Below are 57,444 nucleotides of genomic sequence, written 5' to 3'. Positions count from 1 at the left end.
CGCCATATAATCGACCCAGGGTTTGGCCATCTCCGCCCAGCTTTCATGCCGGTTGAAATATTGACCGAAAATCATGAGGCTCAGGCCCGGCACCTTGTCATCCACTGGCTGATGAACGGAGGTGTGGACGATCGGCCGGTTGATCCCCGACGCGAATTCCAGATCGATGACGCGCTTAAGGTCCGAAGGTGCAAATGCCCATGGCGCAAAGGCCGAAGTCATGCTTTCGGCCGATACGATATTCTGGCCGTAAATATGCGCGACCGATGCCGCGCCCTTCATGTCGCCGATCAGCGTCGGGCGAGGCTTGCCGCCGCGGTTGAAGGTCCACATGGCCGCCATCGGTACGTCGGCATGGGCGCGCATCGCCAAGTCGTCACCCAGCACTGGACGACCATTTTCGAGTGCTTCCCCATAGACGGTCAGGCCATGTTCGTGCGCAACCTTGGCCACCGTGCCATAATGTGCGTCGGCCATCAGGTCGGCCAGCGTCTGGCGGAAATCATGGAGGAACGCGTCACTCTTCACGGGTGATCCCACGATTGCGCCGGTCAGCGCGGGCAGGAACGGCACCGGGTCATAGCCGCGCCATGCCTGAAACTCCTCGACCATGCGCGGGGTCCAGTTGGCCGCACCAACCTCGATACTGTCCGTCAGCAGCGCGCGGATGCCCTTCTTGCCGATCCAGTCCGCACCCACCGTATCCCGATACATGCCGAGATAAGTTTCCAGATAGCGGCGCACGGCGGCGGCATCATATTTGTCGACCTCCAGCCCCGTGGCTTCGGGCGTAGCGGGGTGGTTGGTCTTGCCGGTCAGCGACCAGCCCATCCGTACGATCCGCCAATCGCTTCCTTTGGGCGCGGTCCAGTCCAGCGTGCCATCGGCGCGCAGCTTGTCGGTCAGGTCTATGACCTTGGCTGGATCAACCGTCTCGCCGTTGCCCACAGGCTTCAACACGCCATAATCGGGCAGGATGGTATAGCCCGCCTTCGCCTCGAACCGGTCCAGTTTCGCTTCCCCATGCAGGCGGAAATCGCCGATCGCCAAGGTCGGCGTCTTCTCCTGAGCGAAGATATCGATCTTGATCGCGCCGGGGGCGCCTTCATCCAGGGCAGGCGTTTTGGGGCCGGTGTTGAGGCTGAGGATCAGGCGGAAACGGCGCGCGGTGACGGCGTCGAAGCCGATCGTCGTGCTGGCTTCCCCCAACGGGAAATCGCCCAGTCGATGCCATCGGCCGTCCTGCTCAACTTCCAGCACCGGTTGATACAGCGGATCACGAAAGGGTGGCTTCGCGTTGGGAATGTAGAGGGTTGCAGCGCGCACCGTGACGGGTTTGCCATAATCCAATATCAGCGTGCCCGCTTGTGCATCGGAGCCGACCGACAGCGCAACCGTGCTTTCCATATCCGCGTCAGTCAGCGCGTCGAGCGCAACTGCCCTGCCATCGCCCTGCATCGCGGCTGGGCGCGGTAGCGATGCCGCTGCCATGGGATAGGCCAGCAGTTTCGCATCGCGATAGAGCGGCTCGATCGGCTTGCCTTTTGCGAGGAAGCCATCCTGGGCTTCATGGGACCGGGCAGTTTGAAACGTGCCGATGACCGAAGGCGGCAAGGGCAACGGGCCCGCAAACCGCGCACCACCGCGCAAATCGGCCTCCGCCCAGACCAGCTTCTTCATACCGTCTTGCGGCCCCACCCACGGGCCACCCGTCTCGCTCCAGCCAGGCGATGCAGCGATGGCGAATTCCAGTCCCTTGGCGTCAGCGGTCTTTACCGCATGGCGGAACGCGTCTTTCCATCCGTCCGTCATATAGGTCAGCCGGTCGGGTACGATTTGCGGGGTCATCAGATTGGCGTCGAAATTCTGGACGCCGCCAATGCCCATGCGCGCCATCCAGTCGAGATCCTTGTCGATCCCGTCCTTCGTCACATTGCCGTTCATCCAGTGCCACCAGACGCGCGGACGCGCCGACTGGGGCGGGTTAGCGAAGCCGTCGGCCAGATCGTCGGCCAGCGATGGCGAGGCAAAGACGACGCAAGCCAGCAGGGCAAGGCGAACGGTTTTGGGCATAGGCACAATCCTTGCAGTCAGGGGCGCTTGGACAGGAGGCCGCGTGCCTCCATCCAGGCAAAAAATTGCGGCATCAAGCCTATGGTGGTGGTGCCCGGCTTGCCCGCGCCAAAGCCATGATCGCCCCGCTCATAGGCATGGAGTTCGACCGGGCGGCCCGCCTCGCGCCATGCTTCGACGATGGCAAAGCCCTGCCGCTTAAACAGGCCATCGTCCATGGCGATGGCGCTGAACATCGGTGGCGCGTCGACGGGCACGGCGACGTCCGTCATCGGGCCGTAGATATAGCCGATGAACGCGGGGCGCTGATCGCCCTTACCCTCCAGCGTGGCGTTCAGCGTCGTCATCGCCCCCGCCGAAAAGCCGATCATCCCGGTGCGGGCCGGATCAATGCCATAGGTCGCTGCGCGGTTGCGCACGATCGCCAGCGCCTTGAGCGCATCCTGCGTTGCGCGTGGTTCTTCGATCGTGCGGACAGCGCCAGGCTTGGCCGCGTCGGCGAAACGCGCGCCCATCATGGCCAGAAACGCGCGGTCATCGCGCGGCGTTTCATTCAGCCGATATTTGAGGACGAAAGCAGCAATGCCATGATCGGCCAGCCAGCGTGCAACGTCGCTTCCTTCGCCTGTCATCGACAGCGACAGGAATGCACCGCCAGGCGCAACGATGACCGCCGCGCCCGTCGCCTTGGCGGCGTCAGGCAGATAGGGGGTAATCGTCGGGCGAACCACGTTGCGGACCATGACATTGTCCATGGCATTGGTGCCGATCGTCACCTGCATCCGCGACCATTGCTCATCCTGTTCCGCCTTGACCGTCGGCTGGTCGGGATAGAGCGGGATCGCCGCGCTCTGGTCGGGCGCTGACACGCTGGTCATCTTGACGTCGGGCTGCGCCATGGCAGGGGTTGCGATGGCCAGCGCCAAAGCCAGGGAAAGCGATTTCATCGGGTCATCCTCTCTAATATCAGGCTTGTTATCGAGGCGCCGAGGGATCCGCCATAAAGTAGCTTCAGGCCCAGAGCCGCACCCCAGTCTATGGCGGGAAGATCCGCCTGCGTCGTCGCCAAGGCAAGCCCGGCGCCCAAGGCACCGCCAGCCAACGCACAACCGAACGCCCGCAAGACGATCGCCCGGACCGGCACCGCCAGCGAGAGCCGCCTGCGCGCGATCAATGCGGGGACCAACGCACTCATCAGCGATACCGCGATGCTTTGCGGTATGAAGTCCAGCCCCAGTGCGTCGGGCGCGGCCCATCCTAGCGGACGCACCGCTATTCCGAACACCGCCAGAAAGAAGGCAAGGCTCAGTGCCGCATTGATAGCGAAACTGACGCCTGCCTCACGCCGGATCGAGAGCTTGGCGGTCGCCATCATGCGCGCTTACAGAGCGTTGCGACGCGCGATCGCGCCATAGACCGCCGCGCTTGGCTTAGCCGTCCGTACGAACGTCGCCGGATCGACGCTGTGCAGGCCGAATTTAGGTTTATAGCCAAAGATCCATTCGAAATTGTCGAGCAGCGACCAGTGACAATAGCCCAGCACCGGGACGCCATCGTCGATCGCCCTTTTCAGGTCAGCAAGCGCGGCTGGAATGAACGCCTGACGCACGCTGTCGTCGGTCGTGCCAACGCCATGTTCGGACACCAGGATCGGCACCCCTGTCGCCTGATGGGCATAGCGCACCGCACCCGCCAGCGAAGGTGCCCATACTTCCGTTCCGCCCCAGTTGACCACCGACCCCTTGGGGGCGGGCAGCCGATCTTTGTCCGTCCACAGCGCGCGCTCATAATTTTGCACGCCCAGGAAATCGTCGGTCTTGGCGACTTCGAGCCATGCGCCATAAAGTTCCTGCCGCATCGCGTCGCGGATGCTGTTCTTGCCCACGGCCTGATCGTCCATCATCGCCAGCGAGAAGCCAACGGGCAGGTCGGCGCGTACCGCCTTGATCGCGGCTTTGCCAGCTTTGTGGGCCGCGAGCATTCCCTTTTGCAGCGCAGGTAGATCTTCTACCCCCGCGACATTGGCGGACACGAATTTCGGCACGCCCAAGCGCTTCGCTGCCGTTTCCAGCGTCAATTTCTGGATGTCCCACACCTGCGGCGGCAACATGGGTTTGAGCAGCAAGAGGATGTTGGGTTCGTTGAAGGTGATGACGCTATGGATGCCCGCGCCCAGCGCCCGCATTGCCCGGTCGCAATAGCGCGCGAACAATTCCGCGCTTTCCGGGTTGGTCCAGCCACCCTGCGCACTGAACCAGCGTGGCGCGGTGAAGTGGCTCATCGTCACCACCGGGGCCAGCCCGCGCGCGCGGCAACCCTCGATCAGTGCCTTATAATGGTCCAGCATCGCTTGGCTGAACAAGCCCTTTTCGGGCTCAATCCGCGCCCATTCGATGCCGAAGCGATAGCAGGTCAGGCCCAGATTCTTGACGATGTCGAGGTCGGTTTCCCACAGCGCGAAACTGTTGCAGGCGTCGCGCGAAGGTTCAGCGAAGATGGTGGGCTGCTGATTTTCCAGAAACCACAGGTCGCTGGCGATATTATTGCCTTCGATCTGGTGCGGCGCGGTGGCCACACCCCATAGAAAGTCCTTGGGGAAGGCGGGGTTCACCGCAGCCTTGCGCGCGGCAATCGCTGGCGCTGCCATCGCGCCTGCCGCTGCCATTCCAGCCGCCAGCATCGTCCTGCGATCGAGCATCACATCATCTCCCCTATTCCATTGCTTATGTCGCGCACGAAGGCGCAAATCTCATCGGCCAGCCGCCGGTCGGCGGTGCCAAGGTGCATCGGCATCGTGTAATGATTATGCCCGGTCATGATGACTGCACGCGGCAACCCACCGTGCCGCGCCAACCGGTCCTGCATCAGCGCGACGAACTCCGCCTGGAAACGTGGCGGGTCATATTGCGCGCAGGCGATCAGCATCGGCAGCGTCGTCGCGGCTACTGCATCCATCGGCATCCGATCGGGATAAAACGCCGAATCGCCATAATAAGCCAGGTCGCGGTCATCCAGCGGGGTATAGCCATAGAGGCCCGACAGCAGCACCGCGCCGCAAATGCCCGCGTCCCCTACCAGTTTCAGATAGGCCGCGACATGCACCGCTCCAGCAGATGTGCCGGCAAGTACGATCCGGTCGGGATCGCCGCCATGCTGCGCAGCATTGTCCTTCAGCCATGCCACCACCGCCGCCACATCCTGCGCGCCGGCGGGCCACATATGATCAGGGGCCAACCGGTAGTTGATGACCACACCGACAAACCCCGCCTGCGCTGCCATCCGCCCGACATTGGCGTTGGGCCAGGCATCGGTCCCGCCCTTGTCGCCTTTCAGGAACCCTCCACCATGGACGAAAACCAGCACCGGCGCAGGTCCAGTAACGTCCGCCGGCGCGTAGATATCCAGCCGGTGCCGGTCATGCGGGCCATAGGCGATGTCCCCCTGCGTGACCAGAACAGCGGCCTGAAGGGCGGACTGTTCAGCGTCGAACAGCGCGCGGCATTGCACCAAGACGTCAGGGCCAAGGCCTGTCCCCATGGCTGCTATTGCATGTCTGATGTTGCTCATGCGCTCTATCCTAGCCGCACCGGTTCAAACGAACAGGGCATGTCGACGTCCGATACGCCGCCATGCCCAGTTGCATCAGAACTTGGCGTCGAGTTGCAGGCCAACCTGGCGGAAGGACTGCGGTCCGTAGATCACGCCGAGGCCCGACCCGAAATTGCTTTGCAGGATGGAAGGTTCGTTGACGTTGAACAGGTTGCGCACGAACAGGCCCACCGAATAGCGTTCATCCTCGCTGCGCACGCCCACGCGCCCGCCGACCGTCCAGTGGGGGCGGAAGGTTTCTTCGGTGCGCGACGTGTTCTGGTAGCGGATGCGTGATTTCCAGATCGTGTCGGCTGCCAGGAAGCCGTTGAGACCGGACGTCAGTGGCTGCTCATATTCGCCCGACAGGGTGAATTTGTAGCGCGGCGAATAGGCAAGCTGCTTGCCGCCGATATTCGAGCCATCATTACCGATGAATCCGCCCGGATAGGTCGCCTTGGTATAAATGAAGCCGGTGTTCAACGACAGGCGGTCCGAAATACGACCGAACAGATTGATTTCCGCACCTCGCGTCTTGACCCCGTCAATGTTGGTCTGTGCGCAAACCAGCTGAGCCGTGATGGGATTGACGATACATTCCTGCGCCTGGAAGTTCTTGATCTTGCTGTAGAACAGGCTGAAGTCCAGCACCGCGCCGCCAAACAGGGTCGCCTTTACGCCGCCTTCATAGGACATCGGCACTTCGGGCTGCACGACGTAGGGCAGCAACGGCGCGGTCGGCACCGCGATCTGACCGCCCTTGAATCCGCGCGACGCGGTTGCATAAGCCATCAACGACGGGGCGACGTCATATTGCAGGCCTGTGCGCCACGATACGCGATCGACATTCAGGATTTGGAAGCTCTTCGCCCCGTTGCCCGCATCGGTGCGATCCAGCGACAGGCGACCGCCGGTATAGCGACCGCCCAAGATCACCCGCAGGCTGTCCGTCGCGTGCAACGTCCCCTGACCGAACACAGCCAGCGATTCATCGGTGATTTCGTTGAGCGCGCCAGGCGAATCCACCGGACGGATCACGACACCATTGGGCAAACGGACCGAAATGGTGAAGCGCTCAGGCTGCTGCACCGTCTTCTGGTTCGAATAAAAAGCGCCCACGGTATATTCAAACGTCGAATTACTGGGGGATGACGCGCGGAATTCCTGCGTAAACAAGCGGATATTGCTTGCCGTAGGCCCGCTGCGCAGTGTCGATGCCAAGGGGTCGGCACGGTAGATGCTGCCCCCAGTGGCTGTGCTGGTCTCCGACTTGCGATACGCGGTAATGGACGTCAGTGTCAGCGGTCCAGCATCATATTCCAGCTGCGCGGATCCACCCCAGCTCTCGTTCCGGCTGCGAAGACCATTGCCGATGCAGAAATCCTGATTCCCCTCGCCAGGCGTAATCCCGCAGCTATTGAGCAATGCAGTGTTGGCCGGGGTGTTCGACAGGAAGGTGAAGAAGTCGCCGCCATTTTCGGCAGAACCCTTCGACCAGTCACCCAGCAGGTTGAAAGTCAAATCATCGGTGACGTTCCACAGATAGCGGCCACGCACGGCGTAGCGGTTGACGTCGTTCCAGTCGCCCGTGGTCGCATTGCGGTTCACGCCCTGACGCAGGTTCGCCATGCCCGACACGCGCAGCGCGCTGGTGGTACTGACCGGCACGTTGATGACGCCCTGAATGACCTGCTGGCCATATTTGGAGCCTGCCGTTCCTTGATCGGACACTTCTGTGCGCAACCGGCCACTGAACTGGGTTGGGTCGGGCGCGTTGGTGGTGATGTTGATGACGCCGGCCGAGGTGGTCAGGCCAAACAATGTGCCTTGCGGCCCCTTCAACACTTCGATGCGCGACACATCGAACAGATCGGAGATGTTGGCGTTGCCCTGGCTCACCTGATCGACGACGACGCCGACCGACGCGACTGCACCGGGCGAAAAACTCTGTGTGCCGATGCCGCGGATGGACCCGCCACCGCCGGTATTCTGGCTCGGCGCCGACTGGATTTCCAGTGCCGGAGCAATGCGGTTAAGGTCGTTGAGGTTGTTGACCTGCTGCCGTTCCAACTGCGCCTGGCTGGCGACGGTGATGGAAATGGGCACTTCCGTCACCTTTTCCTGCCGTCGCTGGGCGGTGACGATAATGTCGGAATTGGCATCCTCGGCTGCCGCCTGCGGCGAGGCATCCTGCGCCATGGCCGGTGCGGTCAGCGCGATGGCGCTCGCGCTGGCGAGCGCCGCGATGGTGATGTTGAACTTACGCATGGTAACTCCTCCCCTTCTTATCATTGGGTCGTTTATTGGTTGATTATGCTTCGTCGATGATACGGTTCGTCAGCGTGCCGATGGTGCCGATCAAGACTTCCACCTTGTCGCCAGCATTCATGTACAATGGCGGGGTGCGCTTATCGCCGACGCCGCCGGGCGTGCCGGTGGCGATGACATCGCCGGGGGCCAGGGGCGTGAAGGCGCTGATATATTCGATGACCGTGGGAATATCCCAGATCATGTCGGCAACTGCCTGATCCTGCACCAGCTCGCCGTTCAGGCGGGTCTGCACGCGCAAAGCGCTCAAATCGTCAATCTCGTCCGCCGTCACCAGCGCAGGACCAAATCCGCCGGTGCCTGGGAAGGTCTTGCCCGGCGTGAACTGGATATTGTGGCGCTGCCAATCGCGCGCGGAACCGTCGTTGAACGCGCTGTAGCCCGCGACGTAAGCCATGGCGTCGGTAGCTGCGACCTTGTGACACGGCTTGCCGATCACGACGGCGAGTTCGCCTTCATAATCGAAACGCTCGGTCACGGTCGGCTTCACCATCGGCTGGCCGTCAGCGACCAGACTGTCGGCATAGCGCACGAAGATGGCAGGATGCGCCTTCTGCTCGCGACCGGTTTCCTTGACATGCTCGGCATAGTTGAGGCCGACGCACAATATCTTCGCAGGATCGGGAATGACCGGCAGCAGGACAACATCAGCAGCGGCAAAGGACGCGCCGTCGGCCAGCGTCGCAAGACTGCCGTCGGTCAGCGCGGCCTTCAGGCTCGGCACGGCGTCGTTTGCCAGTTCGACGATGGTTTCGCCGTCGATGCGGCCAAAGCTGGCGGTGCCGTCGGGGCGGCGGAAGCTGATATAACGCATTAGATATTGTCCTCGGTCAGAACGTCTAGCGAACGGGGCTCCCAGTCGCGGCGGTGGCGGAATTTCTCTTCGGCGGCGCGTAGGCCATCGAAATCCTTGGTCGAAATGCCCCATTGGTCGATCCGCTTGGCAGGCCAGGTCCAGTCTTCGGGCGCGCCCACCGGATAATCGTCGGGCACCTTGTTCACGGCGGTCGAAAATTCGATCACCGGGCCGAAGGGGGCGATGAAATAGGCAAACACATTGGCCCCTGGACCATGACGACCCGGCCCCCAGGCCGGGGCCATATCCTGATCGCGCAGGCGGCCGATGCCCCGCATCACCGCGTCCAGGTCTTCCATCTCAAACGCGATATGGTTGAGGCTCGAAATGCCCGCGCGGGCGAAGGCGGTCGAATGATGCGAGTCATTGCAGCGCACGAACACCATGCCCTTCGTCCGGTCCGACACGCGGAAGCCCAGCGCATCCTCGACCAGATGGCCAGTCCTTTCCGCGTCGATGCTGTTGAACACCACATGAGTCAGCTTGACCGGCAGGTCAGCGCCTTCGATCGGCGCAACCTCCTGCGCATCGACCAGAAAGCGGAGCAATTCGCCCTCGGCTAGTTCGACGATGATGCCATAACCGCCGCCCGGATCCTGCGACACGACGGGCGCGGCATTCAGCCCCGCTGCGCTGACCGAGCGCTTGAGCTGTTCCAGCCGGTCGGCGGTGCAGACGAACGTGGTCGAGCGCACATGGCAATCCGCCGATTCCTCCAGCGCGACCAGATAGGGAAAGCTGCCCGACCCGCGCAGATAATGCGTCGCCCCTTCGACCGCCGCCGGGGCCATGCCCCAGATGTCGGTCAGGAAGGCCGCCGCTTCTGCCGCGCCGGGCAACGACAATTCGATGCTGCGCAACTTCATTGGGCGTCTCCATGGGTCAGGCCAGCGGCCAGTATGCCTGCGATGCCGCAGGCTTCGTCGCAATCGCCCGTGTCGCCGCTGATCCCGACGGCACCGATCACCGCACCTTCCAAATCACGGATCAGGACGCCGCCGGGTGACAGAGCCAGTTGACCGCCGGTAACGGCCACCACGCTCTGAAAGAAAGTCGGATTGTTGGCGGCACGCCCGGCAATGACGCGCGTGTCCGCGCCCATGCCCAGGGCGCCCGTCGCCTTGGCCCTGGCAATGTCGAAGCGGAACAGGCTGGCGCCATCCTGCCGCGCGAAAGCGACCGGGTGGGCACCCGCATCCAGCACCACGACGGCCAGCGCAGGCGCAGTGTCGCCGCGCGGCTGATCCAAGGCAGTGTCGATGATGGTCCATGCCTGGGCAAGGGTAAGCGTCATGCCGCAATCTCCTGAGAAACGCTTCCGGCGATCAGCGCGTCGCGCAGTGCGATCAGGTCCGCCGGTTCACCCGTGCCGAAAACATAATGGTCGGGGCGCAGCAGCAGCGCATCGGCCCCGCGTGCATCGAGCCAGGCGGCGATCGCACCGCCATCGTCCAGCGTGTCGAGCGCTACGACAGTGACATCGTCAGGCGCAGCAACGGCGTGCCGCGCGAACAGCCGCCAGCCGCCGCCCGTAACATCGTCCAGCAACTGGTCACCCACACGCGGCTGAATGAAGCGTTCGCCCGCTCCTGCCGTGTCCAACGCCACAATGCCGGTCGAAATGGGGGGGATCAGATCAGCGGCGGTGCTTTGCTGCGTTACTTTGGCCGCTTCGCGCATCTCCGCGTCACGGGTGGCAGCAGCGGCCGGGTCCAGCACACAGATATAGCGCCCGGCGGTCACGGCAGCGGAGATCACCGCGCGCACATGCGGGTCTCGTTCAGGCTGATAGCTGTCGAGCAGCGCATCGGGAGCGTCGCCCTGCACAACTGCCGCAATCTTCCACGCCAGATTGGCCGCGTCGCGCATCCCATGGCACATGCCCTGCCCGAAAAAGGGCGGCGTCTGGTGCGCGGCATCGCCGGCCAGAAAGACGCCACCCTGCCGCCACCGCTCGGCGATCAGGCCATGGAAACGATAGGTCGCCGCGCGCACGATCCTGTGCGGCACCCCGGAGAGGTAGGGCTCGACAAGGGCAGCGACATTATGCGGTTCCATCATCGCCTGGTCATCTTCACCGGGCAGCAGCATGAATTCCCAGCGGCGGTGATTGCCACGCCCCGGCACGATCGTCGCGGGACGTTTTGGATCGCACATCATCACCGACAGTTTTTGCAGATCGGCTGCTTCCGGAACGCCCCATAGGTCGGGGAAGCGGACCGGACCGTCGACTTCGGCATCGACCACCAGCCAGGGTTCCTCGAAATCCAGATCGTCGAGCTTTATGCCCAACGCCTTACGCACGGCACTGCGCGATCCGTCGCACGCGATGACATAGCGCGCCTGCGCCGTGTCACCGTCCGACAGGCGCAATGTCACGCCATTTCCGTCCTGCTCCAGCCCCTCGAACCCGACGCCCAGCCGCAGTTCGACCGTAGCATGGCCCGCCAGCGCATCGCGCAGATGCTGCTCCAGTTCGGGCTGGTAAAAGAAATAATCGTTGGACCAGCTGAATGGCCGCGCCCGGCCCACCGTCCCCATATATTTGATGACGCCATGGTCCGCGCCGACATGCAGATGCCCTTCGGTATCGCGCATGTCGCTCGCAACTGCGTCGATCACGCCCGCCGACTGGAACAGGCGCATCATCTCATGGTCCAGATGCACCGCGCGGGGCAGCGGATAGGGGTTGGCTTCCTTCTCGATCACCAGGACCGACAGGCCGCTCTTGCCCAGTAAATTGGCCGCAAAGGCCCCTACCGGCCCGCAGCCGATAATCGCAACATCGAACATGATCGTCTTTCTCGTGGCGGTATCAGGCCGTTACCGGCTCGGAGACGGGGGCTTTGTGCAATTTGCCACCCTGCATGATCATCGTGATCCGGCTGGCATCCTGCATGATCGTCACATCCTGCGTCGGGTCGCCATCGACCAGCAGCAGGTCAGCGAGATAGCCGGCCTTTACCTGTCCAACATCCAGTCCCATCAACTGCCCGCCCAGCATCGTCGCGGCGCTCAACGCCTCAGCCGGGGTGAAGCCGAAGCGGGTCACGAAATGCTCCAGGTCGCGGGCGTTGCGGCCATTGGGGTTGAACGGAAAACCATAGTCGCCACCGATCAGCACGCGCACGCCGCGCCGCTTCAACTCCGGCACCAGCACCGCTTCCAGTTCCAACCGCTCAGCCGCACTCGCCTTCATCGACGCCATATTGATATGCGGGGGCGGGGTCGCTTCCAGCGCGGCGACAGAAACACCGGGGCCGGGCGCGTAGAAAATTTGGTCCTTGTGCGCGACCATTGCGTCGATCGCCGCTTCGTCAGCGAAGGAGCAATGGTAGAGGATGCGCGCGCCCGCTTCGAGTGCCAGTTGGATGGCGCGGGGCGAATAAGCATGGGTAGCGATCCACAGGCCTGCTTCATTTGCGGCTTCACCCGCCGCCAGCATTTCTTCGTCGGTGTAGAGGATGTCACTCGACGAACCGGGCTTCAACGCATCTTCACCCGAAATCACCAGCTTGAGCGACTGGACGCCCTGCTCCGCGCAATAGGCCACGAAATCGCGCATCGACTGAGCGCCGCGACCATTGAACACGTCGCCGGTTTCGACGCCCTCTTCGCCTTCCGGGCTGCGTTCCAGCGTGGAGGGGACAAGGCGCGGGCCGGGCGTTTCACCTGCTGCGATGGCGCGGGCCAGTTCTGGTTCGATATGATCGCCCAGCGCACCAGCCGAATAGGCGCTGGTGAAACCATGGTCGAGCAACACACGCGCATTGCGCCACGCTGCGACCTTCAACTCGTCGGCGGGCAGTATGAACTGGTGATAGATTTTTTCGACCGAGCTGCCCCAGGTCAAATGCGTGTGGGAATCCACCATGCCCGGCATCAGCGTACCGCCTTGCCCATCAATCACCTGATCTGCTGTCGTGGCGGCGATCATCGCTTCATCACGCAAAACGGCAGCGATGCGATCCTGCTCGATCAGGACGGCTCCGGCAAATGGCGCGGTGCCCTGCCCGTCAAATATGCGAACATTGCGAATAAGCTGTCGCATGCCGTCTCTCCTGCATTCCACTCTTGTTGCGCTCTCTATGGGCAACTTTGATCAGGAACAAAAATAATGATTTTTTACTACATCATAGGCTGGAGCTATGGATGAGCGTTTCCAACATCTCGGTCGCCAGGCGCGAAAGCCTGCCACCTGCCAATCGACGCACGCCGATACTGCGGGAAAATTCCGCTTCCTCGATCGTGATCGCGCGCAGCACGCCGATCGACAGTTCCGCCGAGGCGACCTGCATCGGCAATATCGTGACGCGCTGGCTGCCACGGACGATCGCCTTGGTCGTAAGCAGGGAATCGCACCGGATGATATCCTGCGGCACCGATATATCGGCCGCAATGAACAGCGCGTCGATCTGTCGCCGGAATGCGCCGCGTGCTTCGGGTAGTACCCAGCGCATAGCCGCCATGTCCTTGAGCGACATTCTGGCGGGCAGATGGTCGTTCTGTCGCCCGACGATGAGGGCGAAAGGATCGCGTGAGAAAGTGCGCTCCTCTATTCCCTCTGGTGGCTGCTCAATCCCGGTGGTGACAAACGCCAGTTCGATCTCGCCACGGTGCAGCATCGCCGCCAGATCATGGTCGGGGCGCTCCACCACATGCAGCGCGAATTGGCCGATCCGATCTTCCAGCCGTCGCACAGCGTCAGGCAGCAGGCTGACCAGCGCGCCCGGCGTGCCACCCACGCGCAACGGTCCGGCCACCCCGACACTCGCCAGCTTAACTTCCGCTTCAGCATCGCGTAGCAAGCTGTCGATCGATTCCGCCCGGCGTAGTAGCGCTTCGCCCTCCAGCGTCAACACGATGCCGCTGCGCGAACGTTCAAACAGCGATGCGCCCAAAACCTGTTCCAGTTGCGCTATCGCGTTGGACACGGACGGCTGCGATATATTGAGCAGACGCGCCCCGCCGCTGATCGAATTGCTGCGGACAACGGCCAGGAAGGTACGGATAGCTCGGGGATCGATCATATCTTTTCCTTGGTATAGACGATGATCACGTGCAAGGGGTCAGTGCCTAAGCTATGGCACCGCTATGCATCTTCGACCGCACCCACCTATGCGGAGCTTAGACGAACGGAAGGTTCCGGCAAAAGCGGCCGTTCGTCATCAAGCGGTGAACGGCATATGTTGGTCGGTAGCGGTGATCATTTTATGTAAAAAACGGATGCTAGGACTTGGCCGCTGCTTCAACTCAGCGTTGCCAGCTTATGTATCTGATCTAACGGCGAAATGAGACGGGTGATGAGGTCGTAGAGCTGATTTTGGTGGATTCGGACTCGAACCCGCGCACAAAATTCCCGAATGCGCTGGGGCTCGGGTGGGGGCTCGCAATGGCCTGTCTCAATAAAACATAACTAAAACAATGCGATAGAAAGCCTTGTCGAGTCCTGTAAGCGCACCAGGATCACCCCGTTTTTTTGGGGGGAGCTGAAAATTGCAGCTTCCTGCAATATCAGCTTGTCCAAGGTGAGGTCCGAGAGCGCCCTGCTTCGCCTCGGCTTCTCCTGCTCCAAATCCTTCATCCGCCGCGCCTGCACGAGCAAGTCGAATGATTTCGCGCTCACTGGTGGTCGCCGACAAGTACCGCCAGCCGAAGAAATGCGCCGAAAGTTACTCGGTGGCAGTCCGCGCAGCAATCATCTGGCCAGAGATGAATGAACACAGGTTCCGGGGAGCGGAGTTCTGCCGCTAAAGGGCAGCGAGGGTCGAAAGCTGCGGGAATAGCGGACGGATTGCACCTGGGCATGAGACAGTAGGTCGGCTTGGACAAAATTTGCCAGACCAGGATTGTAAAATAATGATTCCATAACGTTTCCAAGCTGCCACATCGTGTGACGCTGGAACTGTCACCTTGCCCCGACGCTTATCCAGGGAATATTCTCGAAGGAGGCCCGCATGTCGGACGACGCCGAACCCATCGAATATAGCGGAGCGTCCGGCGGATGGGGGTCGGTGCGCGGCATCGTGCAGACCATGGCGCGCGAGAGGGCGTCGCCCGGCGCGCTGGAGACGTTGCGGACGCAGAACAAGCCCGGCGGGTTCATGTGTACCAGTTGCGCATGGGGCAAGCCCAAGCATCCCCATGCATTTGAATTTTGCGAAAATGGCGCGAAGGCGACCTTGTGGGAACTCACCACCCATCGTTGCACGCCCGATTTCTTTGCCAACCATAGCGCGTCGGAACTGCGCGGCTGGAACGATCATGATCTGGAGCATGAGGGACGGCTGACGGAGCCGATGCGCTATGATGCGGCCAGCGACCATTATGTACCCTGTGGGTGGGACGAGGCCTTTTCCGCCATCGGCGCGGAATTGCGGGCGATAGATCCCAAGGCGGCGGTCTTCTACGCGTCGGGGCGGGCCAGTCTTGAGACGTCCTATCTCTACGCCCTGTTCGCGCGGCTCTATGGGCATAACAACCTGCCCGACAGTTCCAACATGTGCCACGAAACGACGTCGTTTACGCTGAAACAGTTGATCGGATCACCGGTCGGCACCTGCATCCTCGACGATTTCGAGCAGTGCGACGCGATCTTTTTTTTCGGGCAAAATGCCGGGACCAACAGTCCACGTTTCCTGCACCCCCTGCAGGAAGCCGTAAAGCGGGGATGCAAGGTCGTGACCTTCAACCCGATCCGCGAGAAAGGGTTGATCGCCTTTACCAATCCGCAAAATCCGACGGAGATGCTGACGGGCAAGGATACGCAGATCAGCTGCCAATATCTTCAGGTGCGCGCGGGCGGAGACATCGCCGCGATCATGGGCCTGTGCAAATATGTGCTCGCGCAGGATGAGGCGCGCGGTGGCTCGATCATAGACCGGGCGTTCATCGATGCGCACTGCACTGGCTTCGACGAGTTTCGCGCGCGCGCCGATGCGACGTCATGGGAGCGGATCGAGCAGGAAGCGGGACTGAGCCGCGCGGATATCGAGGAAGCGGGCCGCGTCTATGTGGCGGCGGAGCGAGTCATTGGCGTCTATGGCATGGGCCTGACGCAGCATGTGCATGGCTTTGAAAATATCGCGATGCTGGTGAACCTGCTCCTGATGCGCGGGCATATCGGGCGGGCGGGTGCAGGCATCTGTCCGGTGCGGGGCCATAGCAACGTGCAGGGTCAACGCACGGTAGGCATTTCGGAAAAGCCCGAACTGGTGCCGCTGGACAAACTAGCCGAGCAGTTCGGCTTCGATCCGCCGCGCGACCATGGCATGACAACAGTCAAGGTGTGCGAAGGGCTTCTGGAAGGCAAAGTGCAGGCGTTCATCGGCCTGGGCGGCAATTTCCTGCGCGCGATCCCCGATCAGGGGCGCATCGAACCGGCGTGGGAACGGATGCGGTTGACCGTGCAGATCGCCACCAAACTCAATCGTAGCCATTTGTTCAATGGCAAGACCGCTTATCTGCTCCCCTGCCTGGGCCGCAGCGAGGAAGATATGCAGGCGAGTGGCGCACAGACGGTCACGATCGAGGACAGTTTCAGCCATATCCATGGATCGATCGGCCACCGAAAGCCCGCCAGTGAGCATCTGAAGTCCGAACTGGCAATCGTCGCTGGTATCGCAAAGGCAACGCTGACGCCCAATCCCAAAGTGCGTTGGGACGATTGGACGGGCGATTACGCGTTGGTCCGTGACCTGATCGCCGACACCTATCATGAAGAATTTCACGACATGAATGCGCGGATGTTCGAGCCGGGCGGCTTCTATCGCGGTAATGGCGCGCGCGAGCGCATCTGGAGAACCGAAAGCGGCAAGGCGCAGTTCACCGCGCCCGACATGCTGGCGGCCACCAATGTCGCCGATGCGCTGGGCCGATATCGATTGGTCACTGTGCGGTCCAACGATCAGTTTAATACGACGATCTATGGCTACAGCGACCGGTTGCGCGGAATAGAGGGCAAGCGGGACGTGATCCTGATCAATCCAGCAGACATCGAACGGTCCGGGTTAGTGGCCGGGCAGCGCGTCGCGCTGGTGGGCGATGCGGGCGATGGCCATGCGCGCCGCATCGACCGGCTGGAAATCGTGCCCTACGACCTGCCCGACGGCACGATCGTGGGCTACTATCCCGAACTCAATCCGCTGATCGCCCTGTCCCACCACGACCAGCATTCGAAAACACCGGCCAGCAAGGCCGTGCCTGTCAGGATCGAGGCGACAGGTTGAGCGGGAACGCACATTTAACGGACGATCCTGTCGGCGATGCGATCGCCAAAGCCGCGCCCGTCGCCCTTGCGGCCAAGGCGCAGCAGCCTGTGGCGCATATGATCGTGCTGGCGATACTGGCGGGCGCGTTCATTGCCTTCGGGTCAATCGCCTCACTCGTCGCTCAAGCGAATATGGGCGACGGCGGGGTCGTGCATATTCTATCAGGCGGCGCCTTTTCCATCGGGCTGATGATGGTAATGATCGTGGGTGCGGAACTGTTCACCGGCAACACGATGATGGTGCTGCCAACGCTGACCGGAGATCTGGGCGCGGGGCGGATGGCAGGAGCATGGGCCGTCGTGTGGATCGGCAACCTGATCGGCAGCATCGTGATTGCAGGCTTGTTCCATGCGGCGGGCGGACTGGAAAACGGCGTGGGCGAGGTGGCGATCGCGCTCAGTAACGCCAAGATGGCCAAGTCGGCGATGGCGATTTTCTGTTCGGCGATCCTGGCAAATATGCTGGTGTGCCTGGCCGTGTGGATGGCGATGGGCGCGCGAACGATCCCGGCCAGAATTTTGGCGATTGTCGGCCCGGTCATGATATTCGTCAGCGCGGGACTGGAACATTCGATTGCCAATATGTCGATCCTGCCACTCGGCTGGCTGGCACAGGCCGGGCATGCGCCCGATCTGGCAGGGGGGCTTGCCAACCTCGCTTCCAGCACGGTCGGCAATATCGTCGGCGGCGCAGCCGTGGCGTTGGGCATTGCCTATGGCCATGATGGCTGGCGGAAAGCGGGGTGATTGCTGGCATGACGGATGGGGGTAGAATGACGAGTTACTGCGGGCCACCGCCTTTGCCCGCGCATGCCATGATGGCGTGGAATCTGGACCCGGTCTTGCTGGCGGGACTGGCGATCTGCGCCTTTCTTGCACTGCGGCCGGCCAGCCCGCGGCCCGCAATTGCCGGTGTTGCGGTTCTGGCGGTGGCGTTCGTTTCGCCCCTGTGCGCAATCAGCGTGGCCCTTTTCATGGCGCGTGCGGTGCATCATATCCTGATCGTCGCGATTGCCGCGCCGCTGTTCGCGCTGGCCTTGCCCAGCCGCACGACCGGCATGACCGGGCCGGCCTTTGTCACGGCGGCCGGCATATTGTGGATCTGGCACCTGCCCTCGCTCTACGACGCGGCGCTTTTGGATACGCGCATCTATTGGCTCATGCAGGCGAGTCTGCTTGGGTCGGCGATCTGGTTCTGGCGCAGCCTGTTCGCCGCGCCGCTTGTGTCCGCAACATTGGGGGCGATCGCCGCCATGGCGCAGATGGGGATGCTCGGCGCACTGCTGACATTCGCCCCTGCCCCGCTCTACGCCGCCCATGTCGGGACCACGCTGGCCTGGGATCTGCCACAGCTTGTCGATCAGCAGCTTGCGGGCCTCATCATGTGGGTGCCGGGCATCATTCCCTATGCCATCGCGCTGGCGCTGATCGTCCGGCGCGGATGGGCGCGGGCGGGGGTGACGGCATGATCGTGGCGATCAAGTTCCTGCACATCGCCGCACTGTGCCTGTGGTGCGCGGGGCTGGTCGGCCTGCCGCTGGTGCTGGCGCGGCATCAGGCCAGCGACGACCAAAGCGAATATGCAAGGCTGCGCGTGGTGACGCATCGCGCCTATACCGGCATCGTCACGCCCGCCGCCGTGATCGCGATCGCGATGGGCACGGCGCTGGTTTTCCTGCGCGGCCTGTTTGTGCCGTGGATGTTCGCCAAGCTGGTGGGCGTGGGCGTGCTGGTGTTGCTGCACGCATGGATCGGCCATATCACGCTGATCGTCGGGGAGCGGCAGGGTCATTATGATCCGCCGCGCGGCTGGCCGGTAATGACGGTCGCGATCGCGACCAGCGCGATCGTCGCGATCCTGCTGCTGGTGCTGGGCAAGCCAGTGCTGGGCGACCGACTGGCCCCCGACTGGATCATGCGGCCGCAGGATCAGCCATTGCCGGTGGATGAGGTGCCGATTTGATAGTCGAACACCAACTTTCCCCCGTGCCAGCCGGTGATCGCCGTAAAGGCAGCGGCGAAAGCGGACAACAGCAAACCCCAGGGCAATACCGCCTGTTCATAGCCCGAGGTCAGCCGATAACCCCAGTTCGCGCCCAGAATCGACAGCAGCATCACCGCGATGATGAAATGGGTCCAGCTTGCCGCGCGCGCGCGGATACCCGCGACCAGCAGCAGCTCGACCGTGCCGGACATACCCGCCAGCACGCCCAGCAGAAAGGCCATGCCACTGGCCCACAGCGCGGCGCGCGCCCAGAATATGTCGCCGGTCCACCAGTAGAAGGCATCTGCGCCCAGCGTACACATGGCGAGCGCGACTGGAAAGGCGACCAGCATCGCGTGGACCGGATGCCCGGCGACTGCAATCTTCGATTCCGTTCGGTGAAAATGGGGCTGCGCGGAAATCGGGTCGACCAATGCGTCCTCGATTTGCGCCTTCTGTTCATCAAGTGCCATCGGCCCATCATGCACCGCTTTGCCCGGACAATGCCAGTCTTGATCGTGGGGGCATGCGCCGGGCCGCTCTCCACGCTCGACACGGCGGGACCGGCGTCGCACGATGTCGCGACCCTATGGTGGGTGATGCTGGCGGGCGCGGCCATGCTGACGCTGCTGGTTCTGGCGCTGCTGTTGCTGGCCTTCTTGCCGCGCAGTCGTCCTGCGAAAAGCGGCACGCGATTGTGGGTAGGCTGGCTGGGCGTGGCAATGCCCGGCGCGGTTCTGACGGCGTTGCTGGGCTATGCGCTGATGCTGGGGGAAGGATCGATCGCCCATCCCGTGCCGGGGCCGGTCGTGGTTGAAGCAACCGGGCATCAATGGTATTGGACATTCCGGCAGCCCGGATCGAACGGCGCGATCGCGACGCGCGGGGTGCTGCACATTCCCGCAGGCCGACCGGTCGATGTGCGGGTCGGGTCGGCGGATGTGATCCACAGTTTCTGGGTGCCGCGTCTGGGCGGCAAGATGGACGCCATCCCCGGCCAGATCAATATATTGCGCATTAAGGCCGACAAGCCGGGTATGTTCGAGGGGCAATGTGCGGAATTTTGCGGGCTGAACCATGCCGCCAACCGCTTTCGCGTCATTGTTCACGATGCAGGCGGTTGGGCGCGGTTCCAGCGGGAGGGCGGCCGATGAGCGCGCTCCGCCACCACCGGGCGCTGACAGCAATCTGGGGAAGCCCACGCGGATGGCGCGGCACGATGGTTTCGGTCAATCATTCCGACATCGGCAAGCGCTTCATATTGGCCGCCTTCGCCTTCTTCGCGATCGGCGGCGTGCTGGCGATGCTGATCCGGGCGCAATTGGCGACGCCCGACAGTGCCTTCGTCGGCCCGGCCATCTATAATCAGCTTTTCACGATGCACGGCAGCATCATGATGTTCCTGTTCGCCATTCCCATGTTTGAAGGGCTGGCGCTGTACCTGCTGCCCAAGATGCTGGGCAGTCGGGACATGGCGTTTCCGCGCCTGTCCGCTTATGGTTGGTGGTGTTATCTGTTCGGCGGATGCATATTGATCGCGGCGTTGCTGCTGGGCGTCGCGCCTGATGGCGGGTGGTTCATGTACACGCCGCTATCGTCCAAAATCTATACGCCCGGCATCAACGCCGATGTCTGGCTGCTGGGCATTACCTTTGTCGAGATTTCTGCGATGGCCGCAGCGATCGAGATTTGTGTGTCGGTGCTGAAACTACGCGCGCCGGGGATGCGGCTGGACCGGATGCCGCTGTTCGCATGGTATTTGCTAGTTACCGCGATGATGATGATCGTCGCCTTTCCGCCGCTGATCCTGGGGTCGATCCTGCTGGAACTGGAGCGAGCGTTCGGCTGGCCCTTCTTCGATCCAGCGCACGGCGGCAGTCCGCTCTTGTGGCAGCATCTGTTCTGGCTGTTCGGCCATCCGGAAGTCTACATCATCTTCCTGCCTGCCGCAGGGGTAGTCTCCACCGTGCTGCCGGTGATGGCCCGCACGCAAATCCTTGGGTATAGCGCGATCGTCGCCGCGTTGATCGCGCTGGCGTTCCTCAGCCTCGGGCTATGGGTCCACCATATGTTCACCACCGGCATTCCGCACATGGCGCTGGGCTTCTTTTCCGCTGCATCTGCGCTCGTCGCGGTGCCAACGGCGGTTCAGATATTCGCGTGGATCGGGACGTTGTGGAACGGTCGCCCGGAATTGAAGCTGCCGATGCTCTATCTGCTGGGCTTTTTCCTGGTGTTCGTGCTGGGTGGCCTGACCGGAGTGATGCTGGCGATGGTGCCGTTCGACGGGCAGGCGCATGACAGCTATTTCGTCGTTGCCCATCTGCATTATGTGCTGGTGGGCGGTTTCATCTTTCCGATGATGGCAGGCGCTTATTATTGGCTGCCGCATTTCAGCGGCCGGTCGCGCGTGCCTCGTCTGGGCGAGGCAGCCTTCTGGATGATCCTGATCGGGTTTAACCTGACCTTTTTCCTGATGCACCTGACCGGCCTGCTGGGCATGCCGCGCCGCATCTATACCTATACGGATGATATGGGCTGGACCTGGCTCAACCTGCTGTCATCGGTGGGCAGTTTCGTAATGGCGTTCGGCTTTGCGCTGTTCGCTCTCGATGTCGGTCTGCAAATCGGGCTCGCGCGGCGCAGCCGCCGCAATCCGTGGGGGGCAGGGACGCTGGAATGGGCAATGCCGATCCCCGCGCCCACCTATAATTTCGCTAGCCAGCCCGATGTCGTCGATCGCGAACCACTGGCCACCGATCCAGCGCTGGCGCTGAAACTCGCGCGCGGCGAAGGTTATCTGGCACAGGCGCGGCACGGCTGGCGCGAGACGATGGCGGTCGACAGCAGCAGCGGCGCGATCGACCATGTCGTGATCCTGCCGGGCAACACTCGCCTGCCGATCATCACGGCGGCAGTGACGGGATGCTTTTTCCTGGCCGCACTGCTGGGATATTATTGGTTCGCCCTGCTGCCGGTCGTGGTCGTCATCGCGCTCGCCTGGCGCTGGGCATGGGCGCTGGGATCGCGCGCGGATGTCGGGCCTGTCGCCATCGGCAATGGAAAGGCCGCGCCGATCCATCGCGAAGCGGCGGGCGCACCGGCATGGTGGGGTAGCCTGTTCCTGCTGGTCGCCGACTCCGTGCTGCTGGCGTCACTGCTGTTCGGCTATGCGTTTCTGTGGGTTGTGGCGCCAAACTGGCCGCCGAAGCAGACGATCGACGGCGGCCTTGTGATCGCCGTTGCCACCATGCTGGCGGGCGGTGCCGCGATGCTGCTTGCGCGGCGCGCGGAGGCGGCAGGGTGCGGGGGGTCGCTGCTGGCGGCCGGGCGCGCGGCTGTAGGTGCCGCCTGTGCGCAAGCGGTGGTGATCGTCGGCCTGCTGACGATCGGCTTCACCGCCCTGCCCCCGCCAACCAGCCATGCCTATGCCGCCGCTGTCTGGATATTGCTGGCCTATGCCGTGCTCCATGCGCTGATCGCCCTGCTGTGCGCCGCTTTCGTCAGGGCGCGCATTGGGGCGGGCTATGTTTCAGCCGCAAGGCGTCAGGAGTTTGCGATCGCGCGACTATTTGGCGATTATGCCGCGATGGTCGTGCTGATTACCCTCCTATGCCTGTTCGGGCCAAGCATAGCGCCATGAAGTTGCTGGCGCGAGCGAGTGCAGGAATGCTGTTGTGGGCATTCGGCTTTTGCCTTCTTTATGCCCTGCACGGGCTGGGATGCGCTGGCGGATGGGCTGGCGTGCCATTGATGGGCGGGAACCTTTTCCGCTGGGTATTGGGCACTGTATGGTTCATCCAGGGATGTGGCGGGGTCGCCATCATCCTTTGGCTTCGAACGATGGCTGCCGGGTTCGAACGGACATTGGCCGTTGCATGCGGCATAGCCGGTTTTGTCGGAACCATTGCAACCGGGGCACCCGTCCTATTGTTGCCTGGCTGCGACCGCGATCCACCTGTTCTGAGTGAAGTTTGACGCCGAACGATGGGGGAAGCTGTCGTCCCGCAACTGGGACGGCCACATCAGCGGTTAAAGTAGAAATCCGCCTGAGGCCACCGACAGAGCGTTCAAGCCGCGCGGTTCCCCATCTTTTCGCCGAGACGTACGGGCCGTTCCGGTGTCCACTCGCTGTTGAAGGCAATGCCGCCTTGCCCAAAGAGCATGACAATGGTCGAGCCAAGCAGGAAACGGCCCATTTCTTCGCCCTGCTTCAAGCGGACACGCTCGTCAGGATAGGCCCATTCGGACGGCTTTTTGGTACGTATCGGATTAACCACGCCGTGCCATGTCGTTGCAATGCTGCCAACGATGGTGGCACCCACCAGTACCATCACAAACGGACCATGTTCCAGCGATTCAAAGACGCATACCACTCGCTCATTGCGCGCAAAAAGATTGGGCACGCCCCGAGCGGTGACCGGATTGACTGAGAAAAGCGCGCCCGGCACATAGATCATGCGCGTCAATATGCCGTCACAGGGCATGTGCAGACGGTGGTAATCTTTCGGCGACAGATACAGGTTGGCGAAACTGCCGTTGCGGAACTTGGCCGCCAGTTCGCCATCGCCGCCAACCAACTCCACAGTGGTAAAGCTATGTCCCTTGGCCTGAAGGATGTGATGGTCGTCGATGGCACCGAACTGGCTGATCGCACCATCTACCGGGCAGATGAAATCGGCACGGGCCAATGGGCGTGCGCCGATCCTGAGCGGACGGGTGAAGAAGTCATTGAAGCTCTTATAGCTGGCAATGTCCGCGTTCGCCGCTTCGCTCATGTCGACGCCGTATCTTTTGACGAACCAGCGGATCAGGCGCGTCGTCGACGAACCACCGCTTGCGCCTGCGATGCGTCCGGCAAGACTGGTCAGAGCCTGCTTGGGAAGGAGATGTTGCAGCAAGACTTTCAGGCGTTCGGACAAGGTGAGCCTCGAAATAGCGGTCGCTATTCATTCTACGGGTTCAAACTGTACCGGCACCTTACGGTTTACCGGCAATATTCCTTACAGCCTAGGTGGAATATCTGCACTTGGCGACGAAAATTTGGCCATGCCTGTTTCTCCTACTGCGCGGCGACCGAAAGACCGGGCTTCAACACGATCTTGGTCACTTCATTCTGATTGTCGTGGAACATCTTATAGCCCTTGGGCGCGTCTTCCAGACCCATGCGATGGGAGATCAGGAACGTCGTATCGATTTTGCGCTCCAGAATCGCATTGAGCAGGGCAGGCATATAATGCTGCACGCTTGTCTGGCCGGCCTTGAGGGTAAGGCCCTTTTCCATGAACGCACCCAGCGGAAACTTGTCCACGAATCCGCCATAGACGGCTGGCATCGACACGCGCCCGCCCTTGCGACAGGCATGGATCGCTTGCCGGATCGAATGGGTGCGATCGGTTCCAAGGAATAGCGACGCCTTGATCTGATCGACCACATTGTCGACAAAGAAGCCATGGGCTTCAAGGCCCACCGCGTCGATCACCGCATCAGGCCCGATGCCGCCGGTCATCTCCATCAACGCTTCGTACGTCTTCGATTCCTCGAAGTTGATCGTCTCCGCGCCGAATTTTTTGGCCAGCTCAAGCCGATGCGGAAAACGATCGATTGCGATGACGCGGTGCGCGCCCATCAGGAAAGCGGACTGGACCGCGAAGAGCCCGACCGGACCGCAGCCCCATACCGCCACCGTATCGCCCGGTTCGATGTCCGCATTCTCCGCCGCCTGCCATCCGGTGGGCAGGATGTCCGACAGGAACAGCACTTCGTCATCGTCCAGCCCGTCAGGCACCACGATCGGCCCCACATCGCTAAATGGTACGCGTACATATTCCGCCTGACCGCCTGCATAGCCGCCGGTCAGATGGCTGTAACCGAACAGGCCCGACATGGGCTGACCGTACATTTCCTGGCCGATGTCCTGATTGTCGGCCGGATTGCCATTGTCGCAGGCGGAATATTGATGCTTGCCGCAATGATAGCAACTGCCGCAGGCGATGGTGAAGGGCACCACGACCCGCTGCCCCTTTAACAATGTGGATTTGGGACCGGTTTCGACCACTTCGCCCATGAATTCATGGCCAAGTATGTCGCCCGCCTGCATGGTCGGAATATAGCCGTCATACAGATGCAGGTCGGACCCGCAGATCGCCGTCGACGTGATCCTGATGATCGCATCGCGCGGGTTGAGGATTTCGGGATCGTCCACGGTATCGACGCGGACGTCATGTTTGCCGTGCCATGTCAGCGCGCGCATCAGGCTTTCTCCTCGTCACGTTGCTTTTGGGTCCAGGCCGCCGTCGCGACCTCGCCCGTTTCCATCAATTGTTTGAAACGGCGCAGATCGCGGCGCGCCTGAATGGCGGGTTCGCGCTGGAACAGCTTGGCGATCACCTTGCCTACCACGCCTGCGGGGGGATCATAGGCAATGGTTGCCGTGACGATCGTCCCGCGATCGCCTGCATCGCGAAATTCTATGCGGCCGCTATTGAGAACATCGGCGTTTTCGGCAGAGGTCCAGGCGATCAACTCGCCTGCCTTTTCCTCGGTAATGATCGCGTCCCATTCCACGGTGCCTCCCGCAGGCGCCTTCACCACCCAATGCGATATCGTGTTCGCCAATATGTCGATCCGTTCCACATTATCCATGAACGAAGGCAGATTGGAAAAATCGCGCCAATAGGCGAATAGTTCGTCGCGAGAGCGGTTGATCGTGACTGAACGCCCGATCAGGTCGTCGCCCTTCGATTGCGCAACGACAGCGACCCCGCTTGCCCGCTCCTCTTTCAATTTGGACGTCGTGGGTGGGGCGTCGTCTGTTGCCATCGTCATGGACATTCTCCAGCTATTTTCATGATGTCGGCACGGATCAGTCGACCGTTCGGAGGCCGCGCCGGGGTATGGGCAGACAACGCCTGAATGTCGGATGGGTCCAGTAATCTGACGGAAAATCTAGCTGATCGACATCAGTTGGAAGGATCGGATGTGATGCAATGGCAGGCTCGGCGGCAACTCGATCATGCTTTGGTCGCGGCGCGATTTCCGTCATGAACCATCACAAGCGGTCCGATCGCCAAGCCGCTCACTCTCGCCCAAGGGCGCCGGATAGGTCCATGTTGCCTGTAGTTCCTGCAATAAAGGTGGGAAATGAAATGCAACCGATTGCTCGATCAGCGCTTCATACAAACACCGGACATCGCCTCCGGCTCCTGTATTGCGGAAGGATCAAAACTATGGCTGGAAACGAAAATGGTCTCGATCCTGCAAAGGGACGATCGGACCAAATGCCCCGTCGCGGACCTGCCGGCGACGTCCGTCCCAACAGCGATGATCCAGATCCTCGCACACGCGGCGGCAAGTCGCAGGAGGATGTCGAGGATCGCCCATCCGTCGGCACGGTAAAACCCGAAGATTATCCAGAAGCCGATCGCGCCGATTCCAGGCCCTGAAAGGATTAGCATGAGCACGACATTGACAGGCACATTCGATAGCCGGGATCAGGCCGACATGGCCGTAGAGCGGCTGGTTCAGGAAATCGGTATCGAACGGACCGATATTTTCGTGGCTGCATCCGGAACCCAAAACAGTGCAGGCAATCTGATCGGAGGCGCAGATAGCGCGACAGTCGATCAGGCTGAAAGGAACGATGTCCCCCTTGCTGGCGGCATTACGGTCTCGATCGATTTGCAGGATGAAGCCAGGATCGAAGTCGTCACGGCCGCGCTGGACGAATTCGGGGCGCAACCATGATCGGTGTATTGACCCCGGCATTTGATTGTACGGATGACGCATGAAGCGCTTATATCCGACCACCAATGCGCGTCAGCAGCGAGGCATATACCCCCAGCCCCGGCGCGATGTTTAGCAGCCCCATCAGGATCGCGCGACCGACCGGACCCGACGTGCCGTGGCGCAGGGCGTCGGCAACACCAAGCGGACGACGACTACCCCGCCGCATGGCGCGTTGCCAGTCCGGCGCAGCGTCCGGACCGCTCGTCAACATTGCACGCGCCGCGCTAATGCCGCTGGCCAGCGCGATGGCGATGCCGTCGCCCGCCAGTGAAGAAATGACCGCGCCCTGATCGCCAACACGGAAAATACCCGGCCCCACCGCCTGCGCGCGCCATCCATAGGGCACGCCTGCCACGGCATCGAAATGGTCTGGCCGCACCCGCCCCATCCGGTCGGCCAGCGCAGGCGCTTGCCGCATTATCTCATCGATCAGCCCAGCCATGCCCCCCGCCGCCGCCAGCCGATGCCGGGAAACCGACAGGCACAGATTGACAGCGCCATCCTCCTGCAGCAGCAGCCCGGCATAGCCATGATCGAACAGATGCAGTTCGATCGTCCCGGCCAGATCGGGCTGGCGCGCACAGGCAGGCGGCAACAGCGCGCGCAGTCCGACCGAGGGCGGCTCCCGCCCGGCGCTGTCCTGACGGGACAAGCCACGCAGATCATATTTGCCGGTCGCCAGAAACAGCGCGTCGCCCGCCATCCGCGCCCCATCGTCAAACCGGATGGACCGATCGACCGGATCGACGGCCCGCACCGACCGACCGCGCATCAACATCGCACCAGCATCAGCAGCCGCCTCGATCAGCGCCGCGTCCAGCACCGCGCGAGACAGCCCCGCTGCCCCATGAGGCAAGGGCAATTCGACCTGCTGGCCATTTGCCACGACTCGTAAAAGGGTGATCGGTCGCGCACCCAGAGCAAAGGCGTCGATCCCCAGTTCCCGCAACGACGCGAGCGCATCCCATCCCATGAAACTGCCACAGACGCACGTATGCGGACCAACGGATCGATCCACCACGACCGGCTTCATGCCAGCCCGCGCGAGCATGATGGCGGCGGCCGCACCGGCAGGCCCGCCACCCACGATCAGCGCAGGGACATGATGCACCTCACCTGCGCCGCTCAAAGCGGAATCCTTCCGCCGCCAGGCCGGGACCAAAGGCCAGCGCAACGCCCTGCCCTGCCCCCGGTCGCTCCAGCATATCGCGCAGGATGAACATCAACGTCGCAGACGACATATTGCCAAAGCGGGCCAGGACATTGCGTGAAACCGCCAAGGCCTCCGGGTCCAGCCCCAGCCCATGTTCGACCGCATCCAGGATGGATCGGCCACCGGCATGCACGGCCCAGCTATCGATAGCGGAGGGATCGTCCCCGCCCACGATCTGCCGCCGCACATCGGCATCGCCCAGCGCGGCCTGAATATGGCCCGGCACTGCGCCCGACAGATGCATGACAAAGCCGTTGTCGCCGACGTCCCATCGGATCAGATCCGCCGTGTCCTTTACAGCGATGGAAAAGGGTCGCTCGATCGCGATGCCATCATCCTGCGCACTGACCAGCGCAGCGGCCGCGCCATCGCCGAACTGAAGCATGGCGAGCAGCCGCTCCACTTGCACATCCCGCTGGAAATGGAGCGAGGATAATTCCACAGTGACCACCAGTATTTTTGCACCAGGTTCGGATCGAGCGATGTGGCGTGCAGTGCGTAACGCGGCGACAGCGGCATAGCAGCCCATGAAGCCGACCAGCGTGCGCTCCACCCCCGGCAGATCGATGCGCTGCGCGATGATCTGGTCGATGCCGGGCGCGACGAAACCGGTGCAGCTGGCCACGACCAGATGGGTAACACCGTCGATCGACACCTGATCGCGCAACTGGTCGATCGCCTCCATCGCCAGAATCGGTGCCCATTGCGCGTAAAGCTGCATCCGTTGCGACGTCGGGGGCAAGGCGTCGGCATAGAAGCCGCCCGGATCGACCGGCGATCCGCCACTATCCGACACAGGCAGCACGGACCAGCGATGACCAATACCGGAACGCCCCGCCATCCGTGTGAAGATCGCGCGGTCGCGGCTGTCGCCCAACTGATCTTCCGCCCATCCTATAAAGGCGGAATGCACATCCTGGGCAGGCACGGCACAACCGATCGCATTGATGCAGGCACGCGTTACGGTCATCAGGTCGCCTTTGGTCATCTGCCGCTCAACGCTGCGGCTCCGGCAATCGATCCTGATCCCGTGCCGGTGAACATAGGATTGACGAAGACGATTACCAACGGTGTCGATAGGACATGACGGACCGGCGCAGTCCGTCATGCCCGGCATATTTTTAGAAGCGGTAGTTGGCGCTGATCGTGAAGTTACGCGGCGCGCCATAGCGATATTGGCTGTAGAAGCCGATCTGGCTGTAATAGGTCTTGTCGAGCAGATTTTCGACGTTCGCCTGCAACTGCAACTGCTCGCTCACCGCATAACGCGCCATCAGGCTGACCAGAGTGTACCCGTCCTGCTGGAAACGGAAGGGCGCGCCCGTCACTGGGTTCGATCCGTCCGAATAGGCCTTGCTGCGATAATTGACGCCACCGCCGACGGTCAGCCCGGTCAGTGCGCTAGACAGGTCGTAGGTGGTGAACAGCTTGAGCAGGCGGCGGGGCTGATCGACATTGGCAGGGTTGCCGTCGGCATCTTCCGCCTTGAACTGACTATAGCCCAGATTGATGTTCCAGCCTTCGACCGGCCGCCCCGTCACTTCAACCTCAAACCCCTTGCTCGTCACGCCCTTGGCCGCGCGATAGACATCGACCATCTGTCCGTCGGGCCGCAATGCCTGCCCGTCCGCCTGAGCGACATTATCCTGCTTGATATTGAACAGGGCGATGGATGTTTGCAGCGCATCGTCGAAGAAGGCGCTTTTCAGGCCGATCTCAAACGCCTTGCCGTCGAGCGGGTCGAGCTGGACGAAATTGCGGTCGAGCGCATTTTGCGGCTGAAATATCTTGGTGAAGCTGGCGTAGAGGCGATGATGGGGCGTCACGTCATACAGCGCGCCGACATAGGGAATGAACACATCGTCATCCCCATAATTGCTGTCCACTTGATAACTGACGCCGGTCTGCTTCCAGCTCATCAGGCGGCCACCGCCGATGATCTTGAGCGCGTCGGTCAGGTTGGCGCGCAGGGCGCCATAATAGCCGGTCTGCCTGATCCGTTCCTTCACCGCCAGAGACGGCGTGCTGGAAAAACCGGGATAGGCATAGGATGTCGCCGACCAGTTGTTGAAATCGCCCGCAGGCGGGAAAGAATAGGCGTTGGTGGGATCGGTGATATTCAGCGCCGCGAACTGATTGACATAGCGGTCGACCGTGCTGTCCATCGCACCCAGCACCAGATCATGATCGCGACCCAGCAGGCTGATCCTGCCCTTTATCTGGCCATCATAGCTGTTCTGGATACTTTCCCCATAGGCAGAATAGGGATTGCTGGCGAGGCCAAGACCGGTCGTCTGGTTCACCAGTCCATAGAGATACAGGATCTCGGTGCGCTGAGTGTTGCGGATGCGGTTGTAATTGGCCGTCACGCTCCATCCGCCGCCGAAATCATGGCTGAGCGTCGTGAAGAAATTCTGGTTGTTGGTGTCCCAGCGCGTCCAGTCGGACGAGGCGGTTTTCGACCGGTCCCACACCGCGAAACTGCCATCGTCGTAGAATGAAGGCAGCGCGCCCCAGGCCGGAGCGTCCGGCCGCCCCTGCTGATGACTGAAACCGACGCGCAGCAGCGTATCGTCAGTCACGTCGGCATCGATCACGCCATAGAGGAGCAGCTTCTTGTTCTTATAAAGGTCGATATGGCTTTCGCCCTGCTCATACCGGCCCACCGCGCGGAAACGCAGGCGGCCGTCGGACGTCACGGGACCAGCAATGTCACCGGATATGCGCCCGGTCTTCCAACTCCCCACGCTGGCGTTGAGATAGCCGGTCAGCACATCCTTGTCGGCATGTTTGCGCACCAGATTGACCGAAGCGGATGGATCTCCAGCCCCCGACAGCAGGCCGGTGGCCCCGCGCACGACCTCGACCCGGTCGTAGATCGACACGTCGGCGATGGTTTCGCCGGAATCGCCGCCCAGTTGCCAGGCGGTCGGCACGCCATCGACCTGATAATTGCGGATCTGAAAACCGCGCGCGTAAAAACTGTTGCGCACATCGTCCGTTTCGTTGGCTGACACGCCCACGGCGTTGGTGATGACGTCGAGGACGCTGATCAGATTCTGGTCGAGGATGCGCTGCGCCGTGATGATGCTGACCGATTGCGGCGTTTCGCGCACCGTAAGGCCCAGGCCGGTCGCAGTATCGATCCGGTCGGGCAGCGTGTAGGCGCCCGTCACGACGATCGCGCTTTCATCCGTGGCGTCGCCCCCCGCGACCTGCGCCATGACAGGCGTGGCGAAGGTGACGGCCATGCCGCCCAGCATCATTGCGACCTTATTTTTCATATATTTTCCCCGATAGACGACACCCACCCCAATGATCCCGATGCGTCGGGTTGCGGAGCGCGATTGACCGACATGCCGCTAATACTAATGATAGTCATCCGCAATAGATAAATCGCGCCTGTTGGTTTGTGGGCGTGGTTGCGAGAGCTTCTGTCGGGCGATGCTTGGTTGGAGGACAAAATACTGTAAGGCGGACCATTGCCGGAATGTGACGAAATGGAATGCGGAGCCGTACTGGCGCCAGAGCGAACAGAAACAAGAGGCGAAGCGCCGCGATGGATATGTGATGCATCAGACTTTGGAAGACCTCGGGTGGCGGCCCTTTTTCAGCGCGCAGATATCGGAAGATGACGGTGCCGGATGTCATCCCGCGCGCGTGATGGCCGTTCATCGCGGCAAAATTGCCGTGGCGGGCGCGGAAACGATCCGAATGATCCCGCCCTATGTCGCGGACGCCTCGGTTGCCGAAGATCATCCCACGGTCGGCGACTGGTTGCTGGTCGATGATGTGACGCTGGACGTCAGACGCGTCCTGCAACGCGAAAACCTGTTCAAACGACAGGCGCCAGGTACGGACAAAAAGACGCAACTGATCGCTGCGAACGTCGATACGCTCTTTATCGTGGCCTCCTGCAACAAGGATTTCAGCACAGCACGTCTGGAACGATATCTGGTGCTGGCGCAGGAAGTCGGCGTGCAGCCGGTCGTCATCCTCACCAAGACGGACCTGACGGACACGCCAGATATTTTCGCAGAAGCGGTACGGGATCTGCGACCGGGGCTGCTGATCGAAGCCGTCAACGGGCGCGACCCCGTCAGCGTCGCGCGCCTTGCCACCTGGTGCGGCAAGGGACAGACCGTGGCCCTTGTTGGTTCCTCTGGTGTTGGCAAATCGACGCTGGTCAATAGTCTGCGTGGCTCCGACGGCATCGCGACGCAGGCCATCCGCAAGGGGGACGACACGGGACGCCATACGACTACGGTGCGCGAGATGCACCGGCTGACGGGGGGCGGCTGGTTGCTCGATACGCCCGGTATGCGCGAATTACAGTTGACCGATGCGGGATCGGGCATTGCCGAGATATTCGACGATTTCGTAGAGGCTGCTCAGCATTGCCGATTTTCCAACTGCACGCATGAGGTGGAACCGGGCTGCGCGGTTGGCGCGGCCATCGCCGACGGGCGTCTGTCGTCCGCGCGTCTGGATCGCTGGCGCAGGCTGGCGAACGAGGAAATCTATAACAGGGCCAGCCTGACCGAGCGTCGCGCGCTCGACCGCATCGCGAACAGGGGCTTGGCCAGGAAGAAATAAGCCGTCGGCCCTGAATGCGGGTTGGGCGGGACGGTCGCCGTCCTGCATTGCTGCCGGACGGACCTCGCGTCAGCGGAAAGCGGTTCGTTCGATTACACCGGCAGGGCCGTGCGATAGACCACGGGGCGTAGCGCGAAGCTGGTCGTCACCTGCGATACGCCTTTGATCTTGGTCAGCTTGTACCGCAGGAAATCCTCAAATTCGCCCAGCGACCCGACTAACACGCGCAATTGATAGTCGGCCTCCCCCGTCATCAGATAACATTCCATCACTTCGGGAAAGCCCGTCACAGCCGCTTCGAACAGGGCAAGATGGCTGTCATCCTGCTGATCGAGGCGAATGCGGACGAATGCGCTGACCGACAGCCCAAGCGGCGCGGGATTCACCAGAGCCACATAGCCGCTGATGACGCCGCCATCTTCCAGAGCGCGCACACGGCGCAGACAGGGACTGGGGGACAGGCCGACCTGCTCGGACAGATGCTGGTTCGTCATCCGACCGTCGGACTGCAGATTGGACAGGATGCTGCGATCAATGTCATCAAGATCAGAAATTAGCATAGTCTGCCTTTTAATAGACTAAATTGTACGAATCCTGCTGAAATACTACGGTTTCTTCGCAATATTTGCAAGGACATGCCTTGCCCATTCCGCTTAGGTTCCAGAAACAGGTTTGGAGAGATTCATGACGAACACGCTCGTTTCCGGTCCGGGGCAGGACATTGTACACGCGCTGGAAAAGCTGGACACGCAGTTGCGTTGGCTTTCGTCCTGGACCGTACACAACGCCAATCATGTGCGGGAAAAGCGCGACGGCATGAAGGTCGGCGGGCATCAGGCCAGTTGCGCATCGATGACCACCATCATGGCCGCCCTCTATTTCCATGCCCTGCGCCCGCAGGACAAGGTGGCGGTCAAGCCGCACGCCGGACCGGTGCTGCACGCGATCCATTATATGCTGGGCAACCAGAGCCTCGACCAGTTGCAGCGCTTTCGCGGACTGGGCGGCATGCAAAGCTACCCTTCGCGGACGAAGGACCAGATCCCGGTCGATTTCTCGACAGGGTCCGTCGGCCTGGGCGTCGCGATTACGGCCTTTGCCAGTCTGGTGCAGGATTATCTGATCGCGCATGGCCAGTTGGAGGAAGCCAGCGCCGGTCGCATGATCGCGTTGATGGGCGATGCGGAACTGGACGAAGGCAATATCTACGAATGCCTGATCGAAGGGTATAAGCACGACATCCGCAATTGCTGGTGGATCGTCGATTATAACCGTCAGTCGCTCGACCATACGACCGCCGATCGCATGTTCCGCCGGTTCGATGATATTTTCGAAACCTGCGGCTGGCGCGTGCTGACGCTGAAATATGGCAAGCTGCAACGCGCCGCCTTCAAACGGCCGGGCGGCAAGAGTCTGGAGGAGTGGATCGACAATTGCCCCAATGTCGATTTCGCGGCGCTGACCTATCAGGGTGGTGCGGCGTGGCGCAAACGGCTGATGGCGGACATCGGCGACAAGCCGCACGCCGCCAAGCTGCTCGACAGCTTCGATGACGACGCTCTGGCCGCGCTGATGACCAATTTGGGCGGCCATTGCGTCGAAACGCTGACGCAGGCCTTCGACAGCGCGTCGGGCGACGACGTGCCCACCATGTTCATCGCCTATACGATCAAGGGCTATGGCCTGCCGCTGGCGGGGCATAAGGACAATCATTCGGGCATGATGAACCCGCCCCAGATCGCCCAATTGCGCGACAGTCTGGGCATAGCGCAGGGGGACGAATGGAATCCCTATGCCGGCCTTGGCGATAACGTCGCCGCCGAACTGGATGCCTTCATCAGACAGAGCGCCTTTGCCGCAACGCCGTCCGAACGACCCGGCGAAGCGATCGCCATTCCGTCGCGCCTGCCCGTGCCCGATGGCGCGGAACAATCGACCCAGTCGGCGTTCGGCCGCATCCTGATGGATCTGGCCCAGCCGGGCAACCCGATCGGCGACCGCATCGTCACGACCGCGCCGGACGTGACGCAGACCACCAATCTTGGCGGATTCGTGAACCGGCGGGGGCTGTTCCGCAGGCAGGAACTGGCCGACATATTTCATGCCGCCAAAATCCCTTCGGCCCAGAAATGGGCTGGCCATGCAGCGGGCCAGCATATCGAGTTGGGGATTGCGGAGAATAACTTCTTCCTGATGCTGGCGGCTTTGGGGCTGGCGGCGGCGCAATTTGGCACGCGATTATTGCCGGTCGGCACCGTCTACGACCCGTTCATCGCGCGCGGACTCGATGCGCTCAACTATGGCTGTTATCAGGATGCCCGCTTCCTGCTGGTCGGCACGCCGTCGGGCCTGACACTGGGGCCGGAGGGCGGCGCGCACCAGTCGATCAATACGCCCCTGATCGGCATGGGCCAGCCCAACCTCACCTATTTCGAACCGGCCTTTGCCGACGAAGTGGCGCTGACCATGGCCTATGCGTTCGACCATATGCAAAAGCCGGACGGCAGTTCGGTCTATCTGCGCCTGTCGACCCGCACGATCGCGCAGGTCGAACGCGCCAATGGCGATTGGGAAGAGGATGCCCTGAAGGGCGGCTACTGGCTGCGCAAGCCCGATGCCAAGGCCGAGATCGCCATCGTGTTTACCGGTGCGATCGCACCCGAAGCGATGGCGGCATGGGAGCAACTGGCCGAGGATATGCCGGGCCTTGGCCTGCTGAACGTCACCTCGCCCGACCTGCTGCATCGCGGCTGGTCGGCGCAGCGGTCGGCGCGCTGGACGGGCGGCGACTATGCACCCTGCCATGCCCAAGCCCTGCTGTCCCAATTGGCACCCGGTGCGGCGCTGGTGACGGTCATCGACGGATCGCCCGGCGCGCTGTCCTGGCTGGGCGGGGTCAAGGGGATGCGGGTCAGCCCGCTGGGCATCGACCGTTTCGGCCAGACCGGCGACCTGCCCGACCTCTATCGCACCTACAGGCTGGATGCCGACGCCATCGTCGAAGCCGCCGCTGAACTTTTCGTTGGGAACTGAACCATGGCGATCGAACTGAAAATGCCCGCCCTATCCCCCACGATGGAAAAGGGGACTCTGGCCAGATGGCTGGTCAAGGAAGGCGATAGCATCAAGCCCGGCGACCTGATCGCCGAGATTGAGACGGACAAGGCGACGATGGAGTTCGAAGCCATCGATGAAGGCGTAATCGCGTCGATTGCGGTTCCTGCGGGGACCGAGGATGTCGCAGTCGGCACGGTCATTGCGACGATCGCCGAAGCGGGCGAGGCGGTTGCGGCCCTCGTGCTGGCAACGGCGGATGCCGCGCCCGTTGCCGCTGCGACCATCGCTGCCGCGCCGCCGCCCGCACCTGCAGCAATAGCGCCAAAACCGGCGATAATGGCGAGGGATAGCGACATCAGCGCGACCCCGCTGGCGCGCCGCATAGCCACGGTCAGGGGCCTGTCGCTGCTGGGCATCACCGGCACGGGCACGCGCGGTCGGATCGTCAAGGCCGACCTGGGCCTCACGCCCCCGATGGCCGCCCCGGTGGCGGGACAGGGCGTGACCGGGGCACCGATGGTCGCGACCGTGCATGCGCCGCCGGTTGGCGTGCCGATGGAAAGGGTGAAACTCAGCGGCATGCGCAAGACGATCGCGCGGCGGCTGAGCGAATCCAAGCAGACCGTGCCGCATTTCTATCTGACTGCCCATTGCCGCATCGACGCGCTGCTCGGGCTGCGCAGCGAACTGAATGCCAGCCTGTCGGCGCGCGGCGTCAAACTGTCGGTCAATGATCTTGTAATCAAGGCCATGGCGCTGGCCATGACGCGCGAGCCCGACGTCAATGTGCAGTTCGCGGGTGAGGAAATGTATCGCTTCAGCCGGGTCGATATCGCGATGGCCGTCGCAATCGAAGGCGGCCTCGTCACACCGGTGATCCGCGACGTCGCCAGCCTTTCGCTATCGGCCGTTGCACAGCAGAGCCAGCAACTGGCAGGCAAGGCGCGCGACGGCAAACTGGTGCCCGAAGACTATCAGGGTGGCACCGCGTCCATATCCAATCTTGGCATGTATGGCATCGACGAGATGATCCCGGTCATCAACCCGCCACAGGCTCTGATCCTGGGCATCGGATCGGGGATCGAGAAACCGTGGAAAGTCGATGGCGCGATCGCACTGGCGACGATCATGACTTCCACCGCCAGCTTCGATCATCGCGCCATCGATGGCGCCGCCGCTGCGCGCTTCATGGCCGCGTTCCGTGATCTCGTCGAAAATCCGATGCAGATCATATGCTGATCGCCGACAACTGGTGATCACCTCGCCATAAGCACCGATCACCGATCCGTTCGCAGTTGGTCGTTCCTTAACCCTGCTCTGCTAATAGAGTGCAGGCAGAGGAACAGTTCACTATGAACGCACAACCAAACGAGCAGGCGTACCGCATCGACTTTTCGGAAGAGGCATATATGTTGTGCCTGACGTTCGACGGCTTCTGGACGCCGCTCACCGTCGCGCGCTTCAGGGCGGAAATCACGGACACCGTAACCAGGCTGTCTGCCACCTACCGGACCTTCCATATGCTCATCGACCAGCGCAGTTTCGGGGTGCAATCGCTTGATACTGTGCGCAACCTGACCGAAATTTTCATTGAGACGGGACAGATGCATGCTGGCCGGGTCGCGGTCGTGACGAGCAGCGCCCTTGCCAGGATGCAGGTCGAAAGAAATCTCGGCGATCCAAGAGCGAAGGTGTTCTGCGATCTCGAATCGGCAAAATCCTGGCTGACTGCCGCGACGCCAGCGGACTGACATGTCGCCAAGAACAGGGCAACGAATCACCCATCAGCGGCAGTTCGCGCTTGGGATATCCTCAAAGCTGTGGATTCGACTGGCTGGGGCGGCAGGATTCGAACCTGCGCATGGCGGCATCAAAAGCCGCTGCCTTACCGCTTGGCGACGCCCCAGCATGGCCGACTGATCGTCGGCGCGGACAGGCATATAACGTGTGATTGGCGAAAGGAAAGCCTAGTCATCACAGTTTCCTGTCGTCAATAAGGGGCTTTCTCCTTTCCCCTGGATTATCGACGGCCATGTCCGCTTCCTCCCCCACCCCGACGCAGATCGCGCCCGCCTCCCCGCTTTTCCTGCGGGAGGATGAGATCAGGCGCGGGATCGAGATGTTGTATTTCGGCTATTCCGCCCTCACCCGCTCGATCGACGAAGGGCTGGCGGCGCAGGGGCTGGGCCGGGCGCATCATCGCGCGCTCTATTTCATCTCGCGCCAGCCTGACCTGACCGTCAAGGAACTGCTGCGCCTGCTTGCCATCACCAAACAATCGCTGGGCCGCGTGCTCAACGACCTGATCGAGCGCGGCTATATCGAAACGCGCGCGGGTGCCAGCGACCGGCGGCAAAAACTGCTCCGCCTCAGCCCCACCGGTGCAGCGCTGGAGGCCGACCTGTTCCGTGCGTTGCGCGAAAACATGGCCACCGCCTATGCGCAGGCGGGGCAGGGATCAGTCACCGGATTCTGGCGCGTGCTGGAAGGATTGATCCCCGATCAGGACCGCTCGATGGTCTTTGGCCTGCGCGGCAAATAGCGGCCATCGGCGCGCCGCGACGCAACCTTATCGCCCTTCCCGCGCTTATCAGGCTCCACGCATCAGGTAAAAGGACTCACCATGCGCAAATCCCTTCTGGCCGCCATCGCGGTCCTGTCCGTCACTGGCCTGTCGGCCTGCTCGCAAAAGACCGAGGATCATCTGGAAAACACCGGATCGTCGATCGGCAACGACCTGAGCACTGCCGCCGATCGTGCAGGTGACAAGATCGACAATGGCCTCGACCGGGCTGGCGCTGCGATCGACAATGGCGCTGAAAAGGTCGATTCCGCGACTGACCGGGCCGCAGCCGACGCAAAGCGCGAAGCCAATGAGGCCAGGCAGGACGTCGGCGCTTCGCTCGAAAAGGCCGGCAGCGACCTGCGCAACGAATAACATGGGCGCCGCCCCGGTCGCCGAAGCGATACGGGGCGGCCCTTCCGTTTATTCCTGCCTGAACACCGGCGCGCGCTTCTCGAAGAAGGCCGCGAAAGCCTCCTGCGCTTCGGCGGAACCCAAAGTTTCGCGAAACAGCCGCGCTTCCTCCTCGATCCGGGCATTCAGCAATATAGGATCGCCCTTCATCAATTGCCGCGTCAGCATCAGCGCCTGCGGCGGCTTTGCCATCAACGCTGCCGCTTTCACCCGCGCATGATTCTCCAGCGATTCGCGCGGCACGATGGCGGTAATCAATCCTACACCGTCCGCCGCCTGCGCATCCATCGGCTCGCCCAGCAACAACATCGCCGCCGCCTTGGCATGACCCATCATCGCAGGCGCGATCAGGCTGGACCCGGCCTCCGGCACCAGCCCCAGATTGACGAACGGCATGATGAAACGCGCGTCTGGCGCGGCATAGATCAGGTCGCAGTGCATCAGCATCGTCGTGCCGACCCCGACCGCCAGCCCCTGCACCGCCACGACTATCGGCTTGTCGAACGCAGCGATGGCGCGGATGAAGGCGAACGCCGCAGCGCCCCCCTCCGGTCCGTTCATGAAATCACCCAGGTCGTTGCCCGCGCAAAAGGCGTCACCCGCAGCGGTGAACAGCACGACACCGATGTCGGCGCGGGCGGACGCATCGGCCAGCGCGGCTGTCATCACCCGATACATGGCGCCGGTCAGCGCATTTTTCTTGTCGGGTCGGTCGATTCGGATTTCCAGAACGCCCCGGCTCGCGCCCTCGCCTTCCAATAGCATGATGCCGTCAGCCACATCCGTCTCCATCTCATCCTCGGTTCCGCCAAAACTGTTGGCGCAACCCGTGCGCCACGTCTATCCCCCTGCCCAGCCTCAACACCGATCGAATCTGCCGATGAAACGCCTGCGCCAAGCCTTCGACCCTTTCCTTCTCCTGCTGATCGCCACGGTCGCCCTAGCGTCGTTCCTGCCTGCGCGAGGGGATGGCGCGAAGATTGCGGAATGGCTGGCGGACGCGGGCATCGTCCTGCTTTTCTTCCTGCATGGCGCAAAATTGTCACGCGCTGCCATATGGGATGGCGCAAAGGCGTGGAAACTGCATCTGGCAGTGCTTGGCACGACCTTCGCTGCCTTCCCGCTCATCGGCCTTGCCATGCAGCATATCCCTGTCATCCCGACGGACATGCGCGCGGGGCTGCTGTTCCTGACGCTGCTGCCGTCCACGGTGCAATCCTCCATCGCGTTCACCGCCATCGCGCGCGGCAATGTGGCGGCGGCGGTGGTCAGCGCATCCTTCTCCAACCTGATCGGCATCGCTCTGACCCCGCTGCTGGTCGCGCTGCTGATGCAGAGCGGGGGCACGGGCGGCCTTATTTCGCTGTCGTCTGCCGAAGGGATCATATTGCAACTGCTGCTGCCCTTCCTGGTGGGTCATTTGTCCCGACGCTGGACCGGCGGCTTTGTGGAACGGCATAAGGCGATGATCGGTCGGGTCGATCGCGGGTCCATCCTGCTCGTCGTCTATGCCGCTTTCAGCGCGGCGGTGGTGGAAGGATTGTGGAACAGCGTGTCGGGTCATGACCTGGCGATACTCGCTGCGGCCTGCGTCATTCTGCTCGTCATCGTCCTGTTGTTCACATGGGGGCTGGGGCGAATGCTCGGCTTGCCCCGCGCCGATGCCATCGTCCTGCAATTTTGCGGGTCGAAGAAAAGCCTGGCGACCGGCGTCCCCATCGCAGGCGTGCTGTTCCCTGCCAGCATGGTCGGGCCGATCCTGTTGCCGGTCATGCTGTTTCACCAGATTCAGCTGATGGCCTGCGCGATGCTGGCGCGCAAATATGGCGCGCGGGATCAAGCGCCAAACGACCTGGCAGCCACGGAGCAGGCATGACCGATCCCATCCTGACCGACATTGCGATGGACCGCTTTCTGGCGCAGGTCGATGCGCTGGCCGTTGCCATCGCCACCGCGCCATGGCGGCCAGACCATATCGTGGGCGTCGGGCGCGGCGGGCTGGTCCCAGCCACCTTCCTGTCCCACGCCATCGACCGGCCGATGCTGTCCATCGATCTGTCGGCGGGCGTTCCCGACTTTGCCGACCTGCTGCTGGAACGCCTGCGGGACCGGGCGGCGAAAGGCGCACGGCTGTTGTTCGTGGACGACATCAACGACAGCGGCAGCACGATCAATGGCCTCAAGACCGCGATGGCCGATACGCCGGACGACGCAGTGCGCTTTGCGGTGTTGATCGACAATATCCGCTCCATCGCCACCATCGACTATCGCGCCGAAACCATCGACCGTTCAGTAACCAAAGACTGGTTCGTCTTCCCATGGGAAGCGGTGGCCAGCCGGGACGCAGTGGTGAAGGATTGGGGCGTCATGCCGGACCGGACACGATGACCCGCATGCCTTGCCCGATAGTGTCGATTGTCGTACATCCGTAAAATATTCAGGCTTGGGGGAGCATGACACAGTGGCAGCGGCTGCATTGAGCGGGGCGGACCCGGATGCGGCATACAGCCTGCCAGCCTGGACCTATCACGACCCCGAATTTTTCGCGCTGGAGATACAACGCATCTTTCGTCCCGCCTGGCAGATCGTCTGCCATGCCAGCGATATCCCCTCCCCCGGCGACTATCATCTGATCGACCATGTCGGTGAAAACATCATCGTCATGCGCGGCGACGATGGCATGGTGCGCGCCTTCACCAATGTCTGCCGCCATCGCGGCGCACGGATGCTGGATGGCCCGTCCGGTTGCGCACGCAAAATCACCTGCCCCTATCATGGCTGGACCTATGCCAATGACGGACGACTGACCGGCGTGCCCGACCGGGCGAGCTATGACGCCAGGGCACTGGCCCAACAGCGACTTGCACCAGTGGATGTGGAGGATTTCCACGGTTTCCTCTTCATCCGGCTGGACGATGATGGCGGCCCCTCCATCGCGCAGATGATGGCACCCTATATGGCGCAGATCGCCCCCTATCGCTTTGCCGACCTGCGCGCGCTGGGCCGCGTGACGTTGCGCCCGCGCGCCGTGAACTGGAAAGTGATCGGCGACAATTATTCCGACGGCCTGCACATATCCGTCGCCCATCCCGGCCTCAAACGGCTGATGGGCGATGGCTATGGCGTGGAAGCGAGCGCGCATGTCGATCGCATGTGGGGACCGATCCTCGATCGCCCCTCGACCAACCTGTCCGAACGCGCATACCAGCATTTTCTGCCCGCCGTCCCGCATCTGCCGCCCGACCGGCAAAGGCTGTGGACCTATTACAAGCTGTGGCCCAATTTCGCGTTCGACATCTACCCCGATCAGATCGATTTCATGGCCTGGATGCCGGTGTCGCCCACTCATACGGTCATCCGGGAAATCAGCTACGCCCTGCCCGATGACCGGCAAGAGATGCAGGCCGCCCGCTACCTCAACTGGCGCATCAACCGGCAGGTGAATGGGGAGGATACAGCGCTCCTCGCCCGGATGCAGGCAGGCATGGCGTCGGCCAGCTTTACCGTCGGGCCTTTGAGCGACAGGGAAGTCGCCCTGCGCCATTTCTGCGGGCGGATGCGTGACATCATCCCACAGGCGCGGCTGCATCGTCCCCCGCCCCCCGGATGGAGCGCCCGCGCATGACCCAGATCTATGACGCGGTCATCATCGGCGGCGGCCATAATGGGCTGGTGTGCGCCTTCTATCTCGCCCGCGCCGGCTATTCCGTCCGCATTCTGGAACGGCGCGCTGTCGTCGGCGGCGCGGTGGTGACGGAGGAATTTCACCCCGGCTTCCGCAACTCGACCGCCAGCTACACTGTCAGCCTGCTCAATCCCAAAGTCATCGCCGACATGGCGCTGGCCGATCATGGCTATCGCGTGATCGAACGGCCGATCAGCAATTTCCTGCCACAGCCGGACGGCGGCTATCTGAAGCTTGGCGGCGGCCTTGCCGCCACGCAGGCGGAGTTCGCCCGCTTCAGCGCGAAGGACGCCGCTGCCCTCCCCGCTTACTACGCGACGCTGGAGGTGGTGGCCGACCTGCTGCGCGACATGGTGCTGCAAACCCCGCCCAATGTCGGCGATGGCCCCGCGATGGTCGTCGCGGCGCTGAAACAGGGGCGCCGCTTCACCCACCTGTCGCTCGATCAACAGCGCGACGTGCTAGACCTCTTCACAAAATCGGCACGTAACTTCCTGGATTCATGGTTCGAAAGCGATGCGGTGAAGGCTGCCTTCGGCTTCGACGCCGTCGTCGGCAACTACGCCTCCCCCGACGCGCCCGGCAGCGCCTACGTCCTCCTGCACCACGTCTTTGGGCAGGTGAATGGCAAGAAAGGCGCATGGGGCCATTGCGTCGGCGGCATGGGCTCAATCACCCAGATCATGGCCCGTATCGTAACTGCATTGGGTGTGGTCCTCACTCTGGAAACACCCGTCGATCGCGTGCTGGTCGATGGCGACCGCGCGGTCGGCGTCGTCCTCGAAAATGGCGAGGAAGTGATGGGCAAATCCATCATCGCCAATGTCGGGCCAAAGCTGCTCTACGACCGGATGATCGCTCCATCGGACCTGCCCCCCGACTTCGTGCGCCGGATCAGAGGGTATAAGACCGGGTCGGGCACATTCCGCATGAATGTCGCCCTGTCCACCCTGCCTGACTTCACCTGCTTACCCGGCCCAGGGCTGCATCACCAATCGGGCATCATCATCGCCCCGACGCTCGATTATATGGACCGCGCCTTCATGGACGCCAAACGCGACGGCTGGTCCAGACGGCCGATCGTGGAAATGCTCATCCCCTCCACCATCGACGATAGCCTTGCGCCGCCCGGCCATCATGTCGCCAGCCTCTTCTGCCAGCAATTCGCCCCCCACCTGCCCAACGGGCGCCACTGGGAAGATGAACGGGAAGCAGCGGCGGACCATATCATCGCGACGGTCGATGCCCACGCTCCCGGCTTCGCGCGCAGCATCATCGCGCGCCAGATCCACTCGCCGCTCGACCTGGAACGCACATTCGGCCTGATCGACGGCGACATCATGCATGGCCACCTCTCGCTCGACCAGATGTGGGCTGCCCGCCCGATGCTGGGCCATGGCGCCTATCGCGGCCCGCTGAAAGGTCTGTATATGTGCGGCGCGGGCACGCATCCGGGCGGCGGCGTGACCGGTGCGCCGGGCCATAATGCGGCCCGCGCGGTGCTGAACGATCATGCCATATGGGGACGCCTGCGTGGGCGTGGCTAGGCTTGCCCAAACGCGCGGCCTCGCTTACAGGATCGGCTCATGCCTGACATCTTCATTCCCGACGCCACGCCCGACCTGACAGGCCGGGCGTTGTTTCCGCACAGGCATCTGCTGTCGATCGCGGACCTCAAACCCTGGGAAATCCGCTTCCTGCTGGACGAGGCGGAACAATGGGCGCGCTCCAACCGCAACGGCGCGCGCAAGCATGACGATCGCCTGACAGGCATGACGCAGATCAACGCCTTCTTCGAAAATTCCACCCGGACCCTGCTGTCCTTCGAGATCGCGGGCAAGCGACTGGGTGCGGATGTCGTCAACATGGCGGCGGCGACCTCCAGCGTGAAAAAGGGCGAAACGCTGATCGACACGGCCATGACGCTGAACGCCATGGCCGCCGACGTCATCGTCATCCGCCATGCCAGTTCAGGCGCAGTCGCCCTGATCGCGGACAAGGTGGACTGCCCGGTCCTCAACGCAGGCGACGGCTGGCACCAACATCCCACGCAAGCCCTGCTCGACGCGCTGACCATCCGGCGGCGCAAGGGCGGGTTCGAAGGACTGATCGTCGCGATCTGCGGCGACATATTGCACAGCCGGGTCGCGCGATCGAACATGCTCTGCCTCGCTGCATTGGGGGCGCAGGTCCGCGCGGTCGCGCCGCCCACGCTCATGCCCGCGCAGGTCGAAATGCTCGGCGCGACACCCTTCACCCATATGGACGAAGGGCTGGACGGCGCGGACGTCGTGATGATGCTGCGGCTTCAGAATGAGCGGATGGACGGTGCGTTCATTCCCTCTGCGCGCGAATATCATATGCTCTACGGCCTGACGCCTGAGCGGCTGGCCATCGCCAAGCCCGACGCGCTGGTCATGCACCCCGGCCCCATGAACCGGGGCGTGGAAATCAGCAGCAGCGTGGCCGATCATCCCGACCGGTCGGCCATCACCGAACAGGTCGAAATGGGCGTCGCCATCCGCATGGCCTGCCTCGACATATTGACGCGGAGTGCGCGCGGCGTGGAGGGATGGGCTTGAACATCCCGACCAGCAGAAACGGAGGGATGGGCATGAAGACTCTCGCGATCGTCAACGGCAAGTTGGCCGACCCTGCCGGCGACACGCTTATCTCCGGCACGCTGCTGATCGCGGGCGACCGGATCGTCGCGGCGGGCGACATCGCCGTCCCTGAAGACGCGGACACGATCGACGCAGGCGGTCTTGTCGTCGCCCCCGGCCTCATTGACCTCGGCGTCTTCGCTACTGACAAACCAGCCTTTCACTTCGGCGGAATCACCCGCGCCGCGTTGATGCCCGACCAATCCTCGCTGCTGGACGACGCTGCCCTGATCCGGCAGGCGACTCGTGCGGGCAAGCCCGACTTCTGGGTCCACCCGATCGCTGCGGCCACGCGCGGCCTTAAAGGCACCGAACTCGCCGAAATCGGCCTGATGCAGGCGGCGGGCGCGAAAGCCGTCGGCACTGGCCGCCAATGGATCGCGGACTCCGGCGTCATGCTGCGCGTCCTGTCCTATGCAGCGGGGATTGGCCTCACCGTCATCGCCCATGCCGAAGATGGCGGGCTGGCGGGCAAAGCCGTCGCGACATCGGGCGAAACCGCCACGCGCCTTGGCCTGTCGAACGCCCCCGCCTGCGCCGAAGCCATGGCGATCGCGCGCGACATCATTCTGGCGCGCGAAACCGGCGCGGCCATCCATTTCCGGCTGGTCACGACCCGTGCCGGGTTCGACCTGATCCGCGCGGCCAAGGCGGAGGGGCTGAACGTCACCTGCGGCATCAGCCCCGCCTATCTGTTCCTCAACGATCAGGCCGTCACCGACTTCCGCACCTTCGCCCGCCTCTCCCCGCCCCTGCGCGACGAGGCGGATCGGCTCGCCAGCCTGACCGCCATCGCCGACGGCACGATCGACGTCATCACATCCAGCCACGATCCGCGCGGGCCGGAGGATAAGCGCCTGCCCTTTGCCGATGCATCCCCCGGCATGGCGGGCGCCGAAACGCTGCTGGCCATGGCGCTCAATCTGGTGCGTGACGGGCATGTGACGCTTAACCGCCTCATGACGCTGCTCAGTGCCAATCCCGCGCGGATATTGGGCATCGACGCGGGCAGTTTCGCGCCGGGCAGCGCCGCCGACCTCATCTTCATCGACCCCGACGCCCCATGGATCGTGGACTCAGCGAAGATGGCCGCATCGGCAGGCAACACCCCCTTCGACCGCGTCCCCGTCCAGGGCCGCGCCCGCCGCATCATGAAGGGCGGCGTTTTTCTTTAGCCCGACCATAGCCGCTTGCGTCACACACAACCCCGCTTAATCTGCCACCCATGACGCCGGGGGAGCATGCCGCGATGACAATGACATCAGCCCCCGCCCGCACGCTGGGCATGGCCGCCTGCATCGCGCTGGTCATGGGCAATATGATCGGATCGGGCGTATTCCTTCTGCCCGCCTCCCTCGCGCCCTTCGGGTGGGACGCAGTGGCTGGGTGGGTCTTCACCATCGCTGGGTCCATGCTGCTCGCGCTCGTCATCGCGCGCCTGACCGTCGCCATGCCGGACGCCAGCGCGCCGCAAATGGTCGCCCGCGCCTTTGGCCCCCTGGCGGGATTTGCGATCGGCTGGATCTACTGGCTCTCGATCATCATCACCAACGTCACCATCGCCGTCGCCGCGACCGCCAACCTGTCGAGCGTTCTGCCAGCGCTCGCCCGACCGGGCGCTGGCGTAGCCTGTTCGATGGCGATCCTGTGGGCCATGACCGGCATCAACCTAATCGGCGCGCGCGCGGCAGGCACGGCGCAGATCGTCACCATGATCGTCAAGCTGATCCCGATTGCGGTCGTGATGGGACTGCTGATCCTGATCCTCGGCAATGGCAGCGCGCAGGTCGCGCCCTTCCCCGCACAAGGACTGACCGCCGCCGGAATCACAGCGTCGGCCTCTCTCACCCTATGGGCGCTGATGGGCTTTGAATCCGCCAGCGTCGCGGCGGACAAGGTGCGCGATCCGGCCCGCACCATCCCGCGCGCGACGCTGATCGGCACGGCGGCCACGGGCCTCATCTACCTGCTCGTCTGTTCGGGTATCGCCCTCACCCTGCCCATCGCGCTGACGCAGACCGGATCGCCCTTCGGCGCGTTCGTCAGCTATTATTGGTCGCCCTACCCCGCCCGCTTCATCGTTTTGTTCGTGGTCGTCAGTTGCCTGGGCGCGCTTAACGGCTGGACCTTGTTGCAGGGGGAAGCCCCGCTGGCGATGGCGCGAGCCGGGGAGTTACCACGCTGGCTGGCGGTTACGACGCATAAGGGAACACCGGTCCGCGCACTGATGCTGTCGACGCTGCTCGCCAGCCTGCTGCTCATCGCCAACAGCCTGCAAGGATTGGTGTCGCTCTTCACCGCCATGGCGCTGCTGGCGACCTCGGCGACCCTGTGGCTCTATGTCGGCTGCGCCCTCGCCAGCCTGCACTTCCGCGTGGTCATGCCCGCTGCGGCGATTGGGCTATGCTATGCGTTGTGGACGCTGTGGGGCGCGGGCGTGGTCGCCAGCGGGTCGAGCATCATCCTGATGGCTGCAGGATTGCCCTTCTACTGGTGGGCGCGGCGGGGGCGGGTCATCATCTAAACGAGAAACCGCGTGTTCCCGCGCAGGCGGGAACCCAGTTCAACGCCGTGGCTGGGTTCCCGCCTGCGCGGGAACACGTCGCCTTACAGGATATTGATCCAACAGCGTTGAATCAATCGCCCCACAATTCCTTGAGCTTTGAGAAAAACCCCGTCGATTGCGGACATTCCTCACCCGTCTCGGTCTCCCGGAACGCTTCGAGTAATTCCTTCTGCCGCGCCGTCAGCCGAGTGGGCGTTTCGACGTCGATCTGGAGGACAAGATCGCCAAAGCCACGCCCGTTCAATACCGGCATGCCCGCGCCACGCTGACGGATCTGCTTGCCCGACTGAATGCCTGCCGGAATCTTGATCTCATGCCGCGAACCATCCAGCCCCGGCACTTCGATCGTCCCGCCCAAAGCCGCCGTGGTGAAACTCAGCGGCGCATGGAAGAATAAAGTCGTCCCGTCCCGCTCGAAAATCGCATGGCGCTTCACATGCAGGAAAATATACAGGTCACCTGCTGGCGCTCCTCGTGCGCCCGCCTCGCCCTCACCCGACAGACGGATGCGCGTGCCTTCATCGACACCTGCGGGAATATTGACCGACAGCGACTTGGGCTTGTCCACGCGCCCTTCGCCCCGGCATGACCGGCATGGGTTTTCGATGATCTGCCCGGCACCATGGCAGGTAGGGCAGGTGCGTTCGACCACGAAAAAGCCCTGTTGCGCGCGCACCTGGCCATGGCCCTTGCACGTACCGCATGTCTTGACCCCGGTGCCCGGCTGCGCACCTGACCCATCACAGGTCTCGCACGCGCCCGACACCTCGATCTCGATCTGCGTCTGCTTGCCGTGATAGGCTTCGTCGAGGCTGATTTCGAGGTCGTAGCGCAGGTCCGCACCGCGCCGCTGCTGCTGGCGACCGCCGCCCGCCCCGCCAAAGCCGGACTGGCCGAAGATCGTCTCGAAAATATCGCCAAGGTCCGAAAAACCGCCAGCGCCGCCGCCATGAAAACCGCCGCCGCCGCCGCCACCCTGCTGTTGCTGGGTATAGGCCGCATGGCCGAAACGGTCATAGGCCGCGCGCTTTTGCGGATCCTTCAGGCATTCATAGGCTTCCGACACGGCCTTGAACTTCGCCTCGCTGTCGGCGCATCCCCCGGTCTTGTCGGGGTGATATTTCATCGCCAGCTTGCGATAGGCGCTCTTGATGACAGTGCCATCGGCGGTCCGCTCGATTTCGAGCCGTGCGTAATAATCAATATCGGTAGTCATCTGGACCCCTGCCCGCCCATTCCGCCATCCCGACACAGGCCGGGATGACGGAGGTTGAGCATCAGCTTACGCCTTGTTGTTCTCGTCCACTTCCGAAAATTCGGCGTCGACCACGTCATCGTCGGCCTTAGGCGCTTCACCGGCCGGAGCCGCAGCCGAAGCCTGCTCCTTCTCGTAGATCGCCTGACCCAGCTTCATTGCGACCGTGGCGAGTTCCTGCGCCTTGGCCTTCATCGCTTCAGCGTCGCCGCCCTCGATCGCCGACTTGGTCTCCGCAATCGCGGTCTCGATCTCGCCCTTCAGGCTGGCATCGACCTTATCGCCATGTTCGGACAATTGCTGCTCGGTCGTGTGGACCAGACTTTCGGCGTTGTTCTTGGCTTCCGCCCCTTCACGACGCTTCTTGTCTTCTTCGGCAAAGCGTTCGGCATCCTTGACCATCTGGTCGATGTCCGAATCCGACAAGCCACCCGACGCCTGAATGCGAATCTGCTGCTCCTTGCCGGTGCCCTTGTCCTTGGCCGACACATTGACCAGACCGTTGGCGTCGATGTCGAACGTCACTTCGATCTGCGGCACGCCACGCGGCGCTGGCGGAATGCCGAGCAGGTCGAACTGGCCCAGGATCTTGTTGTCCGCCGCCATTTCACGCTCGCCCTGGAACACGCGGATCGTCACCGCCTGCTGATTGTCATCGGCAGTCGAATAGACCTGAGACTTTTTGGCAGGAATGGTCGTGTTGCGGTCGATCATCCGGGTGAACACGCCACCCAGCGTCTCGATGCCCAGCGACAGCGGCGTCACGTCCAGCAGCAGCACGTCCTTGACGTCGCCCTGCAACACGCCCGCCTGAATCGCCGCGCCCATGGCAACGACTTCGTCAGGGTTCACGCCGGTGTGCGGTTCCTTGCCGAAAAATTCCTTCACGGCTTCGCGCACCTTGGGCATGCGGGTCATGCCGCCGACCAATACGACTTCGCTGATTTCGCTGGCCGACACGCCTGCGTCCGCCATCGCTTTCTTGCATGGCTCCATCGTCCGCTTGATGAGGTCCGCGACCAGCCGCTCCAGATCGGCGCGGGTGATCGTCTTGACCAGATGCTTGGGACCGTTCTGGTCCGCCGTGATGAAGGGCAGGTTGACTTCGGTCGACTGCGCCGAAGACAGCTCGATCTTCGCCTTTTCCGCCGCTTCCTTCAAACGCTGGAGCGCCAGCTTGTCCTTGGTCAGGTCGATGCTCTCGGTCTTCTTGAATTCGTCGGCCAGGAACTGCACGACCTTGGCGTCGAAATCTTCGCCGCCCAGGAAGGTGTCGCCGTTGGTCGATTTCACTTCGAACACGCCATCGCCGATTTCCAGGATGGAAATGTCGAACGTGCCGCCGCCAAGGTCATAGACAGCGATCGTCTTGCCGTCCTGCTTGTCCAGACCATAGGCCAACGCAGCGGCCGTTGGCTCGTTGATGATGCGCAGCACTTCCAGACCGGCGATCTGGCCAGCGTCCTTGGTCGCCTGACGCTGGGCGTCGTTGAAATAGGCAGGGACGGTGATGACCGCCTGCGTCACGGTTTCGCCCAGATAGCTCTCAGCGGTTTCCTTCATCTTTTGCAGGATAAACGCGCTGATCTGCGACGGGCTGTAATCCTCGCCACCGGCCTTGACCCAAGCGTCGCCGTTCGGACCCTTGGCAATGTCATAGGGGACCAGTTCCATGTCCTTCTTGGTCATGGGATCGTCGAAGCGGCGGCCGATCAGGCGCTTGACCGCGAAAATCGTATTGTCGCCATTCGTCACGGCCTGACGCTTGGCCGGCTGGCCGATCAGGCGTTCGCCATCCTTGGCGAAGGCGACGATGGAGGGCGTCGTGCGCGCACCTTCCGCATTTTCGATAACCTTTGGCTTGCCGCCATCCATGACGGCGATGCAGCTGTTGGTGGTGCCAAGGTCGATACCGATAACTTTTGCCATTATGTCCTCTTTGAACCCCAAATCATGTTCAGCGGTTGTTGGCCCATACCTCACGAAAGCGCCAAGGCAAGGCCGGTTTGCTTCGGGGGATATAGGCGCGCTTTTCCTTGGCACAAGAAGGTTCCGCGATTACCTGTGCTCACGACCGGAAACGAGACAGTCATGGAGTGAAGTCATGCGCGCGCCTTTTGCCCTTTTTGCCTTAACAGCGCCGCTCATGCTGGGCCTCTCCGCCTGCGGCGATCCCGCCCCCACCTATATCGATCAGGCGTGGGTGCGCCTGTCGCCCAACAAAGACACGCCGTCGGCAGGCTATTTCATCGCGCATGGCGGCGATTCGGGCGCGCAACTGCGCGGTGTGCTGACCGATTATGCGCTCAAGGTCGAAATGCATGAAAGCATGTCGTCCGGCGGCATGACCAGCATGAAGCCGGTCGAAAGCGTCGATATCCCCGCCAAGTCTCAAGTCGCCTTCGCGCCGGGCGGCAAGCATCTGATGCTGTGGGGCGTGAACGACACCGCCATCAGCCGTGGCAAGATGCAGCTCACCTTCCTGATGAGCAATGGCGACCGCCTGCTGGTGGACGCGGTGATTCGCAAGGCAGATGGAACGGATTCCGCCACGCCCGCGCCGTCCAAGCCGGGCGAGCATGAGGGCCATTGAACAGCCGATCCCTGACGCCTGACGAAATTGCGCTGGCACGCACCGTGTTCGGCAGCGCGATCGATTATGGGCGGGTACGCGTGCATGAAGCGAAGTGGTGGCCGCTCCAGCCCAGCGGCGTCACCATGGCCCCCGACGGCAACCTGTGGTTCCATCCCGACGGCGGGCTGTTCTGCCCCGACTTCTGCGCAACGCCTGTCCATGTTCAGGGGCATTTCATCCACGAAATGACCCATGTTTGGCAGGCCCAGCGGTCGGGGAAGTGGTGGCTCCCCCTGATGCGTCACCCCTTCTGCCGCTACAGCTACGATGTGATCCCCGGCAAGCCCTTCGCCCGTTACGGCATAGAGCAGCAGGCGGAAATCGTCCGGCACCTGTTCCTGATGCGGGGCGGCGCGACGATCGCGGGCAAGCCCCCACTGGCGGCGTACGAAACGCTGGTGCGGTTCAGTGCCGCACGGGCCTGATCCGCGTCAGGACTGCGTTGCTCCGCTCGGCCTGCGCCGCGTGGGCCAGTTCATGCAGCACCGCCAGATGGCTGTCGATCGCCGCCGCCATGCAATAGCGCCGTGCGATCGCGCGCAGGCTGGTGGGTCGTTCGTCATACGCCAGCCCCCGGTCCAGCGCAGCCGCCAGCGCATCGGCGTCCCCGCACGGCACGACGGCGCAATGGGGCGCATGAGCCAGCAGCGCAGCCGCCCCGTCGAAACAATCGGTGGTGACGACCGGGCAATTGGTGGCAAGCGCCTCGATCACCGCAGCGGGCAACCCCTCATAATGCGATGACAGCGCAAACAGGTCAGCCTTGCGCAGCCAGGGGACGACATCGTCCGCAAAGCCCGGCAATTCGACCCGCGCGCTCAGTCCCAGTTGCGCGATCAGCGCCTCGATCCCCGCCCGCTCCGGCCCTTCCCCCACGATCACCAGCCTGTCCTGCTGTCGCCGCATCCGGGCAAAGGCGCTCACCAGCAGGTCGAGCCGCTTTTGCGGCATCATCCGCGCCAGCGCGACGATCGTCCTTGGCGCATCGCGCCGCGTCGTCTGCGGCGTGAAGTTTGCCAACATCTCGTCGCTGACATAGGGGTTCATGACGGTGTGAAATTTTTGCTCATATTGCGGATATAGCGCGATCAGCCTGCCCCGCTCCGCATCGGTCAGCGGCAATATGCAATCGAAGCGGCCAAAGATAAAGCCGTAAAGCCTGCGCCGATACCACTGCGCGACTTTGCTCTTGTCGCGCGGGCGGATCACCGGATTGGTCGTCTTGAACGCAAAGCGGATGCCTGAACGCGGGACGATCAGGGCGGCAAACGCCGTGACCAGACCGATATTGTTGCTGGTCGCCAGCACGACGTGCGGCCGCGCAGCCCGGATCCGTCGCACGATCAGCGCCAGCCCGCGGGCCAGTTCCAGCTTGCGCGACCCCATCGGCGCACCGGCGCTGGCGATTTCGATCGCGGGATCGCACAAAGGCGTAAGCGCCGCTTCTCCCTCACCACCCGACTGCATCCGCACGATGGTGACGTCGTTGCCAGCACGGGCAAAGCCGCTCGCCAGCAGCAGCGCGACGCGATCCGCCCCGCCCTGTCCGAATTTGTGCATGGTCAGCAGAAAACGCGGGCGTATCATCGGACTATCTCTTGGCGCATGGGGAAAGCCCTTCCCCATTTCCCGCCGTTCGCGCCATAGACGTCGCCATCGCCGCTTTCCCATAGTCGGCAGGATCAACCGCGCATAAAAAAGGGCGAACCTTTCGGCCCGCCCCTTTTTCCTTACTCAAACCCGGATGGATCGGATCAATATACGCGCGCCTTGGGCTTCACATATTCCGCTTCGTCGGTCATCGTATAGTCGTGGACCGGCCGATAATCGAGCGTCACCTTGCCGCCCGAACCGCCCCAGCCTTCGAACCAGCTGATCGTATGCTTCATCCAGTTTTCGTCGTCGCGGTTCGGGAAATCCTCATGCGCATGCGCCCCGCGCGATTCCTTGCGCGCATCGGCACCTTCCATCGTGCAGATCGCCTGACACATCAGATTGTCGAGTTCCAGCGTCTCGATCAGGTCGGTGTTCCAGATCAGCGAGCGGTCCGAAACCTTGACGTCCTGCAACCGCTTGTTGACCGCCTGCATCTGCGTGACGCCTTCGGACAACAGGGCGCTGTCGCGGAACACGGCGGCATGCTTTTGCATCGTGCGCTGCATGTCGAGGCGAATGTCCGCCGTCGGCGTGCCGCCATTGGCATTGCGATAATGGTCCAGACGGCTGAGCGCCAGATCCGCCGCATCCGCAGGCAAAGGCTTGTGCGGCGCGTTGGGCTTGAGATTGTCCTTGAGGAACAGCCCGGTCGCGCGGCCGAACACCACTAGGTCGATCAGCGAGTTGGAGCCGAGGCGGTTGGCGCCATGCACCGAAACGCACGCCGCTTCACCGACCGAGAACAGGCCCGGCACGATGACTTCGGGATCGTCGCCGACCTTCGTCACCACCTGCCCATGATAATTGCACGGGATGCCGCCCATATTATAATGGACCGTCGGCGTGACCGGCAGCGGCTGGCGCGTCAGGTCCACGCCCGCAAAAATCTTGCCGCTCTCGGTGATGCCCGGCAAACGCTCGGCCAGCACCTTGGGATCGATATGGTCGAGGTGCAGGAAAATATGATCCTTATGCTCGCCGACACCGCGCCCTTCGCGCATTTCCATCGCCATCGAACGGGACACGACGTCGCGCGACGCCAGATCCTTGGCTGACGGAGCATAGCGTTCCATGAAGCGCTCGCCTTCGGAGTTGGTGAGATAACCACCCTCGCCCCGCGCGCCTTCGGTAATCAGCACGCCCGCGCCGTAAATGCCGGTCGGGTGGAACTGCACGAATTCCAGATCCTGCAAAGGCAGTCCCGCGCGCAGCACCATGCCGCCGCCGTCGCCGGTGCAGCTATGGGCCGATGTGGCGGAGAAATAGGCGCGGCCATATCCGCCCGTCGCCAGCACGACCGCATGGCTGCGGAAGCGGTGGATCGACCCGTCTTCCATGCACAGCGCGATCACGCCCCGGCACTCGCCATTTTCCATGATCAGGTCGATGGCGAAATATTCGATGTAGAAGTCCGCGTCATATTTCAGCGATTGCTGATACAGCGCGTGCAGCATCGCGTGGCCGGTACGGTCGGCCGCCGCGCAGGTGCGCTGCACTGGCGGGCCAGCGCCCATATTCTGCATATGGCCACCGAACGGACGCTGATAGATCGTCCCATCCTCGTTCCGGCTGAACGGCACGCCGGCATGTTCCAGCTCGATGACGGCCGCAGGCGCTTCGCGCACCATATATTCGATCGCGTCCTGATCGCCCAGCCAGTCGGACCCTTTGACGGTGTCGTACATGTGCCAGGTCCAGTGATCGGGCGAATTATTGCCAAGGCTCGCGGCGATGCCGCCCTGCGCCGCCACAGTGTGCGACCGGGTCGGGAACAGCTTGGTGATGCAGGCAGTCTTCAGGCCCGCTTCCGCGCTGCCCATGGTGGCGCGCAGGCCCGAACCACCAGCGCCGACGACGACCGTGTCGTAGGTGTGGTCGATGATCTTATAGGCTTCGGTCATTATTTCACGACCCCCGTGAAGGCGATCTTGGCGATCGCGAAGATGCCGGCAGCCGCGCCGCCAAAGGCATAGAAATTGAGCAGCAGCATGGAGAGAAAGGCCAGACCCTTGTCATGGACATAATCCTCCAGCATCACCTGCATGCCAAGGCGCAGATGCCAGAAGATGCTGACCAGCATCAGCATCATCGGCACTGCGACCAGCGGATTGGCGATCCAGCTTGTGACGCTTTCATAATCCAGCCCCGGCAGGCTGATCAGGCTGAACAGCAGCCACAGCACCAGCAACAGATTGCCCGCCGCCGTATAACGCTGCGCCAGCCAGTGATGCGCGCCATGACGTGCGGACCCAAGACCGCGAACGCGGCCGATACCAGTTCCGTTGCCCATCAGAACGCCTTTCCAAGGATGGTGAGCCAGAAAAGCCCCGTCAGCACGGCGGAGAAAATGAAGGTCGCGATCGACCAGCTCTTGTTGGTGCGCAGTTCATAGCCCGCCCCCATGTCGAGCACGAAATGGCGCAAACCCGAACATAGATGCTGGAAGAAGAACCAGGACAGGCCGACCATCACCAGATAGCCGATCGGTGACGTCGCGCATTTGACGAATGTCGCATAGGCTTCCGGCCCGATCGCGGCCGCCATCAGCCACCAGACGAGGCCGAGCGCCCCTGCGGTCGCCAGGCCGTTGCCGGTCACGCGGTGTGCGATGGAAACGGCCATGGCCGGTCCCCATTTCCAGATCGTCAAATGCGGCGAGAGTGGCCGGCTGTTGGATCGCGCCATGTCTAACCCGTGTCCCTGATATATCCCGTAAGTCCGATCCCCTTAAGAGCGAACGCACAAGAGGGCAAGCGATGGAAACCCGTCTTTCGTGCATGTCGGGATAAGGAAGGATTAACCAAAGGCGGCTAAGGTTGCGACGTTCTCAGATCATGCCATCCACAGGGGCAATGTTTAGATGTCATCCTTCGCTCCCGCCGCGACCTTCGGTTCGGCCGATATCCTCCAAATGGATCCCGACGGATCCATTGCCAAGGCTGCGCAGGAAATAGGCGCGCTGATCAAGGAGGATATTGCCAGCGTGGGGTCGGCTTTCTTCGAAACCTATATGAACGGCACGGGGCTGCGCAACCAGTTGAGCGCGCAGATCATCGATCGGATCGAATCCGAGGCCCACATATTCGTCGAACAGAAGCTGCTTCATTTCGACGATGGGCGCTGGGCGCGCTCCGCCGCCGATTGCGTGCGTCATGCCCGCAAACATGGTGTTTCGGTCCGTTCGGTATTGACCGCCGTTGCCGCATCGAACGAACAGGTGATCACCCTCATCTGGGAACGGTGCCATACCGACGAAGCCCGGTGCCGCCGACTGCTGGCGTCCATGATGCACATCGCCATGCTGGATTCCGGTTTCATGAACAATGTCCTATCGACCGATCAAGCTGAAGCGCAACGCATCGAGCGCCAGCGTTACGGCACATTGTTCGAACAGCGCATCGTCGGCGAAATCGACGGCGCGTCCAAACTGGGCGAATCATTGCGCGAACAGGCCAAGGATGCGTCCGCCGCGACTCGTGGCATGCTGGGCAAGGCGTCCGAAGTCGCCGCCGCCGCCGAACAATCCGCCCTTGCCATGCGCGAAGCCGCCCGCACCTCCGCTGGTCTGATTCGCGCGATCGAGGACGCACGCACCGAAGTGGAAAGCGCGGCGGGCGTCGCGCAGCGTGCCGCACGCCAGTCGGGCGAAGCCGTCACCATGTCGGCCACCCTGTCCGAACATGCCAAATCCATCGAATCCATCCTGGGCCTGATCCGCGACATCGCCGGGCAAACCAACCTGCTCGCGCTCAATGCCACGATCGAAGCGGCCCGTGCAGGCGACGCCGGACGCGGCTTTGCCGTCGTCGCGCAGGAAGTCAAAAGCCTCGCCAACCAGACCGCCCGCGCCACCGACGAAATCGCCGGACGCATCGCTGACATCCAGACCTCCACGCGCCTGTCGGTCGATACCAACGAACGCATCCGCGACACGGTGGGCGAAGTGCAGGCCAGCGCCGACCGCATCCGCCACGCCATGGATGCGCAGGCGCAGACCGTGACGATGATTACCGCAGCGGTCGATGAAACCGCACTTGCCGCCGATTCGATGTCCACCACCATTTCAGCCATCCGGCAGGATACGGAAGTCGTCGCGTCGGAAATCGACCAGCTGGAACGCGGTTTCATGAGCGTGGAAGGCAAACTCGCCAGCCTGCGCAACGCCTCCTCCGACTTTGGCCGACAGGTCGCGTAACAGCACGTAATAGAGGGACGTGTTCCCGCGCAGGCGGGAATCCAGTCCAGACGTCAGAAC

Annotated in this window: 52 protein-coding genes and 1 tRNA gene (1 of these 53 only partly in view); 24 read left to right on the top strand and 29 right to left on the bottom strand. The window is 62.5% G+C overall.

Going from position 1 to position 57,444, the window contains the following annotated elements; all coding sequences use genetic code 11:
• The 13 genes from WA070_RS11230 to WA070_RS11170 all read right to left on the bottom strand — a co-directional run.
• Positions 1-2,073 carry the 5' portion of a glycosyl hydrolase gene (locus tag WA070_RS11230; RefSeq protein WP_422634030.1) on the bottom strand. Its footprint begins 1,251 nt before the window's first position, so 2,073 of the gene's 3,324 nt are visible here — the first part of the coding sequence; the start codon lies at positions 2,071-2,073; its stop codon lies beyond the left edge, outside the window.
• Between the two features lie 17 nt (positions 2,074-2,090).
• Entirely contained in the window at positions 2,091-3,020 is a 930-nt protein-coding gene (locus WA070_RS11225) for an alpha/beta hydrolase (protein ID WP_422634029.1), read from the bottom strand.
• Entirely contained in the window at positions 3,017-3,448 is a 432-nt protein-coding gene (locus WA070_RS11220) for a hypothetical protein (protein ID WP_422634028.1), read from the bottom strand. The genes WA070_RS11225 and WA070_RS11220 overlap by 4 nt, the downstream gene beginning before the upstream one ends.
• A 6-nt stretch (positions 3,449-3,454) precedes the next feature.
• On the bottom strand, positions 3,455-4,771 hold the full coding sequence (locus tag WA070_RS11215; RefSeq protein WP_422634027.1) for a family 1 glycosylhydrolase: 1,317 nt from the start codon (positions 4,769-4,771) through the stop codon (positions 3,455-3,457).
• Positions 4,771-5,640: an alpha/beta hydrolase gene (locus WA070_RS11210; RefSeq protein WP_422634026.1), complete on the bottom strand. Its 870-nt coding sequence runs from the start codon at positions 5,638-5,640 to the stop codon at positions 4,771-4,773. The genes WA070_RS11215 and WA070_RS11210 overlap by 1 nt, the downstream gene beginning before the upstream one ends.
• 75 nt (positions 5,641-5,715) lie before the next feature.
• Entirely contained in the window at positions 5,716-7,929 is a 2,214-nt protein-coding gene (locus tag WA070_RS11205; protein WP_422634025.1) for a TonB-dependent receptor, read from the bottom strand.
• Between the two features lie 43 nt (positions 7,930-7,972).
• A complete protein-coding gene (locus WA070_RS11200) occupies positions 7,973-8,803 on the bottom strand; it encodes a fumarylacetoacetate hydrolase family protein (protein WP_422634024.1) in 831 nt (276 codons plus the stop codon).
• A complete protein-coding gene (locus WA070_RS11195; protein WP_422634023.1) occupies positions 8,803-9,711 on the bottom strand; it encodes a VOC family protein in 909 nt (302 codons plus the stop codon). Before WA070_RS11195 ends, WA070_RS11200 begins: the two co-directional genes overlap by 1 nt.
• Positions 9,708-10,139 (bottom strand): GlcG/HbpS family heme-binding protein, encoded by a 432-nt coding sequence (locus WA070_RS11190; RefSeq protein WP_422634022.1) that lies wholly within the window; start codon positions 10,137-10,139, stop codon positions 9,708-9,710. The genes WA070_RS11195 and WA070_RS11190 overlap by 4 nt, the downstream gene beginning before the upstream one ends.
• On the bottom strand, positions 10,136-11,638 hold the full coding sequence (locus WA070_RS11185) for a bifunctional 3-(3-hydroxy-phenyl)propionate/3-hydroxycinnamic acid hydroxylase (RefSeq protein WP_422634021.1): 1,503 nt from the start codon (positions 11,636-11,638) through the stop codon (positions 10,136-10,138). The genes WA070_RS11190 and WA070_RS11185 overlap by 4 nt, the downstream gene beginning before the upstream one ends.
• Before the next feature lie 22 nt (positions 11,639-11,660).
• Entirely contained in the window at positions 11,661-12,896 is a 1,236-nt protein-coding gene (locus tag WA070_RS11180; RefSeq protein WP_422634020.1) for an amidohydrolase family protein, read from the bottom strand.
• 82 nt (positions 12,897-12,978) lie between these two features.
• Positions 12,979-13,875 (bottom strand): LysR family transcriptional regulator, encoded by an 897-nt coding sequence (locus tag WA070_RS11175; protein WP_422634019.1) that lies wholly within the window; start codon positions 13,873-13,875, stop codon positions 12,979-12,981.
• 372 nt (positions 13,876-14,247) lie between these two features.
• Entirely contained in the window at positions 14,248-14,487 is a 240-nt protein-coding gene (locus WA070_RS11170; RefSeq protein WP_422634032.1) for a hypothetical protein, read from the bottom strand.
• A 315-nt stretch (positions 14,488-14,802) separates the two neighbouring features.
• Here WA070_RS11170 and WA070_RS11165 point away from each other — a divergent pair, with 315 nt between their 5' ends.
• The 4 genes from WA070_RS11165 to WA070_RS11150 all read left to right on the top strand — a co-directional run bounded on the left by WA070_RS11165 (position 14,803) and on the right by WA070_RS11150 (position 19,077).
• Positions 14,803-17,073, top strand: coding sequence for an FdhF/YdeP family oxidoreductase (locus WA070_RS11165; RefSeq protein WP_422634018.1), 2,271 nt, complete (start codon positions 14,803-14,805; stop codon positions 17,071-17,073).
• On the top strand, positions 17,070-17,861 hold the full coding sequence (locus WA070_RS11160) for a formate/nitrite transporter family protein (protein ID WP_422634017.1): 792 nt from the start codon (positions 17,070-17,072) through the stop codon (positions 17,859-17,861). Before WA070_RS11165 ends, WA070_RS11160 begins: the two co-directional genes overlap by 4 nt.
• 68 nt (positions 17,862-17,929) lie before the next feature.
• Positions 17,930-18,583 (top strand): cytochrome c oxidase assembly protein, encoded by a 654-nt coding sequence (locus tag WA070_RS11155; protein ID WP_422634016.1) that lies wholly within the window; start codon positions 17,930-17,932, stop codon positions 18,581-18,583.
• The gene (locus WA070_RS11150) at positions 18,580-19,077 is read left to right on the top strand and encodes a CopD family protein (RefSeq protein ID WP_422634015.1); all 498 of its coding nucleotides are present in this window, start codon (positions 18,580-18,582) and stop codon (positions 19,075-19,077) included. The genes WA070_RS11155 and WA070_RS11150 overlap by 4 nt, the downstream gene beginning before the upstream one ends.
• Here WA070_RS11150 and WA070_RS11145 read toward each other — a convergent pair.
• Positions 19,044-19,571: a DUF2231 domain-containing protein gene (locus WA070_RS11145; RefSeq protein ID WP_422634014.1), complete on the bottom strand. Its 528-nt coding sequence runs from the start codon at positions 19,569-19,571 to the stop codon at positions 19,044-19,046. The genes WA070_RS11150 and WA070_RS11145 overlap by 34 nt on opposite strands.
• Positions 19,572-19,601: 30 nt before the next feature.
• Here WA070_RS11145 and coxB point away from each other — a divergent pair, with 30 nt between their 5' ends.
• Together coxB and ctaD are read left to right on the top strand one after the other, a co-directional pair.
• Positions 19,602-20,252 carry a cytochrome c oxidase subunit II gene (gene coxB / locus WA070_RS11140; RefSeq protein ID WP_422634013.1) on the top strand — a complete coding sequence of 217 codons (651 nt, stop codon included), beginning with the start codon at positions 19,602-19,604 and terminating at the stop codon, positions 20,250-20,252.
• On the top strand, positions 20,249-22,741 hold the full coding sequence (gene ctaD / locus WA070_RS11135) for a cytochrome c oxidase subunit I (protein ID WP_422634012.1): 2,493 nt from the start codon (positions 20,249-20,251) through the stop codon (positions 22,739-22,741). Before coxB ends, ctaD begins: the two co-directional genes overlap by 4 nt.
• Before the next feature lie 427 nt (positions 22,742-23,168).
• Here the strand turns inward: ctaD and asd are convergent, their stop codons facing one another.
• The 3 genes from asd to WA070_RS11120 form a co-directional block, all read right to left on the bottom strand.
• Positions 23,169-24,020 (bottom strand): archaetidylserine decarboxylase, encoded by an 852-nt coding sequence (gene asd / locus WA070_RS11130; RefSeq protein ID WP_422634011.1) that lies wholly within the window; start codon positions 24,018-24,020, stop codon positions 23,169-23,171.
• A 140-nt stretch (positions 24,021-24,160) separates the two neighbouring features.
• Complete coding sequence (locus WA070_RS11125; protein WP_422634010.1) at positions 24,161-25,351, bottom strand: zinc-dependent alcohol dehydrogenase; 1,191 nt, start codon at positions 25,349-25,351, stop codon at positions 24,161-24,163.
• Positions 25,351-25,926, bottom strand: a complete 576-nt coding sequence (locus WA070_RS11120; RefSeq protein WP_422634009.1) for an SRPBCC family protein — start codon at positions 25,924-25,926, stop codon at positions 25,351-25,353. Before WA070_RS11120 ends, WA070_RS11125 begins: the two co-directional genes overlap by 1 nt.
• Before the next feature lie 401 nt (positions 25,927-26,327).
• Between WA070_RS11120 and WA070_RS11115 the strand changes: the two genes are divergently transcribed.
• Positions 26,328-26,543: a hypothetical protein gene (locus WA070_RS11115; protein ID WP_422634008.1), complete on the top strand. Its 216-nt coding sequence runs from the start codon at positions 26,328-26,330 to the stop codon at positions 26,541-26,543.
• Positions 26,544-26,553: 10 nt separating this feature from the next.
• Complete coding sequence (locus WA070_RS11110; protein WP_422634007.1) at positions 26,554-26,844, top strand: hypothetical protein; 291 nt, start codon at positions 26,554-26,556, stop codon at positions 26,842-26,844.
• A 49-nt stretch (positions 26,845-26,893) separates the two neighbouring features.
• Here WA070_RS11110 and WA070_RS11105 read toward each other — a convergent pair whose 3' ends face one another.
• The 3 genes from WA070_RS11105 to WA070_RS11095 all read right to left on the bottom strand — a co-directional run bounded on the left by WA070_RS11105 (position 26,894) and on the right by WA070_RS11095 (position 31,383).
• Positions 26,894-28,015, bottom strand: coding sequence for an NAD(P)/FAD-dependent oxidoreductase (locus tag WA070_RS11105; protein WP_422634006.1), 1,122 nt, complete (start codon positions 28,013-28,015; stop codon positions 26,894-26,896).
• Positions 27,999-29,069 carry a type III polyketide synthase gene (locus WA070_RS11100; RefSeq protein WP_422634005.1) on the bottom strand — a complete coding sequence of 357 codons (1,071 nt, stop codon included), beginning with the start codon at positions 29,067-29,069 and terminating at the stop codon, positions 27,999-28,001. The genes WA070_RS11105 and WA070_RS11100 overlap by 17 nt, the downstream gene beginning before the upstream one ends.
• Before the next feature lie 151 nt (positions 29,070-29,220).
• A complete protein-coding gene (locus tag WA070_RS11095) occupies positions 29,221-31,383 on the bottom strand; it encodes a TonB-dependent siderophore receptor (protein WP_422634004.1) in 2,163 nt (720 codons plus the stop codon).
• Positions 31,384-31,669: 286 nt separating this feature from the next.
• Here WA070_RS11095 and rsgA point away from each other — a divergent pair, with 286 nt between their 5' ends.
• Positions 31,670-32,695 (top strand): ribosome small subunit-dependent GTPase A, encoded by a 1,026-nt coding sequence (gene rsgA, locus WA070_RS11090; protein ID WP_422634003.1) that lies wholly within the window; start codon positions 31,670-31,672, stop codon positions 32,693-32,695.
• A gap of 92 nt (positions 32,696-32,787) precedes the next feature.
• Here the strand turns inward: rsgA and WA070_RS11085 are convergent, their stop codons facing one another.
• Entirely contained in the window at positions 32,788-33,255 is a 468-nt protein-coding gene (locus WA070_RS11085; RefSeq protein WP_422634002.1) for an Lrp/AsnC family transcriptional regulator, read from the bottom strand.
• Between the two features lie 124 nt (positions 33,256-33,379).
• Here WA070_RS11085 and WA070_RS11080 point away from each other — a divergent pair, with 124 nt between their 5' ends.
• The 3 genes from WA070_RS11080 (at position 33,380) to WA070_RS11070 (ending at position 37,503) form a co-directional block, all read left to right on the top strand.
• On the top strand, positions 33,380-35,728 hold the full coding sequence (locus WA070_RS11080; protein ID WP_422634001.1) for a transketolase: 2,349 nt from the start codon (positions 33,380-33,382) through the stop codon (positions 35,726-35,728).
• Positions 35,729-35,731: 3 nt separating this feature from the next.
• Entirely contained in the window at positions 35,732-36,991 is a 1,260-nt protein-coding gene (locus WA070_RS11075) for a pyruvate dehydrogenase complex dihydrolipoamide acetyltransferase (protein WP_422634000.1), read from the top strand.
• Positions 36,992-37,080: 89 nt separating this feature from the next.
• Positions 37,081-37,503, top strand: coding sequence for an STAS/SEC14 domain-containing protein (locus tag WA070_RS11070; RefSeq protein ID WP_422633999.1), 423 nt, complete (start codon positions 37,081-37,083; stop codon positions 37,501-37,503).
• 80 nt (positions 37,504-37,583) lie between these two features.
• Here the strand turns inward: WA070_RS11070 and WA070_RS11065 are convergent.
• A tRNA-Gln gene (locus WA070_RS11065) sits at positions 37,584-37,658 on the bottom strand.
• 126 nt (positions 37,659-37,784) lie between these two features.
• Between WA070_RS11065 and WA070_RS11060 the strand changes: the two genes are divergently transcribed.
• Together WA070_RS11060 and WA070_RS11055 are read left to right on the top strand one after the other, a co-directional pair.
• On the top strand, positions 37,785-38,294 hold the full coding sequence (locus WA070_RS11060; protein ID WP_422633998.1) for a MarR family winged helix-turn-helix transcriptional regulator: 510 nt from the start codon (positions 37,785-37,787) through the stop codon (positions 38,292-38,294).
• A gap of 81 nt (positions 38,295-38,375) precedes the next feature.
• Entirely contained in the window at positions 38,376-38,690 is a 315-nt protein-coding gene (locus WA070_RS11055) for a hypothetical protein (protein ID WP_422633997.1), read from the top strand.
• Positions 38,691-38,738: 48 nt separating this feature from the next.
• On the opposite strand, the gene WA070_RS11050 is transcribed toward WA070_RS11055, so the two are convergent.
• Positions 38,739-39,494 (bottom strand): enoyl-CoA hydratase-related protein, encoded by a 756-nt coding sequence (locus WA070_RS11050; protein ID WP_422634031.1) that lies wholly within the window; start codon positions 39,492-39,494, stop codon positions 38,739-38,741.
• A 115-nt stretch (positions 39,495-39,609) separates the two neighbouring features.
• Here WA070_RS11050 and WA070_RS11045 point away from each other — a divergent pair, with 115 nt between their 5' ends.
• The 7 genes from WA070_RS11045 to WA070_RS11015 all read left to right on the top strand — a co-directional run bounded on the left by WA070_RS11045 (position 39,610) and on the right by WA070_RS11015 (position 47,601).
• Positions 39,610-40,605: a bile acid:sodium symporter family protein gene (locus WA070_RS11045; protein WP_422633996.1), complete on the top strand. Its 996-nt coding sequence runs from the start codon at positions 39,610-39,612 to the stop codon at positions 40,603-40,605.
• Positions 40,602-41,117 carry a phosphoribosyltransferase gene (locus tag WA070_RS11040; RefSeq protein WP_422633995.1) on the top strand — a complete coding sequence of 172 codons (516 nt, stop codon included), beginning with the start codon at positions 40,602-40,604 and terminating at the stop codon, positions 41,115-41,117. Before WA070_RS11045 ends, WA070_RS11040 begins: the two co-directional genes overlap by 4 nt.
• Positions 41,118-41,190: 73 nt before the next feature.
• Positions 41,191-42,354, top strand: a complete 1,164-nt coding sequence (locus WA070_RS11035; RefSeq protein ID WP_422633994.1) for an aromatic ring-hydroxylating oxygenase subunit alpha — start codon at positions 41,191-41,193, stop codon at positions 42,352-42,354.
• Positions 42,351-43,961, top strand: a complete 1,611-nt coding sequence (locus tag WA070_RS11030) for a phytoene desaturase family protein (RefSeq protein ID WP_422633993.1) — start codon at positions 42,351-42,353, stop codon at positions 43,959-43,961. Before WA070_RS11035 ends, WA070_RS11030 begins: the two co-directional genes overlap by 4 nt.
• A gap of 39 nt (positions 43,962-44,000) precedes the next feature.
• The gene (locus tag WA070_RS11025; protein ID WP_422633992.1) at positions 44,001-44,996 is read left to right on the top strand and encodes an aspartate carbamoyltransferase catalytic subunit; all 996 of its coding nucleotides are present in this window, start codon (positions 44,001-44,003) and stop codon (positions 44,994-44,996) included.
• 32 nt (positions 44,997-45,028) lie between these two features.
• Complete coding sequence (locus WA070_RS11020) at positions 45,029-46,252, top strand: dihydroorotase (RefSeq protein ID WP_422633991.1); 1,224 nt, start codon at positions 45,029-45,031, stop codon at positions 46,250-46,252.
• A gap of 50 nt (positions 46,253-46,302) precedes the next feature.
• Entirely contained in the window at positions 46,303-47,601 is a 1,299-nt protein-coding gene (locus WA070_RS11015; protein WP_422633990.1) for an amino acid permease, read from the top strand.
• 112 nt (positions 47,602-47,713) lie between these two features.
• Here the strand turns inward: WA070_RS11015 and dnaJ are convergent, their stop codons facing one another.
• Positions 47,714-48,859, bottom strand: a complete 1,146-nt coding sequence (dnaJ, locus tag WA070_RS11010; protein WP_422633989.1) for a molecular chaperone DnaJ — start codon at positions 48,857-48,859, stop codon at positions 47,714-47,716.
• A 66-nt stretch (positions 48,860-48,925) separates the two neighbouring features.
• Entirely contained in the window at positions 48,926-50,827 is a 1,902-nt protein-coding gene (dnaK, locus tag WA070_RS11005; protein ID WP_422633988.1) for a molecular chaperone DnaK, read from the bottom strand.
• 175 nt (positions 50,828-51,002) lie between these two features.
• On the opposite strand from dnaK, the gene WA070_RS11000 reads away from it, so the two are divergent.
• Together WA070_RS11000 and WA070_RS10995 are read left to right on the top strand one after the other, a co-directional pair.
• Positions 51,003-51,491, top strand: coding sequence for a copper chaperone PCu(A)C (locus WA070_RS11000; RefSeq protein ID WP_422633987.1), 489 nt, complete (start codon positions 51,003-51,005; stop codon positions 51,489-51,491).
• Positions 51,488-51,958, top strand: a complete 471-nt coding sequence (locus tag WA070_RS10995; RefSeq protein ID WP_422633986.1) for a vgr related protein — start codon at positions 51,488-51,490, stop codon at positions 51,956-51,958. Before WA070_RS11000 ends, WA070_RS10995 begins: the two co-directional genes overlap by 4 nt.
• Here WA070_RS10995 and WA070_RS10990 read toward each other — a convergent pair.
• The 4 genes from WA070_RS10990 to sdhC all read right to left on the bottom strand — a co-directional run bounded on the left by WA070_RS10990 (position 51,939) and on the right by sdhC (position 55,874).
• On the bottom strand, positions 51,939-53,120 hold the full coding sequence (locus tag WA070_RS10990; protein WP_422633985.1) for a glycosyltransferase: 1,182 nt from the start codon (positions 53,118-53,120) through the stop codon (positions 51,939-51,941). The two genes, WA070_RS10995 and WA070_RS10990, sit on opposite strands and share 20 nt — an antisense overlap.
• Before the next feature lie 167 nt (positions 53,121-53,287).
• Entirely contained in the window at positions 53,288-55,090 is a 1,803-nt protein-coding gene (gene sdhA / locus WA070_RS10985; RefSeq protein ID WP_422633984.1) for a succinate dehydrogenase flavoprotein subunit, read from the bottom strand.
• Positions 55,090-55,479, bottom strand: coding sequence for a succinate dehydrogenase, hydrophobic membrane anchor protein (gene sdhD, locus WA070_RS10980; RefSeq protein ID WP_422633983.1), 390 nt, complete (start codon positions 55,477-55,479; stop codon positions 55,090-55,092). The genes sdhA and sdhD overlap by 1 nt, the downstream gene beginning before the upstream one ends.
• Complete coding sequence (gene sdhC / locus WA070_RS10975; RefSeq protein ID WP_422633982.1) at positions 55,479-55,874, bottom strand: succinate dehydrogenase, cytochrome b556 subunit; 396 nt, start codon at positions 55,872-55,874, stop codon at positions 55,479-55,481. The genes sdhD and sdhC overlap by 1 nt, the downstream gene beginning before the upstream one ends.
• A gap of 175 nt (positions 55,875-56,049) precedes the next feature.
• Between sdhC and WA070_RS10970 the strand changes: the two genes are divergently transcribed.
• Positions 56,050-57,384, top strand: coding sequence for a methyl-accepting chemotaxis protein (locus WA070_RS10970; RefSeq protein WP_422633981.1), 1,335 nt, complete (start codon positions 56,050-56,052; stop codon positions 57,382-57,384).
• Positions 57,385-57,444: the final 60 nt, after the last annotated feature.

The organism is Sphingobium sp. (genome assembly GCF_049304695.1).
Taxonomy (GTDB): Bacteria; Pseudomonadota; Alphaproteobacteria; order Sphingomonadales; family Sphingomonadaceae; genus Sphingobium.
This window is presented reverse-complemented; position numbering and strand designations above follow the sequence as displayed.

Bases quoted from the DNA above. Each gene is read 5' to 3' on its own strand.
- WA070_RS11195 (WP_422634023.1), bottom strand. From the start codon at position 9,711: ATGAAGTTGCGCAGCATCGAATTGTCGTTGCCCGGCGCGGCAGAAGCG.
- dnaJ (WP_422633989.1), bottom strand. From the start codon at position 48,859: ATGACTACCGATATTGATTATTACGCACGGCTCGAAATCGAGCGGACC.
- WA070_RS11200 (WP_422634024.1), bottom strand. From the start codon at position 8,803: ATGCGTTATATCAGCTTCCGCCGCCCCGACGGCACCGCCAGCTTTGGC.
- WA070_RS11120 (WP_422634009.1), bottom strand. From the start codon at position 25,926: ATGACGATGGCAACAGACGACGCCCCACCCACGACGTCCAAATTGAAA.
- WA070_RS11075 (WP_422634000.1), top strand. From the start codon at position 35,732: ATGGCGATCGAACTGAAAATGCCCGCCCTATCCCCCACGATGGAAAAG.
- WA070_RS11150 (WP_422634015.1), top strand. From the start codon at position 18,580: ATGATCGTGGCGATCAAGTTCCTGCACATCGCCGCACTGTGCCTGTGG.
- WA070_RS11050 (WP_422634031.1), bottom strand. From the start codon at position 39,494: ATGCTATTGGAAGGCGAGGGCGCGAGCCGGGGCGTTCTGGAAATCCGA.
- WA070_RS11040 (WP_422633995.1), top strand. From the start codon at position 40,602: ATGACCGATCCCATCCTGACCGACATTGCGATGGACCGCTTTCTGGCG.
- WA070_RS11110 (WP_422634007.1), top strand. From the start codon at position 26,554: ATGAGCACGACATTGACAGGCACATTCGATAGCCGGGATCAGGCCGAC.
- WA070_RS11175 (WP_422634019.1), bottom strand. From the start codon at position 13,875: ATGATCGATCCCCGAGCTATCCGTACCTTCCTGGCCGTTGTCCGCAGC.
- WA070_RS11055 (WP_422633997.1), top strand. From the start codon at position 38,376: ATGCGCAAATCCCTTCTGGCCGCCATCGCGGTCCTGTCCGTCACTGGC.
- WA070_RS11220 (WP_422634028.1), bottom strand. From the start codon at position 3,448: ATGATGGCGACCGCCAAGCTCTCGATCCGGCGTGAGGCAGGCGTCAGT.
- WA070_RS11165 (WP_422634018.1), top strand. From the start codon at position 14,803: ATGTCGGACGACGCCGAACCCATCGAATATAGCGGAGCGTCCGGCGGA.
- WA070_RS11205 (WP_422634025.1), bottom strand. From the start codon at position 7,929: ATGCGTAAGTTCAACATCACCATCGCGGCGCTCGCCAGCGCGAGCGCC.
- WA070_RS10970 (WP_422633981.1), top strand. From the start codon at position 56,050: ATGTCATCCTTCGCTCCCGCCGCGACCTTCGGTTCGGCCGATATCCTC.
- WA070_RS11060 (WP_422633998.1), top strand. From the start codon at position 37,785: ATGTCCGCTTCCTCCCCCACCCCGACGCAGATCGCGCCCGCCTCCCCG.
- sdhA (WP_422633984.1), bottom strand. From the start codon at position 55,090: ATGACCGAAGCCTATAAGATCATCGACCACACCTACGACACGGTCGTC.
- rsgA (WP_422634003.1), top strand. From the start codon at position 31,670: ATGCATCAGACTTTGGAAGACCTCGGGTGGCGGCCCTTTTTCAGCGCG.
- WA070_RS11015 (WP_422633990.1), top strand. From the start codon at position 46,303: ATGACGCCGGGGGAGCATGCCGCGATGACAATGACATCAGCCCCCGCC.
- dnaK (WP_422633988.1), bottom strand. From the start codon at position 50,827: ATGGCAAAAGTTATCGGTATCGACCTTGGCACCACCAACAGCTGCATC.
- WA070_RS11180 (WP_422634020.1), bottom strand. From the start codon at position 12,896: ATGCGACAGCTTATTCGCAATGTTCGCATATTTGACGGGCAGGGCACC.
- WA070_RS11080 (WP_422634001.1), top strand. From the start codon at position 33,380: ATGACGAACACGCTCGTTTCCGGTCCGGGGCAGGACATTGTACACGCG.
- WA070_RS11030 (WP_422633993.1), top strand. From the start codon at position 42,351: ATGACCCAGATCTATGACGCGGTCATCATCGGCGGCGGCCATAATGGG.
- WA070_RS11185 (WP_422634021.1), bottom strand. From the start codon at position 11,638: ATGTTCGATGTTGCGATTATCGGCTGCGGGCCGGTAGGGGCCTTTGCG.
- WA070_RS11045 (WP_422633996.1), top strand. From the start codon at position 39,610: ATGAAACGCCTGCGCCAAGCCTTCGACCCTTTCCTTCTCCTGCTGATC.
- WA070_RS10990 (WP_422633985.1), bottom strand. From the start codon at position 53,120: ATGATACGCCCGCGTTTTCTGCTGACCATGCACAAATTCGGACAGGGC.
- WA070_RS11145 (WP_422634014.1), bottom strand. From the start codon at position 19,571: ATGGCACTTGATGAACAGAAGGCGCAAATCGAGGACGCATTGGTCGAC.
- WA070_RS11100 (WP_422634005.1), bottom strand. From the start codon at position 29,069: ATGACCGTAACGCGTGCCTGCATCAATGCGATCGGTTGTGCCGTGCCT.
- WA070_RS11210 (WP_422634026.1), bottom strand. From the start codon at position 5,640: ATGAGCAACATCAGACATGCAATAGCAGCCATGGGGACAGGCCTTGGC.
- WA070_RS11000 (WP_422633987.1), top strand. From the start codon at position 51,003: ATGCGCGCGCCTTTTGCCCTTTTTGCCTTAACAGCGCCGCTCATGCTG.
- WA070_RS11095 (WP_422634004.1), bottom strand. From the start codon at position 31,383: ATGAAAAATAAGGTCGCAATGATGCTGGGCGGCATGGCCGTCACCTTC.
- WA070_RS11225 (WP_422634029.1), bottom strand. From the start codon at position 3,020: ATGAAATCGCTTTCCCTGGCTTTGGCGCTGGCCATCGCAACCCCTGCC.
- WA070_RS11125 (WP_422634010.1), bottom strand. From the start codon at position 25,351: ATGCGCGCGCTGACATGGCACGGCAAACATGACGTCCGCGTCGATACC.
- coxB (WP_422634013.1), top strand. From the start codon at position 19,602: ATGCCAGTCTTGATCGTGGGGGCATGCGCCGGGCCGCTCTCCACGCTC.
- WA070_RS11115 (WP_422634008.1), top strand. From the start codon at position 26,328: ATGGCTGGAAACGAAAATGGTCTCGATCCTGCAAAGGGACGATCGGAC.
- sdhD (WP_422633983.1), bottom strand. From the start codon at position 55,479: ATGGGCAACGGAACTGGTATCGGCCGCGTTCGCGGTCTTGGGTCCGCA.
- WA070_RS11155 (WP_422634016.1), top strand. From the start codon at position 17,930: ATGATGGCGTGGAATCTGGACCCGGTCTTGCTGGCGGGACTGGCGATC.
- ctaD (WP_422634012.1), top strand. From the start codon at position 20,249: ATGAGCGCGCTCCGCCACCACCGGGCGCTGACAGCAATCTGGGGAAGC.
- WA070_RS11085 (WP_422634002.1), bottom strand. From the start codon at position 33,255: ATGCTAATTTCTGATCTTGATGACATTGATCGCAGCATCCTGTCCAAT.
- sdhC (WP_422633982.1), bottom strand. From the start codon at position 55,874: ATGGCGCGATCCAACAGCCGGCCACTCTCGCCGCATTTGACGATCTGG.
- WA070_RS11215 (WP_422634027.1), bottom strand. From the start codon at position 4,771: ATGCTCGATCGCAGGACGATGCTGGCGGCTGGAATGGCAGCGGCAGGC.
- WA070_RS11025 (WP_422633992.1), top strand. From the start codon at position 44,001: ATGCCTGACATCTTCATTCCCGACGCCACGCCCGACCTGACAGGCCGG.
- WA070_RS11190 (WP_422634022.1), bottom strand. From the start codon at position 10,139: ATGACGCTTACCCTTGCCCAGGCATGGACCATCATCGACACTGCCTTG.
- WA070_RS11020 (WP_422633991.1), top strand. From the start codon at position 45,029: ATGAAGACTCTCGCGATCGTCAACGGCAAGTTGGCCGACCCTGCCGGC.